The 57,205-nt window shown below is 71.9% G+C and carries 46 protein-coding genes and 2 pseudogenes (2 of these 48 running past the window's edge); 20 read left to right on the top strand and 28 right to left on the bottom strand.

Annotated elements, in window-relative coordinates:
- From rapZ to ACIRJT_RS09105, 4 genes are all read right to left on the bottom strand, one after another.
- A protein-coding gene (rapZ, locus tag ACIRJT_RS09120; RefSeq protein WP_403906491.1) for an RNase adapter RapZ crosses the window boundary here: on the bottom strand, positions 1–508 show its start. Its footprint begins 509 nt before the window's first position; 508 of the gene's 1,017 nt are visible here — the first part of the coding sequence; it begins with the start codon at positions 506–508; its stop codon lies off the left edge, out of view.
- Positions 505–2,595, bottom strand: a complete 2,091-nt coding sequence (gene uvrC, locus ACIRJT_RS09115; RefSeq protein WP_403906488.1) for an excinuclease ABC subunit UvrC — start codon at positions 2,593–2,595, stop codon at positions 505–507. The genes rapZ and uvrC overlap by 4 nt, the downstream gene beginning before the upstream one ends.
- Before the next feature lie 132 nt (positions 2,596–2,727).
- The gene (locus tag ACIRJT_RS09110) at positions 2,728–3,651 is read right to left on the bottom strand and encodes a hypothetical protein (RefSeq protein WP_403906485.1); all 924 of its coding nucleotides are present in this window, start codon (positions 3,649–3,651) and stop codon (positions 2,728–2,730) included.
- A gap of 4 nt (positions 3,652–3,655) precedes the next feature.
- Positions 3,656–4,264: a papain-like cysteine protease family protein gene (locus ACIRJT_RS09105; protein WP_403906482.1), complete on the bottom strand. Its 609-nt coding sequence runs from the start codon at positions 4,262–4,264 to the stop codon at positions 3,656–3,658.
- A 226-nt stretch (positions 4,265–4,490) separates the two neighbouring features.
- Between ACIRJT_RS09105 and ACIRJT_RS09100 the strand changes: the two genes are divergently transcribed.
- Positions 4,491–5,417 (top strand): hypothetical protein, encoded by a 927-nt coding sequence (locus ACIRJT_RS09100; RefSeq protein WP_403906480.1) that lies wholly within the window; start codon positions 4,491–4,493, stop codon positions 5,415–5,417.
- Positions 5,418–5,433: 16 nt separating this feature from the next.
- Here the strand turns inward: ACIRJT_RS09100 and ACIRJT_RS09095 are convergent, their stop codons facing one another.
- Together ACIRJT_RS09095 and uvrA are read right to left on the bottom strand one after the other, a co-directional pair.
- Positions 5,434–5,862 carry a Rieske (2Fe-2S) protein gene (locus ACIRJT_RS09095; protein ID WP_403906477.1) on the bottom strand — a complete coding sequence of 143 codons (429 nt, stop codon included), beginning with the start codon at positions 5,860–5,862 and terminating at the stop codon, positions 5,434–5,436.
- Between the two features lie 284 nt (positions 5,863–6,146).
- Positions 6,147–9,227: an excinuclease ABC subunit UvrA gene (gene uvrA / locus ACIRJT_RS09090; protein WP_403906475.1), complete on the bottom strand. Its 3,081-nt coding sequence runs from the start codon at positions 9,225–9,227 to the stop codon at positions 6,147–6,149.
- A gap of 175 nt (positions 9,228–9,402) precedes the next feature.
- Between uvrA and ACIRJT_RS09085 the strand changes: the two genes are divergently transcribed.
- A complete protein-coding gene (locus ACIRJT_RS09085; protein WP_403906472.1) occupies positions 9,403–10,092 on the top strand; it encodes a maleylpyruvate isomerase family mycothiol-dependent enzyme in 690 nt (229 codons plus the stop codon).
- Between the two features lie 10 nt (positions 10,093–10,102).
- Entirely contained in the window at positions 10,103–10,759 is a 657-nt protein-coding gene (locus ACIRJT_RS09080; protein ID WP_403906470.1) for an MBL fold metallo-hydrolase, read from the top strand.
- Positions 10,760–10,887: 128 nt separating this feature from the next.
- Here the strand turns inward: ACIRJT_RS09080 and ACIRJT_RS09075 are convergent, their stop codons facing one another.
- From ACIRJT_RS09075 to ACIRJT_RS09055, 5 genes are all read right to left on the bottom strand, one after another.
- A complete protein-coding gene (locus ACIRJT_RS09075; RefSeq protein ID WP_403906467.1) occupies positions 10,888–11,913 on the bottom strand; it encodes a TerC family protein in 1,026 nt (341 codons plus the stop codon).
- Positions 11,914–12,155: 242 nt separating this feature from the next.
- Positions 12,156–14,102 (bottom strand): TerD family protein, encoded by a 1,947-nt coding sequence (locus tag ACIRJT_RS09070; protein ID WP_403906464.1) that lies wholly within the window; start codon positions 14,100–14,102, stop codon positions 12,156–12,158.
- A gap of 259 nt (positions 14,103–14,361) precedes the next feature.
- Positions 14,362–14,940 carry a TerD family protein gene (locus ACIRJT_RS09065; RefSeq protein ID WP_026290465.1) on the bottom strand — a complete coding sequence of 193 codons (579 nt, stop codon included), beginning with the start codon at positions 14,938–14,940 and terminating at the stop codon, positions 14,362–14,364.
- Between the two features lie 238 nt (positions 14,941–15,178).
- Positions 15,179–17,308, bottom strand: coding sequence for an excinuclease ABC subunit UvrB (gene uvrB / locus ACIRJT_RS09060; protein WP_403906462.1), 2,130 nt, complete (start codon positions 17,306–17,308; stop codon positions 15,179–15,181).
- 39 nt (positions 17,309–17,347) lie between these two features.
- The gene (locus ACIRJT_RS09055; protein ID WP_403906460.1) at positions 17,348–18,178 is read right to left on the bottom strand and encodes an MHYT domain-containing protein; all 831 of its coding nucleotides are present in this window, start codon (positions 18,176–18,178) and stop codon (positions 17,348–17,350) included.
- Between the two features lie 228 nt (positions 18,179–18,406).
- Between ACIRJT_RS09055 and ACIRJT_RS09050 the strand changes: the two genes are divergently transcribed.
- The 3 genes from ACIRJT_RS09050 to ACIRJT_RS09040 all read left to right on the top strand — a co-directional run bounded on the left by ACIRJT_RS09050 (position 18,407) and on the right by ACIRJT_RS09040 (position 21,343).
- Positions 18,407–19,282, top strand: coding sequence for a glycerophosphodiester phosphodiesterase family protein (locus tag ACIRJT_RS09050; RefSeq protein WP_403906457.1), 876 nt, complete (start codon positions 18,407–18,409; stop codon positions 19,280–19,282).
- 75 nt (positions 19,283–19,357) lie between these two features.
- Positions 19,358–19,915: a methylated-DNA--[protein]-cysteine S-methyltransferase gene (locus tag ACIRJT_RS09045; protein ID WP_403906454.1), complete on the top strand. Its 558-nt coding sequence runs from the start codon at positions 19,358–19,360 to the stop codon at positions 19,913–19,915.
- Between the two features lie 225 nt (positions 19,916–20,140).
- Positions 20,141–21,343 (top strand): MFS transporter, encoded by a 1,203-nt coding sequence (locus ACIRJT_RS09040; RefSeq protein WP_403906582.1) that lies wholly within the window; start codon positions 20,141–20,143, stop codon positions 21,341–21,343.
- An 84-nt stretch (positions 21,344–21,427) separates the two neighbouring features.
- On the opposite strand, the gene ACIRJT_RS09035 is transcribed toward ACIRJT_RS09040, so the two are convergent.
- Entirely contained in the window at positions 21,428–21,790 is a 363-nt protein-coding gene (locus ACIRJT_RS09035; protein WP_403906451.1) for a cupin domain-containing protein, read from the bottom strand.
- A gap of 105 nt (positions 21,791–21,895) precedes the next feature.
- Here ACIRJT_RS09035 and ACIRJT_RS09030 point away from each other — a divergent pair, with 105 nt between their 5' ends.
- Together ACIRJT_RS09030 and ACIRJT_RS09025 are read left to right on the top strand one after the other, a co-directional pair.
- Positions 21,896–22,876 carry a pseudouridine-5'-phosphate glycosidase gene (locus ACIRJT_RS09030; RefSeq protein ID WP_403906448.1) on the top strand — a complete coding sequence of 327 codons (981 nt, stop codon included), beginning with the start codon at positions 21,896–21,898 and terminating at the stop codon, positions 22,874–22,876.
- Positions 22,873–23,787, top strand: a complete 915-nt coding sequence (locus tag ACIRJT_RS09025; RefSeq protein ID WP_403906445.1) for a carbohydrate kinase family protein — start codon at positions 22,873–22,875, stop codon at positions 23,785–23,787. The genes ACIRJT_RS09030 and ACIRJT_RS09025 overlap by 4 nt, the downstream gene beginning before the upstream one ends.
- Before the next feature lie 107 nt (positions 23,788–23,894).
- On the opposite strand, the gene ACIRJT_RS09020 is transcribed toward ACIRJT_RS09025, so the two are convergent.
- Both ACIRJT_RS09020 and ACIRJT_RS09015 read right to left on the bottom strand, forming a co-directional pair.
- Complete coding sequence (locus tag ACIRJT_RS09020; protein WP_403906442.1) at positions 23,895–24,542, bottom strand: uridine kinase; 648 nt, start codon at positions 24,540–24,542, stop codon at positions 23,895–23,897.
- Between the two features lie 69 nt (positions 24,543–24,611).
- The gene (locus tag ACIRJT_RS09015) at positions 24,612–25,304 is read right to left on the bottom strand and encodes a winged helix-turn-helix transcriptional regulator (protein ID WP_403906440.1); all 693 of its coding nucleotides are present in this window, start codon (positions 25,302–25,304) and stop codon (positions 24,612–24,614) included.
- Between the two features lie 85 nt (positions 25,305–25,389).
- Between ACIRJT_RS09015 and ACIRJT_RS09010 the strand changes: the two genes are divergently transcribed.
- Positions 25,390–26,601: a pyridoxal phosphate-dependent aminotransferase gene (locus ACIRJT_RS09010; protein ID WP_403906438.1), complete on the top strand. Its 1,212-nt coding sequence runs from the start codon at positions 25,390–25,392 to the stop codon at positions 26,599–26,601.
- Between the two features lie 76 nt (positions 26,602–26,677).
- Here the strand turns inward: ACIRJT_RS09010 and ACIRJT_RS09005 are convergent.
- The 5 genes and pseudogenes from ACIRJT_RS09005 to ACIRJT_RS08985 all read right to left on the bottom strand — a co-directional run.
- Positions 26,678–27,595 (bottom strand): annotated as a pseudogene (locus tag ACIRJT_RS09005) (VWA domain-containing protein); the annotation flags it as partial.
- Positions 27,584–27,991: pseudogene (locus ACIRJT_RS09000) on the bottom strand (hypothetical protein); the annotation flags it as partial. The pseudogenes ACIRJT_RS09000 and ACIRJT_RS09005, both read right to left, overlap by 12 nt.
- A 43-nt stretch (positions 27,992–28,034) precedes the next feature.
- Entirely contained in the window at positions 28,035–29,390 is a 1,356-nt protein-coding gene (locus ACIRJT_RS08995; RefSeq protein WP_403906435.1) for an SWIM zinc finger family protein, read from the bottom strand.
- A complete protein-coding gene (locus ACIRJT_RS08990; RefSeq protein ID WP_403906433.1) occupies positions 29,387–32,410 on the bottom strand; it encodes an SNF2-related protein in 3,024 nt (1,007 codons plus the stop codon). The genes ACIRJT_RS08995 and ACIRJT_RS08990 overlap by 4 nt, the downstream gene beginning before the upstream one ends.
- Positions 32,411–32,578: 168 nt before the next feature.
- Positions 32,579–33,499 carry a slipin family protein gene (locus ACIRJT_RS08985; protein ID WP_403906430.1) on the bottom strand — a complete coding sequence of 307 codons (921 nt, stop codon included), beginning with the start codon at positions 33,497–33,499 and terminating at the stop codon, positions 32,579–32,581.
- 275 nt (positions 33,500–33,774) lie between these two features.
- On the opposite strand from ACIRJT_RS08985, the gene ACIRJT_RS08980 reads away from it, so the two are divergent.
- Positions 33,775–34,131: a hypothetical protein gene (locus ACIRJT_RS08980; protein ID WP_403906427.1), complete on the top strand. Its 357-nt coding sequence runs from the start codon at positions 33,775–33,777 to the stop codon at positions 34,129–34,131.
- 39 nt (positions 34,132–34,170) lie between these two features.
- Here ACIRJT_RS08980 and ACIRJT_RS08975 read toward each other — a convergent pair whose 3' ends face one another.
- Complete coding sequence (locus tag ACIRJT_RS08975) at positions 34,171–34,869, bottom strand: class I SAM-dependent methyltransferase (protein ID WP_403906424.1); 699 nt, start codon at positions 34,867–34,869, stop codon at positions 34,171–34,173.
- 151 nt (positions 34,870–35,020) lie between these two features.
- Here ACIRJT_RS08975 and ACIRJT_RS08970 point away from each other — a divergent pair, with 151 nt between their 5' ends.
- Positions 35,021–35,362, top strand: a complete 342-nt coding sequence (locus ACIRJT_RS08970; protein WP_403906421.1) for a DUF6343 family protein — start codon at positions 35,021–35,023, stop codon at positions 35,360–35,362.
- A gap of 22 nt (positions 35,363–35,384) precedes the next feature.
- On the opposite strand, the gene ACIRJT_RS08965 is transcribed toward ACIRJT_RS08970, so the two are convergent.
- The 3 genes from ACIRJT_RS08965 to ACIRJT_RS08955 all read right to left on the bottom strand — a co-directional run bounded on the left by ACIRJT_RS08965 (position 35,385) and on the right by ACIRJT_RS08955 (position 37,412).
- Complete coding sequence (locus ACIRJT_RS08965) at positions 35,385–35,753, bottom strand: tetratricopeptide repeat protein (protein WP_403906418.1); 369 nt, start codon at positions 35,751–35,753, stop codon at positions 35,385–35,387.
- 86 nt (positions 35,754–35,839) lie between these two features.
- The gene (gene coaE / locus ACIRJT_RS08960) at positions 35,840–36,442 is read right to left on the bottom strand and encodes a dephospho-CoA kinase (protein ID WP_403906415.1); all 603 of its coding nucleotides are present in this window, start codon (positions 36,440–36,442) and stop codon (positions 35,840–35,842) included.
- A 31-nt stretch (positions 36,443–36,473) separates the two neighbouring features.
- Positions 36,474–37,412: a PAC2 family protein gene (locus ACIRJT_RS08955; RefSeq protein WP_403906413.1), complete on the bottom strand. Its 939-nt coding sequence runs from the start codon at positions 37,410–37,412 to the stop codon at positions 36,474–36,476.
- A gap of 302 nt (positions 37,413–37,714) precedes the next feature.
- On the opposite strand from ACIRJT_RS08955, the gene ACIRJT_RS08950 reads away from it, so the two are divergent.
- Positions 37,715–38,674 carry a right-handed parallel beta-helix repeat-containing protein gene (locus ACIRJT_RS08950; protein ID WP_403906411.1) on the top strand — a complete coding sequence of 320 codons (960 nt, stop codon included), beginning with the start codon at positions 37,715–37,717 and terminating at the stop codon, positions 38,672–38,674.
- 103 nt (positions 38,675–38,777) lie between these two features.
- On the opposite strand, the gene rpsA is transcribed toward ACIRJT_RS08950, so the two are convergent.
- A complete protein-coding gene (gene rpsA / locus ACIRJT_RS08945) occupies positions 38,778–40,301 on the bottom strand; it encodes a 30S ribosomal protein S1 (protein WP_403906408.1) in 1,524 nt (507 codons plus the stop codon).
- 409 nt (positions 40,302–40,710) lie between these two features.
- Between rpsA and ACIRJT_RS08940 the strand changes: the two genes are divergently transcribed.
- Positions 40,711–41,541 carry a class I SAM-dependent methyltransferase gene (locus ACIRJT_RS08940; RefSeq protein ID WP_403906405.1) on the top strand — a complete coding sequence of 277 codons (831 nt, stop codon included), beginning with the start codon at positions 40,711–40,713 and terminating at the stop codon, positions 41,539–41,541.
- A 60-nt stretch (positions 41,542–41,601) separates the two neighbouring features.
- Entirely contained in the window at positions 41,602–44,103 is a 2,502-nt protein-coding gene (gene hrpB / locus ACIRJT_RS08935; protein WP_403906403.1) for an ATP-dependent helicase HrpB, read from the top strand.
- Here the strand turns inward: hrpB and ACIRJT_RS08930 are convergent.
- The 3 genes from ACIRJT_RS08930 to ACIRJT_RS08920 form a co-directional block, all read right to left on the bottom strand.
- Positions 44,090–45,055: a DUF3068 domain-containing protein gene (locus ACIRJT_RS08930; protein WP_403906400.1), complete on the bottom strand. Its 966-nt coding sequence runs from the start codon at positions 45,053–45,055 to the stop codon at positions 44,090–44,092. The two genes, hrpB and ACIRJT_RS08930, sit on opposite strands and share 14 nt — an antisense overlap.
- A 26-nt stretch (positions 45,056–45,081) precedes the next feature.
- Complete coding sequence (locus ACIRJT_RS08925) at positions 45,082–45,219, bottom strand: SPW_0924 family protein (protein WP_106969524.1); 138 nt, start codon at positions 45,217–45,219, stop codon at positions 45,082–45,084.
- A gap of 167 nt (positions 45,220–45,386) precedes the next feature.
- Positions 45,387–47,198: a lytic murein transglycosylase gene (locus ACIRJT_RS08920; RefSeq protein ID WP_403906398.1), complete on the bottom strand. Its 1,812-nt coding sequence runs from the start codon at positions 47,196–47,198 to the stop codon at positions 45,387–45,389.
- Between the two features lie 188 nt (positions 47,199–47,386).
- Here ACIRJT_RS08920 and ACIRJT_RS08915 point away from each other — a divergent pair, with 188 nt between their 5' ends.
- Positions 47,387–48,262: a DUF4184 family protein gene (locus ACIRJT_RS08915; RefSeq protein WP_403906396.1), complete on the top strand. Its 876-nt coding sequence runs from the start codon at positions 47,387–47,389 to the stop codon at positions 48,260–48,262.
- Between the two features lie 64 nt (positions 48,263–48,326).
- Here the strand turns inward: ACIRJT_RS08915 and polA are convergent, their stop codons facing one another.
- Positions 48,327–51,038, bottom strand: coding sequence for a DNA polymerase I (polA, locus tag ACIRJT_RS08910; RefSeq protein ID WP_403906394.1), 2,712 nt, complete (start codon positions 51,036–51,038; stop codon positions 48,327–48,329).
- 120 nt (positions 51,039–51,158) lie between these two features.
- On the opposite strand from polA, the gene ACIRJT_RS08905 reads away from it, so the two are divergent.
- The 5 genes from ACIRJT_RS08905 to ACIRJT_RS08885 all read left to right on the top strand — a co-directional run.
- Positions 51,159–53,438: an FdhF/YdeP family oxidoreductase gene (locus ACIRJT_RS08905; RefSeq protein ID WP_403906391.1), complete on the top strand. Its 2,280-nt coding sequence runs from the start codon at positions 51,159–51,161 to the stop codon at positions 53,436–53,438.
- Positions 53,439–53,529: 91 nt separating this feature from the next.
- Positions 53,530–54,000 carry a PaaI family thioesterase gene (locus ACIRJT_RS08900; RefSeq protein WP_403906389.1) on the top strand — a complete coding sequence of 157 codons (471 nt, stop codon included), beginning with the start codon at positions 53,530–53,532 and terminating at the stop codon, positions 53,998–54,000.
- Positions 54,001–54,622: 622 nt separating this feature from the next.
- Positions 54,623–55,858 (top strand): branched-chain amino acid ABC transporter substrate-binding protein, encoded by a 1,236-nt coding sequence (locus ACIRJT_RS08895; protein WP_403906386.1) that lies wholly within the window; start codon positions 54,623–54,625, stop codon positions 55,856–55,858.
- Between the two features lie 101 nt (positions 55,859–55,959).
- Entirely contained in the window at positions 55,960–56,892 is a 933-nt protein-coding gene (locus ACIRJT_RS08890) for a branched-chain amino acid ABC transporter permease (protein ID WP_010061202.1), read from the top strand.
- Between the two features lie 5 nt (positions 56,893–56,897).
- On the top strand, positions 56,898–57,205 hold the start of the coding sequence (locus tag ACIRJT_RS08885) for a branched-chain amino acid ABC transporter permease (RefSeq protein ID WP_403906382.1). Its footprint extends 1,531 nt past the window's final position; only the first 308 of its 1,839 coding nucleotides appear in the window; the start codon lies at positions 56,898–56,900; its stop codon lies off the right edge, out of view.

Below are 57,205 nucleotides of genomic sequence, written 5' to 3'. Positions count from 1 at the left end.
CGACGATGCGGCCGTCGCCCTGGAGGGGGTGCGGGCGCCGGACGGACTCGAAGCGGCGCACGAGGGCGTCGTCGGAGGACTCCAGGAAGACGATCCGCCGGGTGACGTGCTTGGCCTCCAGGTCCGCGAGGGATTCGCGGAGGTTGTCGAAGAAACGCCGGCCGCGTACGTCGACGACGACGGCGATCCGGGCCACGTTGCCCTGCGAGCGGGCGCCGAGCTCCACCATGGTGGGGATCAGCGCGGGCGGCAGGTTGTCGACGACGAACCAGCCGAGGTCCTCCAGACACTTGGCGGCGGTGCTGCGGCCGGCGCCCGACATCCCGGAGATGATCACCAGCTCGGGGATGGCCGCCTCACCCGTCTCGGCCGGGGTGTTCGTACTCACGTCTGCTGCTCCGTCTCGGTCTGCGGTGTCCCGGTCGGTGACATCCCGGTCGGTGACGTCCCGGTCCGCGGTCTCGTGCGCCGCGCTGTTCCGTGCGGTCCCGTGGCTGTTCTCGGTCATGAGCTGCCCCCGTCGTCCTCTTCGATGATCTCTCCTGTGGCCGTGTTCACGGCAGGTACCGCGGGAGCGGTCGAAGCGAGGGCGGCGGCCACTGATTCCGCCGTCCTTCGCCCTATCCCGGGAACCTCGCAGATCTCGTCGATTGTCGCCTGCCGGAGCTTCTTCACCGAGCCGAAATGCTTGATGAGGGCCTGCTTCCGGGTCTCGCCGAGCCCGGCCACGTCGTCGAGGGGGCTGCTGCGGATGCGCTTGGCGCGTTTGGCGCGCTGGTAGGTGATGGCGAAACGGTGGGCCTCGTCGCGGACGCGCTGGAGGAGGTAGAGGCCCTCGCTGGAGCGGGGCAGGACGACGGGGTCGTCGTCGTCGGGGAGCCAGACCTCTTCCAGTCGCTTGGCGAGGCCGCAGACCGCGATGTCGTCGATGCCCAGCTCGTCCAGGGCGCGCTTGGCGGCGGCGACCTGGGGCTGCCCGCCGTCGACGACGACGAGCTGCGGCGGGTAGGCGAACCGCTTGGGGCGGCCGTCGTCCTCCGGGGACTCGGGCTCGTCGTCCGGGGAGGCGGCGGTGAGGGCCGGGGCGGGGACGGGTCCGGTGGCGGCGGGGACAGGGGCCGGGCCGGGGGTGCCGGGTGCGGGGCCGCCGGCGCCGGGGGCTGCCTCCGGTGTCTCCTCCCACTCCCCCGTGCGTTCCTTGTCCTGGAGGTAGCGCTTGAAGCGGCGGCCGATCACCTCGTGCATCGAGCGGACGTCGTCCTGGCCCTCGAAGCCCTTGATCTGGAAGCGGCGGTACTCGCTCTTGCGGGCGAGGCCGTCCTCGAAGACGACCATGGAGGCCACCACGTCGTCGCCCTGGAGGTGGGAGATGTCGTAGCACTCGATGCGCAGCGGTGCGGTGTCCAGGCCCAGCGCCTCGGCGATCTCCTCCAGGGCGCGGGAGCGGGTGGTCAGGTCGGAGGCGCGCTTGGTCTTGTGCAGCCCGAGCGCCTGCTGGGCGTTGCGCTGGACGGTGACCATGAGGTCCTTCTTGTCGCCGCGCTGCGGGATGCGCAGGCTGACCTGCGAGCCCCTGCGCTCGGCGAGCCACTGGGAGACCGCTTCGGCGTCCTCGGGCAGGGCGGGGACCAGGACCTCCTTGGGGACGGCGTCGCCGCGCTCCTCCCCGTACAGCTGCTGGAGGGCGTGCTCGACGAGGCCGGAGGTGTCGACGGCCTCGACCTTGTCGGTGACCCAGCCGCGCTGGCCGCGCACCCGGCCGCCGCGCACGTGGAAGATCTGGAGGGCGGCCTCCAGCTCGTCCTCGGCGACGGCGATCAGGTCGGCGTCGGTGGCGTCCGCGAGGACGACGGCGCTCTTCTCCATGGCCCGCTTGAGGGCCTCGGCGTCGTCGCGGAGGCGGGCGGCCCGCTCGTACTCCATCTCCTCCGCCGCCTGCATCATGTCCTTCTCCAGGCGACGGATGTACGTGCCCGTGCGGCCGGCCATGAAGTCGCAGAAGTCGTCGGCCAGCTCCCGGTGTTCCTCGGGGGTGACCCGGCCGACGCAGGGGGCCGAGCACTTGCCGATGTAGCCCAGCAGACAGGGGCGGCCGGTGCGTGCGGCGTTCTTGAAGACGCCGGCGGAGCAGGTGCGGACGGGGAAGACGCGGAGCATCAGGTCGACCGTCTCGCGGATCGCCCAGGCGTGGCCGTACGGACCGAAGTAGCGCACGCCCTTCTTCTTGGCACCGCGCATGACCTGGACGCGCGGGAACTCCTCGTTGAGCGTGACCGCGAGATACGGATAGCTCTTGTCGTCCCGGTACTTGACGTTGAACCGGGGGTCGAACTCCTTGATCCAGGAATACTCCAGCTGGAGCGCCTCGACCTCGGTGGAGACGACCGTCCACTCGACGGAGGCGGCGGTGGTGACCATCGTGCGCGTACGCGGATGGAGGCCCGCCAGATCCTGGAAGTAGTTGGCCACGCGTTGGCGCAGGTTCTTGGCCTTCCCGACGTAGATCACCCGGCGGTGCTCGTCGCGGAACTTGTAGACCCCCGGGGAGTCGGGGATCTGTCCCGGCTTGGGGCGGTAGCTGGAGGGGTCTGCCATGTCTCACACCCTACTTGCGGGCAGTGACAGCGCGTCGTCCTCGCGTGTTACCGGGGGCGGTGCCCGCGCTCCGGGGTGCCGTGGGGTGTTCGCACCCCGGAGCGCGGGCCTGTGGGCCGGTGGAGCCGCCGGTCAGGCGTCCGTGACCGGGGATCGCCCGGCACGGTTCCGGCGGCGCAGCGCGGCGGCCCCGCCGAGGGCCAGGGCGAGCAGCGCCCCGGCCCCGGCGGTCGTGGACACGGCGGTCAGGGCGGTGTCCGGCGACCCGGGAGCCGTGCCGGCCAGGGCGGGGCTCCCGGCGGTGTCCGGGGCCCGGTCCGCGCCCGCCCCGGGGGCGGGTGCCGCAGCCGGGGCTCCCCCGGCGGCGGTGGCCGCGTCGGGGCCGTAGCCGCCCGCCTTGCCGGATCGGGCGTATCCGGAGCCGGGCAGCTTGTCGCCGTACGCCTCCTTCACCCGGGTCCGGTAGGCGTCGAGCGTGCTCCCCTTCGCTCCCACGGCGGCTGTCGCGTCCTCGTCCAGCGGCAGGACCCGGGAGCCGTCGTGGACGTACCAGGCGTCGATCTGCGGTTCGCGGAACACGGTGCCGCCGGGGAGCGCACGGGCCCCCTGCGCGGTGTAGCGGGCCTCGTCGTCGCCGGTGGCGATGTTCACCACCTGCCACCGGTCGCCCCCGCCCGTCGCGGGGACGGTCCACAGGGAGGCCTTCTGTCCGTCGGAGGAGACGGCGGTGCTGGCCAGGTAGTCCACGGTGCTCGGGGCGGCTCCGGGCCTTCCGGCGACGAAGGCGGCGGAGAGCGTGCGGACGGGAACGGTCCTCCCCTCGATCCTGGGTGCGCTCGCCGCCCTGCTCACCGCGCCCTCCCGGGAGAAGAACCGGGACAGGGTGTCCAGGGTCGCGGGCTCGGTGGCGGCCGCGTGGGCCGCTTCGAGGGTGGCGGCGGTCAGTTTCGGCGGGGCCGCCCGGCCGTCGTCGGCGAGGGCGGGAGCGGCGGCGGTGAACAGGGCGGCGCCGGTGAGGGCGGTGGCCGCGGCGATGCGCCGGGTGGTGGAGTTCATGACCTCACGCCCCGATCCGGTAGAGCGAGTGGGTCCAGGAGAACTCGTTGTTGTTGACGTACCAGGCGTGCGAGGCCCAGTTGTAGCGGTCGCTGGAGGGCCACGGATCGCCCCAGTAGACCCAGCTGTCGGCGTCGTCGTACCCGTAGATGACATGCATGTGGCCGCCGCCGGACGACCACTGGATACGGGTCTCGATGGGGCGCTGGGCGGATATCTCGGCCTGCACGGTCGGGTAGCGCAGCCAGCCCGTGACGTAACTGCCGGGCCTGACCCCGGCCCAGGAAAGACCGGTCTGGACGTTGCCGAGGGTGGCCTGCGAGTTGGGGCACTGGGAGTTCTGACCGCGGTTGAAGGCGGCGTTGCAGAACTGGTTCTGGGAGTAGTTGCGGCCGAACCAGGCGGCGATGGTGTTGCCGCCGGCCGCCCAGCACCAGTTGGTCTGCTGTTGCGCCTGCATGGTGATGTTGAGCCGCTGGGCGGCCGCGACGGTGGAGCCCGCCCCGTCCGGGGACTGGGCGGCGGTGACGGTGCCCGCGGGGACGGCGAGCAGGACGGCGGCCAGGAGGGCGGTGAACGAGAACCTTCCGGGCCTGACTCTTCGGTTGCGCATGGCGTTCCTCCCAATGCGGGGGTGGGGATCGGAGGAGCGCGTCCGGACGCTGACGATGAGCATCCGGCGTTGTCCGGAGCAGGTCAACACGCTTCAATGCGAGGTGACATCGCGGTGTGAACGGCACGACGTCCGTGTGAACGGCTCTGTCCCGGTCACCTGCTCCCCCGCATCCCCCGGGGCCGGTGTCGCCACTCCCCACGTGAACGTTCACCGGAGGCCCGCCATGCGGCAGACCGAGACCGAGCTGGCGCAGGTACTGCGGACCGGACCGTTCCATCTGGCGTTGCGCACCGCTCTGTCGGTGCGCGGACTGCCGCTCCAGCGGGTGCAGCACCATCTGGCGCACCGGGGCGTCAAGCTCGGGGTGACCAGCCTCAGCTACTGGCAGCAGGGGGTGCGCCGGCCCCGGCGGACCGAGTCGTTGCGGGCCGTTCGGGCGCTGGAGGAGGTGCTCGCGCTGCCGGACGACTCGCTGCTGCGGCTGCTGCGCGACGGTGACGCCCCGGCGGACGGGGACCGCCCGGCCGCCCGTTCGTACCGGTCGCTCATGGAGGCGTCGGGCTCGGTGGAGCGACTCCTCGCGGCGATGGAGTCACCCCTGGACGGCGGCCTGCACACGGTGGGGCACCAGGAGCGGGTACGGATCGGGGCGCGGCGCGAGCTGGCGGGCCGCACGTCGCGGCACGTGGTGCGCGCGCACCGGGACGGCGTCGACCGCTACCTCGCGGTCCACCGGGGCGACCCCGGCTGCGACCCGTCGCGGATCACGGTGCGGGCCCTGGAGAACTGCCGGACGGGCCGGGTCCGCTGGGACCGGGACGCGGGGGTGCTGGTGGCGGAGCTGCTCTTCGACACCCGGCTGCGGTCCGGTGAGACGTACCTCTTCGGCTACGGCTTCGAGGACGGTACGGGCGGGGCCGGCGGAGAGTACGTGCGCGGCTTCACCTTCGGCGGCGGCCAGTACGTGCTCCAGGTCGGCTTCGACGAGGCGGCGCTCCCGGTGCGGTGCCGCCGGTTCGCCCAGGCGTCGGCGGGGGCGGCGCGCGGGGCCCGCGCGGACCTCACGCTGACCGGCCGGCACCGGACCGTGCACCTGGTCGAGGAGAGCGTACGGCCCGGCCTGATCGGGGTCGACTGGGACTGGGAGTGAGGTCTCTTCGCGGGGCTCAGGCGTCGGGGCCCGCGACGAGCTTTCCGCCCTCGGCGGTGACCGGGACGGCGGGCAGCGGCACGGTGGCCGGGCCCTTCACGGGCTTGCCGGTGGTCATGTCGAAGCGGCTGCCGTGGCAGGGGCAGTGGCCCTCGGTGCCCTCGACCTTGTCCAGAACACAGCCGCCGTGGGTGCACTGGGCGCTGAACGCCTTGTACTCGCCCTTCTCCGGGCAGACGACGACCACACGCTGCTCGCGGTAGAGCTTGGCCCCGCCGACGGGCACCTCGGAGGCGGCCCCGAGGTCGACGGGGGCGGTGGGGGTGGGGTTCTTGGCGTGGCCGAGCTTGGACTCGGTGGAGCAGGCGGCCGCTCCCAGCCCGGCGGCGCCGGCGAGCGCGGCGCCCTTCAGCACGGTACGGCGGGCGGCGGGCAGGCCGGGCATGCGGACTCCACGGGTTGTTGTTCGGGGCGGATCACGGTGGATCGCGGTGGGGCGGGGTGTTCGAGGTGGATCACGGTCGATCGGCGTCGCCGGACAGGACGGGCGGCGACGGCGGCCCTGCGTGCCGGTGACAGAACCGACGATACCGGCGGGGATCGAAAGCCCTGCGACCGGGCCGGAGCGCCTGCCCCGACAGGCGACGGCGGCCCCCTTCGCGCGGTGGGGGCCGCCGTCGTCGGCGAGGGGCGAGCGGCTGCCGGGCCGGGCGGCCGCTCGTGCCTCGCTCAGGCCTTACGGGCGCGGGTGGCCTTCTTCGCGGCGGCCGTCTTCGTGACGGTCTTGGCCGTACCCGCCTTGGCCGTACCCTCCTTGGCCGTACCCGCCTTGGCTCCCGTGGCGTTCGCCTTGGTCACCGCGGCCTTCTTGGCAGCGGCGGCCGTCTTCTTCGCCGGGGCGGTCCTGCGGGCGGCCGTCTTGCGGGCCGCCCCCCGTCCGGAGGGCACCGCGGCCTCGCTGATGCGGTCCGCGTCCAGGACCCCCTGGAGGAACTTCCCGGTGTGGCTGGCGGGGACCGAGGCGACCTCTTCCGGCGTCCCCTCGGCGACCACCAGGCCGCCGCCGTTGCCGCCCTCGGGTCCCATGTCGACGACCCAGTCGGCGGTCTTGATGACATCGAGGTTGTGCTCGATGACGATGACCGTGTTGCCCTTGTCCACCAGGCCGGAGAGCACGGTGATCAGCTTGCTGATGTCCTCGAAGTGCAGACCCGTGGTCGGCTCGTCCAGGACGTACACCGTGCGGCCGGTTGAGCGCTTCTGGAGCTCGCTCGCCAGCTTGACGCGCTGCGCCTCACCGCCGGAGAGGGTCGGCGCGGACTGGCCGAGCCGCACATAGCCGAGGCCGACCTCGTTGAGCGTGCGGAGGTGGCGGGCGATCGTGGGAACGGCCTCGAAGAAGTCCAGGCCCTCCTCGATCGGCATGTCCAGCACCTCGGCGATGGACTTGCCCTTGTAGTGGACCTCCAGGGTCTCCCGGTTGTAGCGCGCTCCGTGGCAGACCTCGCACGGGACGTACACGTCGGGCAGGAAGTTCATCTCGATCTTGATCGTGCCGTCGCCTGAGCAGTTCTCGCAGCGGCCGCCCTTGACGTTGAAGGAGAAGCGGCCCGGCAGATAGCCACGCACCTTCGCCTCCATCGTCTCGGCGAAGAGCCGGCGGACGTGGTCGAAGACTCCGGTGTACGTCGCCGGGTTGGACCGGGGGGTGCGGCCGATCGGCGACTGGTCGACGTGTACGACCTTGTCGACGAGGTCGTCGCCGTCGACCCGGGTGTGGCGGCCGGGGACCGACTTGGCGCCGTTCAGCTCGCGGGCCAGGTGGGTGTAGAGGATGTCGTTGACCAGCGTCGACTTCCCGGACCCGGAGACGCCCGTGACGGCGGTGAGGACGCCGAGCGGGAAGGAGACGTCGATGTCGTGGAGGTTGTTCTCCCGGGCGCCGTGCACGGTGAGACGGCGGGCCGGGTCGACCGGGCGGCGGATGTCGGGGGTCGTGATGGACCGCTTGCCGGAGAGGTACTGGCCGGTGATGGACTCCTTGTTGGCCAGGAGTTCCTTGAGCGAGCCGGAGTGGACGACCTTGCCGCCGTGCTCACCCGCGCCGGGGCCGATGTCGACGACCCAGTCGGCGACCTTGATGGTGTCCTCGTCGTGCTCGACGACGATGAGGGTGTTGCCCATGTCGCGGAGCCGGACCAGGGTCTCGATGAGCCGGTGGTTGTCGCGCTGGTGCAGTCCGATGGACGGCTCGTCCAGGACGTACAGCACGCCGACCAGGCCGGAGCCGATCTGGGTGGCCAGCCGGATGCGCTGGGCCTCGCCGCCGGACAGAGTGCCGGCCGCGCGGTTCAGCGACAGGTAGTCCAGACCGACGTCGACGAGGAACTTCAGCCGCTCGTTGACCTCCTTGAGCACCCGCTCGGCGATCTTCTTGTCGCGGGCGTTCAGCTTGAGGCGGCCGAGGAACTCGGCGCACTCGCTGATCGACATCGCGGCGACCTCGGCGATGGACTTCTCCATCACCGTCACCGCGAGCACGATCGGCTTCAGCCGGGTGCCCTCGCAGGTGGGGCAGGGCACCTCGCGCATGTAACCCTCGAAGCGCTCCCGGCTGGAGTCGCTCTCGGCCTCGGTGTGGCGCCTCTTGACGAACTGCACCGCACCCTCGAAGGCGGGTGTGGTGTAGGCGCGCTCGCGCCCGTAGCGGTTGCGGTAGCGGACCTCGGTCTGGATCTTGTGGCCGAAGAGCAGGGCCTTCTTGGCCCGCTGCGGCAGCCCTGCCCAGGGGATGTCCGTACGGAAGCCGAGCGCTTCGGAGAGCGCGCCGATGAGGCGGCCGAAGTACTCCTTGGTGTGGCCGTGGGACCAGGGGTGGATCGCGCCCTCGTCGAGGGACTTCTCCTCGTCGGGAACGATCAGCTCCGGGTCGACCTCCATGCGCGTGCCGATGCCGGTGCAGTCGGGGCAGGCGCCGAAGGGCGAGTTGAAGGAGAAGGAGCGCGGCTCCAGCTCCTCGAAGGAGAGGTCGTCGTACGGGCAGTAGAGGTGCTCGGAGTACATCCGCTCACGCTCGGGGTCGTCCTCGGGGAGGTCGACGAAGTCGAGCACGACCATGCCGCCGGAGAGGCCGAGCGCGGTCTCGACCGAGTCGGTCAGCCGTCGCTTGGCGCTGTCCTTGACGGTGAGGCGGTCGACGACCACCTCGATGGTGTGCTTCTCCTGCTTCTTGAGCGTGGGCGGCTCGGAGAGCTGGATGGTGGCGCCGTCGACCCTGGCGCGGCTGTAGCCCTTGGTCTGGAGGTCGGCGAAGAGGTCGACGAACTCGCCCTTGCGCTCCCGCACCAGCGGCGAGAGCACCTGGAAGCGGCTGCCCTCCGGCAGGCCGAGGACCTTGTCGACGATGGCCTGCGGCGACTGGCGCGAGATGGGGCGGTGGCACTCGGGGCAGTGCGGCTTGCCGATCCTGGCGAAGAGCAGCCGGAGGTAGTCGTAGACCTCGGTGATGGTGCCGACCGTCGAGCGCGGGTTGCGCGAGGTCGACTTCTGGTCGATGGAGACGGCCGGGGAGAGACCTTCGATGAAGTCGACATCCGGCTTGTCCATCTGGCCGAGGAACTGCCGGGCGTACGAGGAGAGCGACTCCACGTAACGGCGCTGCCCCTCGGCGAAGATCGTGTCGAACGCGAGGGACGACTTGCCCGACCCGGAGAGCCCGGTGAAGACGATGAGGGAGTCGCGGGGCAAGTCGAGCGAGACGTTCTTCAGGTTGTGCTCGCGCGCGCCACGGACGATGAGACGGTCGGCCACGCCGGTCCGCACCTTTCTAGAGAGAAGCGGGGGAACTGAGCCCCTCTCCCAGGGTATGGGGGGCGCCACAGCGGTGTAAGAAGCTTTCGATTCCGAGCGTATAGCACGCACATTCGATTTACGGCCGCCCTCACCCTCCTTCACCCGAATGAGTGGCGGGGCTAGGCTCGGCCGCATGATGGATCATGCGCACGACCTGGGAGCTGTACGCGAAGCGACCGAACGACTGCTCGACGCAGTCGGCAAACTGGACAACGCCTCGGTCGCCGGTGCGTCACGGTTGCCCGGATGGAGCCGGGGCCATGTTCTGGCCCACCTGTCACGTAACGCCGACGCGATCGGAAATGTTCTCCGAGACCTTCCGATGTACGCGAGCAGCGAAACCCGGGACGCCGACATCGCCGCCGGGGCGCCCCGCTCGGCGGCCGAGCAACTGAAGGATCTGCGGGAGAGCGCGGACGGCTTCCTCGCGGTCGCCGCCGAAACCGTCGACTGGTCCCGCACGGTCACCCTGCGCAACGGCGTGACCGATTCCGCGGCCCGGGTGCCCTTCCGTCGCTGGGTCGAGGTGGAGCTGCACCACGTCGACCTCGACATCGGCCGAGAGCTGGAGGACCTGCCCGCGGAGTTCGTCTCGCGGGAGATCGCCTTCCTGGCGGATCGCTTCTCGGGCAACCAGGACGTGCCCGCCACCGCGCTGACCGACCTGGACGGCCGCACCTGGAGCACCGGCGGCGGCCCGCCGAGCGCTCTGGTGACGGTGCAGGGGCCCGCCGCCGAGCTGCTGGGCTGGCTCTGCGGCCGCCGTGACGGCTCCGCCCTGACCGTGGCCGGGGGCCCTCTGCCCGCACTGCCCCCGCTATAGGCTGAGCCGCATGACGTACAGCGGAGCGGTGAAGGTCGGCGGGCCGGCGAGCGTGCACGAACTGACGGATCTGATGATCTCCAAGGTCGCCGTCGGCGGCATGGACAACAACGCCTATCTGCTGCGTTGCCGGGCGACCGGCGAGCAGCTGCTGATCGACGCGGCCGCCGAGCCGGAGACCCTGCTGGCGCTGATCGGTGACGACTCGATCGCCTCCGTCGTCACCACGCATCGGCACGGGGACCACTGGCAGGCGCTGGCCGAGGTGGTCGGGGCGACCGGCGCCCGGACGTACGCCGGCCGCTACGACGCCGAGGGCATCCCGGTCCCGACCGACGTCCTGGTCGGGGACGGCGACACGATCGGCGTCGGCCGGGTCGAGCTGACCGCCCGCCATCTGGTCGGTCACACCCCGGGCTCCATCGCCCTGGTCTACGACGACCCGCACGGTGCCCCGCACCTGTTCACCGGGGACTGTCTCTTCCCCGGCGGGGTGGGGAACACGAACAAGGACGCCGAGGCGTTCGCGCGCCTCCTGCACGACGTCGAGACGAAGCTGTTCGACCGGCTGCCCGACGAGACGTGGGTCTATCCGGGCCACGGGCACGACACGACGCTCGGCGACGAACGGCCCCGGCTGCCGGAGTGGCGCGCCCGCGGCTGGTAGCCCGCGCACGCCTCTCCGGCGCGTATCCCTCGTACGCATACACACAGCGGCGGCCGGGGCGGACGGCTTTCGCCGTACCGCCCCGGCCGCTGCCGGTGTGTCCCTGTGCCGCTCGGGGCGGCACCGGGTCAGCTGTTGACGCTCTTGCTCTCGTCGGACGGACCGGCGGTCTCCGGCTTCCCGTCCTTCTCGGCCTTCTCCGCCTCGGCCGCCGCCATCTTCTTGCTGGCGATGAGGCTGGTGATCGTGGTGACCACCAGGACACCGCCGATGACGGCGAGGGAGAACGGGATGGAGACGACGGGCACGTGCACGCCGTTCTCGTGCAGTGCGTGCAGCACCAGCTTGACGCCGATGAAGCCGAGGATCACCGACAGGCCGTAGCTGAGGTGGACCAGCTTCTTCAGCAGACCGCCGATGAGGAAGTACAGCTGGCGCAGACCCATCAGCGCGAACGCGTTGGCCGTGAAGACGATGTACGGGTCCTGGGTCAGGCCGAAGATCGCCGGGATCGAGTCCACCGCGAACAGCACGTCGGTCATACCGATGGCGAGCATGACCACCATCAGCGGGGTCATCACGCGCTTGCCGTTGTTCCGGATGAAGAGCTTCGTGCCGTGGTACTTGTCGGCGACACCGAAGCGGTGCTCGATCGACTTCAGGAGGCGGTTCTCCTCCCAGTCGTCGTCGTCCTCGTCGGCCCGCGCCTCCTGGATGAGCTTCCAGGCGGTGTAGATCAGGAACGCGCCGAAGATGTAGAACACCCACGAGAAGTTCGCGATCACGGCGGCGCCGGCGGCGATGAAGATCGCCCGGAGCACCAGGGCGATCAGCACACCGATCAGCAGCACGCGCTGCTGGAGCTGCGAGGGCACCGCGAACTTCGCCATGATCAGGACGAAGACGAAGAGGTTGTCGACGCTCAGCGACTTCTCGGTGATGAATCCGGCGAAGAACTCGCCGGAGGCCTTGCCCTCACCGAGCACCGCGAGTCCGGCTCCGAAGAGCACGGCCAGCGCGATCCAGACGATCGTCCAGATTCCGGCTTCCTTGGTCGACACGTCATGGGGCTTGCGCCCGATGAAGAAGTCGACGGCGATCAGGGTTGACAGACCAACGATGGTCAGGACCCATACGGTCCATGAAACGTCCACTGCGCCTCCGGCAGTTCGCTACGGCTACTTATCAGCGTCGTCGCTGCCGGAGGTCTCTTCCACCCTTGCACGCGATACACGTGCTTGGACCGGCGCCCCGGGACCGATAACGGTCCGTATTGACGGGACGTCGCGTAAGGAGTACTCCCCTCCGTTCCCCGAACAGTACAGGCATCACCAAGTAAAGGTAAAGAAAAGGGTAAAGAAGTCGTCAAAACCGCAGGTCAGGGTTGGGCGCCGAGTCAACGACCGATGGCTCGACGGGCTGCTGCCACCGCCGTGAGCACCTGTTCCAGGACGCGGCTGCCCGGCGGGACCGCCAACGGCTCGTACGTCCAGGCATGCCCGACCCATGGATCGGCGAGGTGGCTGTCGGCTACCTGGGTGATCCGCAACAGCGAACGCCACAGCGGGTCGAGCACCGGCCCGTACGCACTGGCCTCCTCCCGGTCCGCGACCATCAGGAGGTGCACCCCGACCGCGGGGCCCTCGTCCGCGAGATAGCGGAGCTGGGTGACGGCCCGGTCGTCGAAGCCGTGCGGGAAGTCGTTCACCACCAGGAGCTGCTCGGCGGTGTCCAGATCGGGCGGGAGCGAATCGGCCGCCCCGGCCCGCACCGCCATCTGCACCAGGTCCACCCGCCGGGTGAGATGGGCGAGGACCGAGGCCACTCCCCCGGGTCCGGCGGCGGGCGGTCCGGCGAGGACGCCCGCGTCGACCAGCGGCGCGAGCGGAGCGGCCGCGGCGCCCGCCGGGTCGATGACGTGCACCGCGAACTCACCGGGCGGATACACCGCGAGCAGCCGCGCCGCGTGGGCGACCGCGGTCTCCATGGCCAGCCGACGCAGCCGGCCGGTGTCCAGCAGCGCGGCCGCCTCCGACGCCGTCCGTCCGCTGTCCACCCAGATCCCGCGCTCCAGCGGCAGCCGGACGAGCAGCGGGACGCGCAGGTCGGTGCGCTCGGGCAGGTGGAGGTCGCCGACGCGCAGCGCCATCGGTATCTCCATGGGGACGCGGTGGGCGTGCCAGACGGGGTTGCCCCAGCCGGCGTACGCGGCCGGGAGCGCGGGCTCGACGACGGCCGACTCGGCGGCCAGCTGGGCGAGATCGCGGTCGAGGACCTCCCGGGCCCGGGAGGTCAGCTCGTCGCGCTTGGTGCGGGCCCCCTCGCGGGCGCGGTCGCCCGCACCGCCGATCCGGTTGCGCGGGTCGGACAGCGCCCGGTCGATCTCCTGGTCCATACGGGACTCGGCGAAGTCCACGGCGCTGCGGTAGGCGGCGACGGCCCGGGCCAGATCCTCGAACATGCCCCAGATCTGGTTGTACAGGCGCTCGTCCATCGACCAGCCGCCGGCGTCCCCGGCGACCGGCTGCGCGGCCTGTCCGGGCTGGGCCGCGGGCGCGGTGGGCGGGGGCGACGGGGGAGCGGCGTGCTGGCGCCGCGGGTGGGCGTAGCTGACAGGGCCATCGGCGGCCGGGCCCGGGGCGGTGTGCGGCTGAGGGGTGCCGGCCGGGTCGGCCAGCGGCTCGGGGGGTTCCGGGGCCGGCGGCGTGGGCGGGCGGTGGCCCGCGGCGCCCGTCGCGTGCCGTACGCGGTCGCCTCCCTGGGTCCGGGGCGGCGGCGCCACCGAGCGGACCAGGCCCCGGGTGACGGCCTCCTGAATGGATCCGGCCAGTCCGGTGGCATCGGCCACGCCCTGGTCGGCGAGCATCTCGGCGAGTCCGCCGGCGTACCCCTGTCCCACGGCGCGGACCTTCCAGGCGTCCTGGCGGCGGTAGAGCTCCAGGGCGCTGACCGCGGACTCGGCGTCCAGTCCGGTGAGCGTGAAGGTGGCGATCTCGGCACCGTCGAGCCCGGTGACGGCGACGAAGGGCGCGGGGACGGCGCCGAACCGTGCCGGGCCGCCGGCTCCGACGGGGAGCGCGAGCAGCACGGTGACCCGGTGGGCGCCGGCGGGCAGTGCCTCCAGGTCGACGGCGAGGCGGTGGTCGGCCGCCGCCTGCTGGGAGACCTCCAGCCCGGGGAGCTGGGGCGAGCCGGGATGGGCGATCCACTCGACGCCGCGGACCGTGCCCCGTTCGTCCCCGAGGGTGGCCCCGGCCACGACGGGCGTGCCCGCCGATACCCGGATCTCCAGACGGGTCTGGGGCAAGGTGTGGTTCTGCCCCCGGACCAGTTCGGCCGTCATTGCCCTGTCCCCCTCGACGATGGCCCGTGCTCTGGTGGGCGCGGTGCCGTGCGATGCCGTGCTCTGCGGTGCGTGACCGTGTATGGGTCTGATCTGCGCGGCCAAGTGTCCTGCGCGCGCGCCCTGTCCGGTGCGCGTGCCGCGTTCCGTGTGTGCCGCGCCCGTGCGCCTGTGCCGGGTGTGGGGCAGCTACCGGCGGCGGGCGCCTCCCGGGAGCTGCCCCTGTCCGGTGCCGAGCCGTGCCGGACCGGTGCGGGTCCTACAGGTGCGGGAGGATCGACGGCATCAGGTCCTGGAAGGTGCGGCCGTTGGCCGGGTTCCCGAGGGCCGTCATCTGCCATCCGCTGCCCGCGCGGTGCACCTTCGCCATGATCTGGGCGGTGTACTGGCCGCCGCCGTCGAGGGTGTACCGGGCGAGCTCCTGGCCGTTGGTCTCGTCGACGATGCGGCAGAAGGCGTGTCGGACCTCCTGGAACGTCTGCCCGGTGAAGGAGTTCACCGTGAAGACGATCTGGTCGATGTGGACCGGCACACGCTGGAGGTCGACGAGGATCGCCTCGTCGTCGCCGCCGGAGCCCGCGCCGCCGACCAGGTTGTCACCGGTGTGCTTGACCGAGCCGTCATCGCTGACGAGGTGGCGGAAGAACACGACGTCGACCGGCTGCTTGTCGGCGAAGAGCACCGCCGAGGCGTCCAGGTCGACCTCGCGGGTGCGCGAGCCGAACAGGCCACGGCGCGGAGCCGCCTGCCAGCCGAGCCCCATCCGTACCGCGGTCAGGGTCCCCCCGTCGCTCTTCTGCAGGCTGATGGCCTGACCCTTGGTCATATTGACCGTCACGCGCTGTCCCCTCTCGGCATGCCCCGCAACCATCCGTGTGCGGTTTCCCCGCACCCTACGCATTCCACCCCGGGCGGCAGCAGGCTCGGTCCGGTTTCGTGTCGGTGTTGCAACACACCCGGCGCGGCATGCCCGACGCCACGGAATGCACGCCGGATTCCCCTCCGGAATCGGCCCCGGAGCCGGCGCGGGACCGGCGCGCGTCAGCTGCGGTCCCGGGCCGGTCGGGCCACCGGAATCAGGCGAGGCCCGCCTCCTTCATCTGGCGCAGCTCCTTCTTCAGCTCACCGACCTCGTCGCGCAGCCGGGCGGCCACCTCGAACTGCAGATCCGCGGCGGCGGCCCGCATCCGCTCGGTCATCTCCTCGATGATCCCGGCCAGCTCGGTGGCGGGCCGGTCGCTGAGCACCGCGCCGGGCGAGGCCGCCTTGCCCTTCGCCCCGCCCTTGGTCGCCTTGGAGCCGAGCGCGGGCACCGGCGCCTTGGCCTCCTTGCCCTGCCGGTAGCCGGTGCCGAGCAGTTGCTCGGTGTCGACCTCCTCACGGGCGATGGTCGCGACGATGTCATTGATCTTCTTGCGCAGCGGCTGCGGGTCGATGCCGCGCTCGGTGTTGTACGCGACCTGCTTCTCGCGGCGGCGGTTCGTCTCGTCGATCGCCTGCGCCATGGCCGGGGTGATCTTGTCGGCGTACATGTGGACCTCGCCGGAGACGTTACGGGCGGCGCGGCCGATGGTCTGGATGAGCGAGGTGCCGGAGCGCAGGAAGCCCTGCTTGTCGGCGTCGAGGATGGCCACGAGGGACACCTCGGGAAGGTCGAGGCCCTCACGCAGGAGGTTGATGCCGACGAGCACGTCGTACTCGCCGGAACGCAGCTCGCGCAACAGCTCGATGCGGCGCAGGGTGTCGACGTCGCTGTGCAGATAGCGGACCTGGATGCCGAGTTCCAGGAAGTAGTCGGTGAGGTCCTCCGACATCTTCTTGGTGAGCGTGGTGACCAGGACCCGCTCGTCGCGCTCGACGCGCTTGCGGATCTCGTGGACCAGGTCGTCGATCTGGCCCTCGGTGGGCTTGACCACGACCTCGGGGTCGACGAGGCCGGTGGGGCGGATGATCTGTTCGACGAACCCGTCGCCGCGCGAGAGCTCGTACTTCCCCGGGGTGGCGGAGAGGTAGACCGTCTGGTCGATCCGCTTCAGGAACTCCTCCCACTTCAGCGGCCGGTTGTCCATCGCGGACGGCAGCCGGAAGCCGTGGTCGACGAGGGTCCGCTTGCGGGAGGCGTCGCCCTCGTACATCGCGCCGATCTGCGGGACCGTGACGTGGGACTCGTCCAGGACGAGCAGGAAGTCGTCCGGGAAGTAGTCGAGGAGGGTGTTGGGGGCGGTGCCGGGCGCGCGGTCGTCGAAGTGCATCGAGTAGTTCTCGACACCGGAGCAGGTGCCGATCTGGTGGAGCATCTCGATGTCGTACGTGGTGCGCATGCGCAGTCGCTGGGCCTCCAGCATCTTGCCCTGCTTCTCCAGCTCGGCCAGGCGCTGTTCCAGCTCCCGCTCGATGCCGCCGACGGCCTTCTGCAGACGCTCGGGCCCGGCGACATAGTGGCTGGCGGGGAAGACGTGGACCATGGGGTCCTCGCTGATGATCTCGCCGGTCAGCGGATGGAGCGTGGACAGGGCCTCGATCTCGTCGCCGAACATCTCGATCCGGACGGCGAGCTCCTCGTAGACCGGGAAGATCTCGATGGTGTCGCCCCGGACGCGGAAGGTGCCACGGGTGAACGCCAGGTCGTTGCGGCTGTACTGCATCTCGACGAAACGGCGCAGCAGCTGGTCGCGGTCGATCTCCTCGCCGACCTTGAGCCGGACCATGCGGTCCACGTACTCCTGCGGCGTGCCGAGGCCGTAGATGCAGGAGACGGAGGCGACCACGACGACGTCGCGCCGGGTGAGCAGGGAATTCGTCGCCGAGTGGCGCAGTCGCTCGACCTCCTCGTTGATGGAGGAGTCCTTCTCGATGTAGGTGTCCGACTGCGGGACGTACGCCTCGGGCTGGTAGTAGTCGTAGTACGAGACGAAATACTCCACCGCGTTGTTCGGGAGGAGCTCACGGAACTCGTTGGCCAGCTGGGCGGCGAGGGTCTTGTTCGGCGCCATCACCAGGGTGGGGCGCTGCAGCTTCTCGATCATCCACGCGGTGGTCGCGGACTTGCCGGTGCCGGTCGCGCCGAGCAGGACCACGTCCTTCTCATCCGCGCGGATACGCCGCTCCAGCTCGGCGATGGCCGCCGGCTGGTCGCCGCTGGGCTGGTAGGGACTGACGACCTCGAAGGGCGCCACCGAACGTTCGATCTTGGAAACGGGCCGCATGCAACCACCGTACGGCCCGCCACTGACATCGGCCCCGGATCAGCGGTACCGCGCCCCTCCCGCCCCCTCACGGGCGGCGCTCCGCGGGCGCTGCCCGGCCCGCGGGTGCGGTCCGGGTTCACCCGTCACGGCCCTGGGGTCGAACAGGAGCACCACGGCGGCGAGCAGCAGGAAACAGGCGGGGCCGGCCAGCATCGGGCCGATCATCTCGGCGGGCCGGTCGCCGGGCAGGACGTCGGACAGGTCGGACGGCAGGGTGGGCGGCAGGTGCAGGTGCACGTCGAGCGCGGCCATGCCGGTGTAGTGCATTCCGGTCACCGCGACGGCCATCAGGATGCTCGCGCCGAGGCCGGAGAGGGCTCCCCGGAGGGTGACGGCGGCCCACAGGGCGCCCGTGGCGGCGATACCGGCGATCAGCACCGAGAGGACGACGAGAGGCGTGTCGTACGCGAACCGCGCGTCCATGCGCATGCCCGCCATGCCGAGATAGTGCATCGAGGCGATGCCGAGGCCGGTGATGGTGCCCCCCGTGATCAACGCCATGCGGGTCGCGCCCCGGTACCCGACAATGAAGATGCCGATGCCGACCATCACCACGGCCACGGCCAGGCCCGCGAAGGTGAGGGGTTTGTCGTAGGAGATCGGAGCCTCCTGGACGGTGAAGCCCGTCATCGCGACGAAGTGCATGGTCCATACCCCGGAGCCGATGGACAGCGAACCCAACGCCAGCCAGCCGGCCCGCCAGGAGCGTGAGGCGTGAAGGGACCGGGTGGTGCAACGGAGTCCGAGGGCGGCTCCCAGGGCGGCCATGAGGAAGGCCGCGACCGGAGTCACCAGGCCGTAGGTGAATCCGTCGACTGTTCCTTGCATGCGCGTACGCCCTTCGAAAAGCCCGGGGTCGAGGAGGGTCCTTAAGGGGCGAGTCCCGGCAGGCAGACAAAGAAAGCACATTTTATCGGCACAGCCACGTGCCCTGCTCCGGCGGCGGCCCCGGGATCGAAGGTTCCGTTCATTTCGCGGCCACCGCCGCCCCGCCGGGCGTTGGCGGGCCGCTGTCACTCTCTGCGTGTCCGCACACTCCCGACGTGAGGAGTCCCCGTGTTCGTCCGCACCGCCACCGCCTCCACCACGGCCGCCGCCCTGATCGGCGCCGGCGCCCTGCTGCTGCCCGCCGACCGGCCCGAGGCCCCGGAGCGGCAGGACGCCCCGGTCGTCGTGGCCCACCGGGGGGCGTCGGGCTACGCGCCGGAGAACACCCTCGCCGCCGCCGACGCCGCCGACGCGCTCGGCATCGAGTGGGTCGAGAACGACGTCCACCGCACCCGCGACGGTGAGCTCGTCGTGCTCCACGACACCGACCTGAAGCGCACGACGGACGTCGAGCAGGTCTTCCCCGACCGGGCTCCGTGGGCGGTCAAGGACTTCACCGCGGCGGAGGTGGCGAAACTCGACGCGGGCAGCTGGTTCGGCGCACAGTTCACCGGGGCCCGGGTGCCGACGCTCACCCAGTTCCTGCACCGCATGGAGCGCAACCGGCAGAAGCTGCTCCTGGAGATCAAGAGCCCGGCGACCTACCCGGGCATCGAGCGGGACATCATCCGGGTCCTGGGCCGGTCGGGGTGGCTGGACCGCTCCCACGTACGGAGCCGGCTGGTTATCCAGAGCTTCGGCGCCGACAGCGTGAAGAAGGTGCACAGCCTGCGCCCCGACATCACGACCGGCTTCCTGGGCACACCGGCGGTGGCCGACCTGCCCTCGTACGCGGCGTTCACCGATCAGATCAACCCCTCGTACGCGACGATCGGCGCCGACTACGTGGCGGCCGTCCAGCGGCTCAAGGGCCCGCACGGCAAGCGTCTGCGGGTGAACACGTGGACGGTCAACAAGGCGGCGGACGCGGTGAAGGCCCGTGACCACGGGGTCGACGGCATCATCACCAACTTCCCCGACGTGGTGCGCGACGCGACGAGCTGACGCGGCAGGGGCGGGCCCGTCGGTTTCCCCCCGACGGGCCCGCCGCTGTCAGTGGCGGGTCGTACGGTGGTCGACATGAACAGCTACGGGGCCGATACCGGGCCGGTCGTCGAGTGGACCGTCGTGGACAGCGACATCGGCCCGCTGCTGCTCGCCGCGACCGGGTCCGGTCTGGTGAGTGTGTCCTTCCACGCCCGCCCCGCCGTGCGGGACGCGGTCCTCGACCGGTTGCGGACCCGTTTCGGCGCGGAGCCGGTGGAGGCGCCCGGTTCCGCGCGACTCGCCAGGCCCATACGCGCGCTCGCGGCGTATTTCGCCGGCGAGCGGCACGCTCTCGACCTCGATCTGGACTGGTCGCTGACCTCCGGGTTCCACCGTGAGGTGCTCCGCGAGCTGGCGTCCGGGGTGCCCTACGGGACGGTCGTCGGGTACGGGGAGCTGGCCGCGCGGGTCGGCCGGCCGGAGGGGGCGCAGGCGGTGGGCGCGGCCATGGGGGCCAACCCGCTGCCGGTGGTGGTGCCGTGTCACCGGGTGGTGGAGAGCGACGGCGGCCTGGGCGGGTTCGGCGGCGGTCTGGAGACCAAGCGGCAGCTGCTGGCGCTGGAGGGGGTCCTGCCGCAGCCGCTGTTCTAGGGTGCGCATCGAAAGCAGCGCCGTCCGCCGGGAGGGCGGGCGGGACTTTCGCGACACGCCCCGAAAGCCCTGAGCCTCTCCGGTCGATCAGCGCCAGGATTCGTTCACCCGCCCGGGTGCACGGCGGCGGCCGAGCGGTGACACACTGCGCCGGTGACGCGACCTCTCTCCCTCTCCCAGGTCACGGCCGCCGACCTACCCGCTCTCCAGCGCCGGACGTCGGCCGTGCTCATCGTCAGCCAGATACTCGGCGGCCTCGGCGTGGCCGTCGGCATCGCCCTGGCCCCGATACTGGCCGCCGAGGTGAGCGGTTCGGAGGCGCTGTCCGGGCTGGCGCCGACCGCGTCCGTCGTCGGCACGGCGTTGCTGTCACTGCCGCTGGCCGCCCTGATGACCGCCCGGGGCCGCAGGTCCGGCCTGGCGCTCGCCTATCTGATCGGTGCGCTGGGCGGCGGCCTGGTGGTCCTCGCCACGATGCTGCCCAGCTTCCCGCTGCTGCTGCTCGGCATGGCCGCCTTCGGCGCGGGATCCCTGGCCGGTCTCCAGGCCCGGTTCGCGGCGGCCGACCTGGTGGGGCCGGAGCGGCGGGGGCGGGCGATCTCCGTCGTCGTCTGGGCCACCACGATCGGCTCGGTCGTGGGCCCCAACATCTCGGCCCCGGCGAGTCGGCTGTTCCGCGGTACGCCGGTGCCCGAGGCCGCCGGGCCGTATCTGTGCTCGGCCGCCGTGTTCCTGGTCGCCGGGCTGGTCGTGGCGTCCGCGCTGCGCCCGGATCCGCTCCTCGCCGCCCGCGCCCTGGCCCCGGAGGGCCCGAGCGGGCCGCCGAAGCGTTCCCTGCGCGCCGGGATCGAGGCCGTCAGGGAGTCGCCGATGGCGCGGCTCGCGCTGCTGACGGTCACCGTGTCGCACACCGCCATGGTGTCGATCATGGTCATGACCCCGGTCGACCTGGGTCGGCACGGTGCCGGTCTCCAGTTGATCGGGCTCGTCATCAGCGGGCACATCGCGGGCATGTACGCGTTCTCACCGGTGATGGGCTGGCTGGCCGACCGGTTCGGGCGGCTCGCCGTGATCGGGCTGGCCGTCGGACTGCTGAGCTGCGCCGCGCTGCTCGCGGGCACCGCCGGGCCCCGGCACGGGCAGACCGCCGCGGGCCTGTTCCTGCTGGGCCTCGGCTGGTCGGCGGGGATGATCGCCGGTTCGGCGCTGCTCACCGACGCGGTGCCGCGGTCTGCCCACGCCGCGGTGCAGGGGCTGTCGGACCTGACCATGAACGCGGCGGCGGCCGTCGGAGGGGCGGCGGCCGGGGTGATCGTCGCCCAGTGGGGATACGGCCCCCTCAACGCGATCGGCGCCGCGCTGCTGCTGCCGGTCGCCGCGCTCGCCCTGCACCGGAGCCTGCGGCGGCCGGGAGCGGTCAGCGGCTGACACGCCGCCGGACCGCATCCCGGCCACAGTCGCCACAACTACCGCAACCGCCCTCGGCGCGACCGCAGTGATCAGCCACTGCCCTCAGAGGCTGATGTGGTACGCCTTGCGGAGCGTCTCGTGAACCGTCCAGGTCGTCCGGTCGCCCTCGCGCAGGACGCAGGCGTCCCCCGGGCCGATCTCCAGCGTCGCCCCGCCCTCGACCTCGACGGTCGCCCGGCCGCTGACGACCACGAACAGCTCGTCCGCCTCGGTGTCGGTAACCACGCCGGGCGTGATCTGCCAGATCCCCCGGAGCTGCTTGCCATCGGCCGACTCCCCCAGCACCTTGCCCGTCACCACGGGATCGCCCGAGACGATCTGCGCCGGATCGAGTGGTTCCGGTACGAGTTCGGCGTCCGGGATGTGCACGGCGAAGGAGGCGGGGACCTGGTCGTTTGTCGTCATGGCCGGTCACCTTAGCGACCACTTCCGGCCACCCTGCGGCCAGGACCCGCCAGGGGACGTCCGTCCGTGGTTTGCGCCCCTCCCGGCCGCGACAGGGATGGGGGCATGCCTCAGAACCCAACGGACCAGGGCCCCGCTCCACGCGAGAACCGCGAGAACCCTGGGACGGACGCCTACGGCCTCGTGCTCCCGGCGGAGGTGCGGACCGCTCTGAACGCCGGTCTGCCCGTCGTGGCACTGGAGTCGACAATCATCGCGCACGGTCTGCCGCGCCCCCGCAATCTGTCCGTGGCGCGGGAACTGGAGGGGCTCGTCCGGTCCGCGGGAGCTGTCCCGGCCACCGTCGCCGTCCTGGACGGGCGGGCCCATGTCGGTCTGGACGAAGCTCAGTTGGAACGGGTCGCCGGGGACCCGGCCGTGCGCAAACTGGGCCACCGAGATCTCGCCCCGGCACTCGCCGCCGGGGCGAGCGGGGCGACGACGGTGTCCGCGACGGCGTTCCTGGCGGCGCGGGCGGGGATCGGCGTCTTCGCGACGGGCGGGCTCGGCGGCGTACACCGGGAGTGGGCCGAGAACCAGGACGAGTCGGCCGATCTGCGGCTGCTCGCCCGCACCGGGATCACCGTGGTCTGCGCGGGGGTGAAGTCGATCCTCGACGTCCCGGCGACCCTCCAGCGGTTGGAGACCCTCGGCGTCACCGTCGTCGGCTACGGCACCGGGCACTTCCCCGGCTTCTACCTGAGCAGTTCCGGCGAACCCGTCGACTGGACGGTGCACAGCCCCGAGGAAGTGGTGGAGGTGATCCGGGCGAGAGAGGCGCTGGGAGGCCCGCCGGCCACGCTGATCGTCGCCAACCCCGTAGCGGAAAACGATCAGTTGGATCCGGCACTGCACGACCGGGTGCTGGCGGAGGCACTGGACGCGTGCCGGGAGCGGGGCATCTCGGGGCAGGGCGTGACTCCGTTCCTGCTGGACCAGCTGATGCGGCGCACCGGGGGCGCGTCGCTGGAGGCGAACCTGGCGGCCGTCCACGCAAACGTGGCCCTCGCGGCGCGGATCGCCGTCGCGGCGGTGGGCGCCCGGTGAACCGTCCGGCGGCGGGCGGTGGGCTGCTGGTGGTGGGGGACGTGGTCACGGACGTGGTGGCGCGGTACGGATCGGCGCTCGCCCACGGTACGGACACGGCGGCCCGGATCCGTACACTGCCGGGCGGCGCCGGAGCCAACGTCGCCTGCTGGGCTGCGCGTTCGGGATGCACGGACGTACGGCTGCTGGCCAGGGCGGGGGCGGATTCGGCCGGCTGGCACCGGGCGGAGCTGGAGCGGGCGGGGGTGCGGGCATTCCTGGCGGTGGACCACGAGCTTCCGACGGCGACCGTCATCGCCCTGGTCGACGCGGCGGCGGAACGCACGTTCCTGACCGACGGCGGGGCGGTGCTGCGGCTCGCCGTCGAGGACTTCGCGCCCACGATGCTCGACGGTGTCGGGCGGCTGCACCTCTCCGGCTATCTCCTGTTCGCCGCGGTGAGCCGGGCCGCCGCCCTCCTCGCCCTGCGCACCGCCGTGGAGCGGGGCGTTCCGGTGAGCGTGGACCCGGCGTCGGCCGGGTTCCTCGGCGAGCTGGGGCCCCGGCGGTTCCTGGAGTTCGCGGAGGGGGCGGAGCTGCTGCTGCCGAACGCGGACGAGGCCATCCTGCTCACCGGGCTGCCGGGACCCGAGGCCGCGGCGGCCGAGTTGAGCCGGCGGTTCCCGCGCGTCGTCGTCACCCTGGGCGCGCGGGGAGCCGTGGTGGCCGCCGGGGGCGAGGTCGTCGGCCGCGTCCCCGCCCCGCCGGTGCGCGAGCCGGTCGACTCGACGGGGGCGGGCGACGCGTTCACCGGCGGGTTCCTCGCGGCGCTGCTGGCCGGGGCCGACGACCCGGCCGCGGCGGCCGAGGGCTGCCGGGCGGGTGCGGCGGCGGTGGCCACGGTGGGCGGCCGGCCGCCGCCGGTCGGGTGACGGGCGGCGGGCGGCGCGGGGGCGGGCGGCGCGGGGACCGACGGTACCGGGACGGGCGGTGCCGGGGCGGGCGGTGCCGGGGCGGGCGGTGCCGGGGCGGGCGCCGTTCACCCGCTTCCGGGCAGCCCCGACCAGGCGGGGTGCGACGGGTCGTCCGCCCGGACCACCACGTCCGCGCGCTCCATGGGCGCCACCTCGTCCTCGTACCGGACGAAGGCGGGCAGGGTCCAGCGCTCCGGCTCCGCCGTACGTCGCCGCAGCGCACCCGGGGACAACCGCAGATGGACGCCGAGCGCGAACGGGAACCAGTGCCCCAGCAGGAACGGGCCGTGCACGACGACCACCCCGCCCTCGGGCAGGGAGTGGTACGGGGTCCGGGTGGCCCGGTCGGTCACGGGGTCCCACAGATCGGGCAGCACGCGGCCGGAGCCGCCCGCCTCCAGCGGCCCGAACACCTCGCGCCACAGCGCCCCGGTGTCGTACCAGCTGTCGGCGTACGCGTCCGGGTCCCGCTTCCCGTACTCGAAGCGCAGGCTCGCCGGGCGCAGGAAGCCCTCGGTGGAGATGACGAGCACCGCACGGCCGAGCAGCCGCAGTTCCCGCGCGAGGCGTTCGGCGCTCTCGTCGGTGTGGGCGGCCGGCGCGCCGTCGACGCCGAGCGCGAGCCAGGGCCCGCCGTCGGCGGCGGACAGCCCGTCGCTGTAGCGGGCCAGCTCGTCGGCCAGCCGTTCCCAGGTGATCGCTTCGAGTCTCACGGCTCCATCATCGCCGGATCGGCGGTGGGACGCCCGGGCGAGGGGGGTCCGACCGCCCGTGAGCGAGGCTCAGGCGCCCCGCAGTTCGGCGGCGAGCGGGCCTTCGCCGAGCACCTCGACCCGACCGTCCTTCACCGCCTCCGCGAGGGTCGCCCCGCCCCGCGCGAGCTCCAGGCACACCTCGGCGTCGAGGACGATCCGGGCGTCGGGGCGGTCGGCGGGCCCGTATCCGTACACCGCGGCGACCGCTTCGGCGGCCGGGAGCGGGAGGCCCGCCGCCCCACCGACGCGGAGGTGGAACTCGCCCTCCTCCAGCCGGACTTCGAGGACGCCCTCCCGCGTGAGCCCGGTGAGGGCGCCGAGCAGGGGCAGGGCGAACCAGTGGGCCCGCACCGCGTCCGTGGGACGGCGCTCGGCGAGCGCGGGCGCCCCCCACTCGGCGAGGGCTGCGAGGACGGGCAGCAGGCCGTGGCCGCGCGTGGTGAGTTCGTAGACCGTCGCGGCCGACGGGGGCGGCAGCTTGCGGCGCAGGGCCAGCCCGGTCTGCTCCATGTCCTTGAGCCGGGAGGCCAGCACGTCCGTGCTGACGCCGGGCAGGTCGGCGTGCAGGTCGGTGTACCGGCGCGGCCCGCCCAGCAGTTCACGGACGATCAGCAGCGTCCACCGGTCGCCGACGGAGTCGAGGGCGCGGGCGGTGGCGTCGAACTGGTCGTAGCTCCGGCGACGGACGGGGCGTGCTGCTGGCTGCTGCTGACGTGGCATGCGACGCAGTCTAGACATGTTGTTGGACTTTCCAAGCTGAAGCTTGGTAAAACCAAGTATCGCAATTCGGCTCGGGAGGCAGCGCATGGAGTTCCGGCAGTCCAGCAAGCTCAACGAGGTCTGCTACGAGATCCGGGGCCCGGTCATCGAGCACGCCAACGCCCTGGAGGAGGCGGGCCACAGCGTGCTCCGGCTCAACACGGGCAATCCGGCGCTCTTCGGCTTCGAGGCTCCCGAGGAGATCGTCCAGGACATGATCCGGATGCTGCCGCGGGCGCACGGCTACACCGACTCGCGCGGCATCCTCTCGGCGCGGCGGGCGGTGGTCCAGCGTTACCAGGCCATGGGGCTGACCGAGGTCGGCGTGGACGACGTGTTCCTCGGCAACGGGGTGTCCGAGCTGATCTCCATGGCGGTGCAGGCACTGCTGGAGGACGGCGACGAGGTGCTGATCCCGGCCCCGGACTTCCCGTTGTGGACGGCGGTGACCACGCTGGCGGGCGGCAAGGCGGTGCACTACGTCTGCGACGAGGAGTCCGACTGGAATCCGGATCTCGCCGACATGGCCGCGAAGATCACTGACCGGACCAGGGCCGTCGTGATCATCAACCCGAACAACCCCACCGGCGCGGTCTATCCGCGCGAGATCCTCGAAGGCATCCTCGATCTGGCCCGGCGGCACGGGCTGATGGTGTTCGCCGACGAGATCTACGACCAGATCCTGTACGACGGGGCCGAGCACCACAGCGCGGCGGTCCTCGCCCCCGACCTGGTCTGCCTCACCTTCAGCGGTCTGTCGAAGACGTACCGGGTGGCCGGCTTCCGGTCCGGCTGGATGGTGGTGTCCGGTCCGCGGCAGCACGCCCGCAACTATCTGGAGGGCCTCACCATGCTGGCCTCCATGCGCCTGTGCCCCAACGCCCCGGCCCAGTACGCCATTCAGGCCGCGCTCGGCGGACGGCAGTCCATCCGGGAGCTGGTCGCGCCGGGCGGCAGGCTGCACGAACAGCGCGACCGGGCCTGGGAGCGGCTGAACGAGATCCCCGGCGTCTCCTGCGTGAAGCCGAAGGGCGCGCTGTACGCCTTCCCGCGCATCGATCCGAAGGTGCACCGCATCGTCGACGACGAGAAGTTCGTGCTGGACCTGCTGCTGCGGGAGAAGATCCAGGTGGTGCAGGGAACCGGCTTCAGCTGGCCGCGCCCGGACCACTTCCGCATCCTCACCCTCCCCTACGCCGACGACCTCGACGCGGCGATCAGCCGCATCGGCCGCTTCCTGAACGGATACCGCCAGTGATGCGCGCGCACGATCCGGCCGGGGTCGGATGAGACGGATCCGGCCCGGGGCCGGATGAGGCGGATCCGGCCGGGAGTCAGATGAGGCGGAAGAGATCCGCGGCGGCGTGGACGTCGGTGAGGTCCTCGATGGAGCGAAGGTTGTCGCACAGGGCGTCCAGGACCGAACCGGCCTCGGCGGCGCCCGGGGCGCCGACCGCGAGGCCGAAGACGCGGAAGCCCAGCGTCTGTCTGGCATCCCTCCAGCCGCGCATCCATTCCTCGGTGACACCGCATTCGTCGTCGGTGATCATCACGATGTCTCCGCGCGTGGTGGCGGCGTCGTCGAACTCCTCCTCCAGCAGTTCGCGGGCCACGGTCAGGGGCGCCTGGTAGCTGGTGCCGCCGCCGAGGAAGGTCTCCGCGAAGTCGAGCACCTGCTCGATGCCGGCGGACCGGCCGGCCGGGAAGCGGAAGACCCGGATCCTGTCCTCGGCGGAGAACAGGATGCCGACGAAGTCGCGCCCGGCATGGCGGGCCTGGTCCAGCAGCGCCAGGGCGCACGCCTTGGACCACACCTCCCGCGTGACCCCGCCGGGCCCCGCCGCGTACATCGAGTGGGAGGTGTCCACGCAGGCGATGATGGCGCCCCTCCCCGTCGGCTGCTCGCCCCGGCTGTCGTAGAGCATCAGCTCCCCGGCGGCGTACCGCGCGGCGAAGACGGCACGCAGCTCGGGCAGGCCGAGGTTGGCCAGCTCGGAGGGGATCAGGCGGGAGAGGTCGTCGCCGAGTGTCACACCGACCAACTCCCCGGCGGTGCTCTCCACCTTGCGGGCCCGCTCCCCGTCGGCCATCTGCCGGAAGCGGCCGATCAGTTCGGCCCACCGGCCGAGACGACCGGCACGCAGCCGCTCGGCGAGCCGGGCGCGCCGCGCGTACGGCATCCGCTCCAGCTCGCCGGAGCCCACGCCCCAGGCCCGCATCAGGGCGGCCTCCTCCCGGACGGCCTCGGCGGCGTCCAGCACGGGCAGCTCGCGGACGAAGGTGTTGAGGTCGGTCAGCTGCTTCTCCAGGAAGAGCAGATACGACACCGGCACCTCGCTCACCAGCACCCGGCCGTCGACCAGCACATCGGCCCTGGCCGTGCAGTTCGCCCAGTCCTTCGTGGCGGTCACATCGAAGAGCCGGGTCAGGGTGACCGCGGTGTCCCGCAGCACGTCCTCGGCCTTGACCTGGACGAGCGTCGACTCGGGCGGAAGCTGTTCGCCCTCCTCGTCCTTGGGCTGGTAGGTCCGGGAGATCCCGGCCAGCAGCCCGGTCTTCTGGAGGCCGTGATGGGCCGCCGTCAGGTCCTGGTGTGCCTTGGACTTGACGCCCTTCTCCACTGCGATGATCTGATGGAGTTTCGCCACGTCGTGGACGCCAACAAGGGCGACTCCCCGCCGGCCAAGGGTTTTACCGTACGTACGACGGGTCATCGGTCCCGGAGACGTCGGGGACGAAATCGCCGGCCAGCAGGGCCTCCAGGGCGGCCACCGGGTCGGGGTCCGGGGCGGCGCGCGGCCACCAGTCGTCGGCGCCGGGATCGGATTCGTAGCCGTACCACCGGTGGTCGTGGCCGAAGCGGAGCTGGAGCGAACCGTCCGGGTGGGTGAGGTGGTTGCGCCAGGGTGTGAAGCGCGGGAAGTCGGCGGCGGCGAGCGCGGGCCTGGCCCGGTCGAAGGGGCCGGCCGGCGGGTCCCAGGGCGTCTCCAGGACCGCGAGGCCCTCGGCATCGCCCTGCCGCCAGGCGGCGACGGCCCGGGCGAGGTCGGTGGTGGTGCGACCGGTGGCGTAGGCCAGCTCCCGATAGAGCGCGCGGGTGGTGGCGGTGAGCCCGGCGGTCGGCCGCGCGGCGGCGAGGCGGACCGCGTCCTGCCACGGGGTGAGCCCGGCCAGCGGATCGCGGCCCGTGGTCAGCAGGGCGTGGGCGCGTGCGGCGGCGTCGGTGGCGAGGTGGTCCAGCCCCAACGGATCGCGGGCGCCGGGCAGATCCGGATACGACGGTGGCTGGCCGGGATGCGGCGGTACGGGCAGGGGCGCCGGGAGCGGGGGCAGGAAGCGGGCGGCGAAGGCCTCCCCGGCCTCGACCGACGGGACGGCGGGGGCGGCGGGGCGCTCGCGGGCGGAGTGCTCGGCGTTGCGCCGGCCCAGCTCGTCCAGCAGCTCGCGCTCGCCCCGGCCCCGCATCAGCAGCAGGACGAACGGGTCGCTGTCGAGCAGCAGGGCCGTCTGGAAGCAGAGGGCGGCGACGTGTTTGCAGGGCCGCCCGTGGTCGGGGCAGGTGCAGCTGGGGTCGAGGTCGTCGGCGGCGGGCAGCAGCCGGACGCCGGCCTCCTCGGCGGTGGGGGCCAGGGAGTGCGGCATCTCCTTGGCCAGCAGCGCGGACAGATGGCCGGGGTGGGCTGCGACCGCGTCGAGCAGGGTGTCCCAGCCGAGGTCGGTGAAGGCGCGCAGCCGCAGCTCGGCCCGGTAGGGGCGGGCCCGGCTGCCGTGCACGTAGGCGACGACCCGCCCGGGGGTGACGGTGATCGCGGCGACCTTGCCGTCGTCGGCATACGCACGGCCGCGGGCGAGGCGGGCCTCGTCCATCGACAGCGACGCCAGCGCGTCCACCCAGGCCCGGCCCCACCAGCTGCCGGCGAAGGGCTCCCCCTCGGCGGAGGTGCGGGCGGGCACGGCCTCGAAGGTGCGCCGCAGGTCGTCCGGGCCGGGCCGGGCACGCGGGGCCGATCTCCGGGCGGCCGGGCCGGTGGTCGGGCGCGGGCTCATGCGGGCCTCCGCAGCGATACGAGATCGGCGAGGTCACGGTCGCTGAGCTCGGTCAGGGCGCTCTCGCCGCTGCCGAGCACCGCGTCGGCCAGGACCCGCTTGGACTCCAGCAGCTCGGCGATCCGGTCCTCCACCGTGCCCTCCGCGATGATCCGGTGGACCTGCACGGGCTGGGTCTGGCCGATGCGGTACGCCCGGTCGGTGGCCTGCTCCTCCACGGCGGGGTTCCACCAGCGGTCGAAGTGGACGACATGCGCGGCGCGGGTCAGGTTCAGCCCGGTGCCGGCGGCCTTGAGGGAGAGCAGGAAGACGGGGACCTCGGCGGACTGGAAGCGGTCCACCATCCGCTCCCGCTCGGCCACCGGCGTGCCGCCGTGGAGGAGTTGGGAGGGAATCGCGCGGGACGCGAGGTGCGCGGAGAGGAGTTTCGCCATCGCCACGTACTGCGTGAAGATCAGGACCGAGCCGTCCTCGGACAGGATCGTGTCGAGCAGTTCGTCGAGGAGGGCGAGCTTGCCGGAGCGGCCCGTGAGCCGGGTGGGCTCCTCCTTCAGATACTGGGCGGGGTGGTTGCAGATCTGCTTGAGCGAGGTCAGCAGTTTCATGACGAGACCCCGGCGGGCGATGCCCTCCGCCGCCTCGATCTGCGCCATCGTCTCGCGGACGGCCGCCTCGTAGAGCGTGGCCTGCTCGCGGGTGAGGGAGACGGGGTGGTCGGTCTCCGTCTTGGGCGGCAGCTCCGGGGCGATGCCGGGGTCGGACTTCTTGCGCCGCAGGAGGAAGGGCCGCACCAGCCGGGACAGCCGCTCCACCGCCTCCTCGTTGCCCAGGCCCGCGGCGGTGCCGGTGTTCTCCACGATCCGGGCGTGCCGGGCCCGGAACGCCTTGAGCGGGCCGAGCAGTCCGGGTGTGGTCCAGTCGAGGAGTGCCCAGAGCTCGGAGAGGTTGTTCTCGACGGGGGTGCCGGTGAGGGCGACCCTGGCCGGGGCGGGGATGGTGCGCAGCGCCCTGGCCGTGGAGGAGTGCGGGTTCTTGACGTGCTGCGCCTCGTCGGCGACGACCAGGCCCCAGCTCTGCTCGGCGAGCCGGGGAGCGCTGGAGCGCATCGTGCCGTAGGTGGTGAGGACGAAGCCGCCGTCCGGGTCGCTCAGGGTGCGGTCCGTGCCGTGGAAGCGGCGCACGGGGACGCCGGGGGCGAAGCGGTTGATCTCGCGGTGCCAGTTGCCGAGGAGGGAGGCGGGGCAGACCACCAGGGTGGGCGAGGGGTGCGCCCGGTGCAGATGGAGGGCGATCAGGGTGATCGTCTTGCCGAGGCCCATGTCGTCGGCGAGGCAGCCGCCGAGCCCGAGCGAGGTCATCCGGTCCAACCAGGCCAGGCCGCGCAGTTGGTAGTCGCGCAGGGTCGCGTCGAGGCCGGGCGGGGGCGCGATCGTGGTGTCCTGGCTGAGGATCCGCGTACGGAGGGCGGCCAGCGCCCCGGCGGGGACGGCGTCCACCCGCTCGCCGTCCACCTCCGCGCTGCCGGTGAGGGCGACGGCGAGCGCGTCCACCGGATCCAGGAGTCCCAGCTCCCGCTTGCGCGCCTTGCGTACGAGCGCGGGGTCGACGACCACCCACTGGTCGCGCAGCCGCACCACCGGGCGGTGGGCCTCGGCCAGGGTGTCCATCTCGGCCTCGGTCAGCCGCTCCTCCCCCAGGGACAGCTGCCAGTCGAAGGCGAAGAGGTGTTCGGCGTCGAAGAAGGACGTGCCGTCGGTGGCCGATCCGGGCGCGGGCCGCACGACGGCGGTCGCGGTGAGGGAACGGGCCAGCTCGCGCGGCCAGTGCACCTCGACCCCGGCGGCGGCCAGCCGGGCTCCCGCGTCGCTCAGCAGCTCGTACAGCTCGTCCTCGGTGATCGCGAGCACATCGGGGACGGGCTGCCCCAGCAGCCGTTCCAGCGGGGCCCAGACGCGGGCGGCGCGACGCAGCGCCAGCACCGCGTCGACGCGGGCCCGCGGACCGAACGGCTCGCCCGCCGCGCCGGTCCACAGGGCGGCCGCGTCCACCACGTAGGTCGGGTCGGCGAGGCTGTGGACCTGGACGACGGCAGCGGCGGCGTGCCGGACCGCCGGGTCGTCCGGGTGCTCCGGGCGCGCGGGTCCCCCGTCGGTCTCCGCCTCCTCGCGGGCGGCCGTGACCGCGTAGGAGTCGGCGGTGTCGAACAGCTCGTACGCGGAGAGGTCCAGGCGCAGCGAGACCCGCACGCCCGCGTCCAGGCCCGAGGCGACCTCCACGGCCCAGGCCGCGGCAAGGGGCAGGTGCTGGGCCTCGCGGGCGGCGAACGGCGCGCCCATCGCGAACGCCGCGGCGGGTGTGCGCGGCAGGGTGTCGGCGACGGCGTCCAGGAACGCCCCGATCAGGACCTCGGGGTCGGGGAGCCGGGGCGGCGCGGAACCGGGGACGGGCGCCGCGTGCCCCTCGGGCGGCAGGGCGGCGGCGACCGCCCGCAGATGCGCGACGTCCTCGGCGTCCCTCGGGCCCGCCCGCCAGGCGTCGTGGCCGTCCGCCGTGAGTCCGGGGAGGAGCCTGCCGCGCGCGACGAGCTGAAGGGCGTGCAGAGCGGCCGCGCCCCAGCAGCGGGTGGCGGGGTGGGCGGAGCCCTGACGCCGTGCCCGGACGAGCAGGGGCAGCGCGTCGGCCACGGACAGCAGAGCCGCGGGCGTCGCCACGGCGCGGACGCTCCCGGGGCCCGCCGCCGGGTCCGGCCGGACGACTGTGAGCCGGGCAGTGGTGCACGGGACGGAGTCGGGGCGGGCGGAGGTCTCCGCATACCCGAAGGGCGTCCCGCTCCGCCCCTGCGCGCCGTCGTCGTGCCACGGGTCGGCGTCCGCAGCCGGGTCCCAGAAGGCGACGCGGCCGTCCCTGGGCACCTGGCCGGGCAGGAAGACCGCCGCGCAGCGCAGCAGGCGTCCGGCGTCGGCGGTACGGGAGGTGTCCTCGGTGTCCCGAGGCTCGCCCTCCCGGGTCCGTGCCGTCATGTCCGCCGCCCCCTTCCACCTGATCCACGGTCTCCGTCGGCACGAAATGTGCTGACTCCGCGAGTCTAGGCGGGAGGTCTGACACCGCGGACGCCCGCCTCGTCACCCCAGGTCAGCAACGGCGAAATCGATCGGGACGCGTCCTGTTCCGCGTGGGGGCCGCCACGCTCAGTGATGGGCGAACGGCTGTTCCGACGACGACGGTACGACCGGGGCGGGGGCGGCGGCACGCGCCGTCGGGGCGGGCGGGTCGGCAGACGCGGCCGGGGCGGGCAGGTCGGCCGGGGCGGGTGGCACGGCACGTTCGTCGTGCCCCGGCTCCGCCGCCGGCTGCTGCGCGCGCTCCAGGAACCGGAGCAGCTCCACCGGGAAGGGCAGCACCAACGTGGAGTTCTTCTCCGCCGCGACGGCGACCACGGTCTGGAGCAGCCGCAGCTGGAGCGCCGCGGGCCGGGCGGACATCTCGCCGGCCGCCTGAGCCGGCTTCTTCGAGGCCTGGAGCTCCGCGTCGGCGTTGATCACCCGGGCGCGCCGCTCCCGGTCGGCCTCGGCCTGGCGGGCCATGGACCGCTTCATGGTCTCCGGCAGCGAGACGTCCTTGATCTCGACCCGGTCGATCTGCACGCCCCAGCTGATCGCCGGGCTGTCGATCATGACCTCCAGCCCCTGGTTCAGCTTCTCGCGGTTGGACAGCAGATCGTCCAGGTCGCTCTTGCCGATGATGGACCGGAGCGAGGTCCGGGCCATCTGCGAGACGGCGAACCGGTAGTCCTCCACCGCGATGACGGCGTTCGTCGGGTCCACCACCTTGAAGTAGATGACGGCGTCCACGCGGACGGTGACGTTGTCCCGGGTGATGCCGTCCTGGGCGGGCACAGGCATGGTGACGATCTGCATGTTGACCTTGCGCAGCCGGTCGATCCCCGGCACGACCATCGTGAAGCCCGGCAGGCGCACGTCGTCGCGCAGCCTGCCGAGCCGCAGCACCACACCGCGCTCGTACTGCCGGATCACCCGCGCCGCCGAGGCCATGTACAGCGCTCCGGCGCAGAGCACCGCCGCCAAGGCGATCACCAGTTCCTGAACCATGACGGCCCCCTGGGAAGAAAGGGAGAGGACACCCGCGTGGCCGCGGAACACCCCTTACGACATAGCACCCTTGAAGAATTTATGCCCTATTTGGCGGAATAGGGAACCTCCGGACCCCGCGAGCCCGACGTGATCCGGACGAGAGGCCCTCGCCCGGTCGGCCGCGCACCGGATGCCGGGCCGCCCCCGGCCGGGCAGGGTGGCCAGCGCCAGCACGTCTTCCCGACGTACCGAATCGCCGGACGAGCACCGGACGAGCAGACGAGGACCCGCCGATGTCCGTGACCGCCACCGTTCCCCGCCGCCGACGCCGCCTCGGGATCGCCGCCGGAGCCTCCCTCCTCGCCCTCGCCGTCTCGGGCTGCTCCGGGCTCGGCCGCACCGCGGTGGGCCCGGTGACGTACACGACGGAGCGCGAGGCGGTGCTCCAGGTGAACAGCCCGTCGGTACGCGGCTGCCATCGGATCGCTCCGGCGGGAGCCCGCGAGGTGGAGAACGGGACGCTGGTCGACGTCATCCTGTACCGCACACGGGACTGCACGGGTGGCCGGACGACCTACGTGCCGACCAGGTTCAGCGATGTGACGGCGCCGGGCAGCGGCCCGTGGCGCAGCTACAGCTTCGTGCACTGAGTGACGGGGTGGGCCGCGACAGGAGCCGGCCGCGGCCCCTCAGAACGCGGGCCGGGCCAGCAGCCAGGTGCCGTCGTCGGTGAGGGTGCGGTCGAGCGCCAGTCCGGCCGTCGCCAGATGCCGGGCGATGTCCTCGTCGGACAGCTCCCGCGACAGGAAGGTCTGCGTCCACCGCGCGTCGTCGAAGTGATACTCCGCGCGCACCGAGCGCACGCCGTCGCCCACCGGATCCGCGGAGACGATCCGGATCAGACCGCCGGACGGATCGGTCCGCTCCCACGGCAGCTCAGAGCGGTGTGCCGCCCCCTCGCGCTGGACGAGGACGATCCCGTCGTCCCGCACGTGGTCGCGGCAGACGCGCAGCATCCCGTCGCGCACCCGGTGCTCGCCCGCGTGGACCAGGAAGGAGCCGAGCAGCACCACGTCGAACCGCTCGCCGCCCAGGTCCAGCGTTTCGATGGGACTCCGCACCCTGCGCGCCCCGACGATCTCCTCCAGCATCTCCGGGGACTCGTCGACCGCCGTCACGCTGAACCCGCGCCGCACCAGCGGGTGCGTCACCCGGCCCGCCCCGCAGCCCAGTTCGAGAATGCTCGCCCCGGCGGGGGCCACGCCCGCGATCACGTCCGGCTCCTCGCCGACGGACAGTCTGCGATACAGCTCCACAGCGCACCCGTCCGGCGTGATGGCTCCGGGACCGGTCCCCTCGTACCCCTCGCGTACCAGTGATTCACCCATGAAGGGCGAACGAACCGTCGCCGGACGCGGTTCCCCGACCATCACGCCGGGTCAGGGCCGGACTCCGCGGCGTAATGGTCCTCTCCGTCCGGCGGCCCCCTGTTCCGTCCGCCGCCGGACGGGTCCATGCTGGTGGAGTGAGGTGATCGCCATGCGTACCGGCAGTGAACCCGCGACCGCCCGCAGTCCGCTGCGGATGCGGCTCTGGCTGAGCCTGTGGGGCATGCTCTGGGCCCTCTTCGGCTTGGTGGCGTTCTCGCTGACCGGACGGCCGGGCTGGGCGGCGGCCTGCGCCGCGCTGCTGCTGCTCGCGATCCTGGACCTCTGCGTGATCACGTACCGGATGCGCCAGGGCCCGCACTGCCAGCCTGGCCGTGACGTCCCGCCGCACGAGTCGGACCAGGGCGACGGCCGTCCGCGAAGGCCGGGGCCGGGCCCGGACGGCGGCCGGCCCAACGGAGGGCGGGCGGGCCCTTCCTCCGGACCCGCCTAGAGTGTCCTGGCGATCAGGGCGCTCAGGCCCGCTCGTCGAACTTCGCGGCCCGGAGGTACTCCGGCTTCGGGTCGAGCGCCGCGGCCAGGCGGAAGTGCCGGGTCGCCTGCTCGGGGCGACCGGCCCGCTCGAAGGTGCGGGCCAGCGCGAAGTGGGCGAACGCGTTGTCCGGCTCACGCTCCAGCACCAGCTCGAATTCCAGCTCGGCGGGGCGCAGTTGGGCGGCGGCGAAGAAGGCGCGGGCCCGGAGCAGCCGGGCGGCGGTGTTCTCCGGATGGGCGGCGATCACCGAGTCGAGGAGCTTGACGGCACCCCGGGGGTCCCGGGCGTCGAGCAGGTGCTCGGCCGCACGGAAGTCGATGACGTGGGTCTGCGGATTCCTCTCGGGCACGGTCGCGTCCTTCCCTTCCCTCGCGGGTTTCCAACGCCCGCCGCAGAGCCGGTATTCCGGTACGTCCGGCCGGGGCGTGCGCGGGCTCAGCGGGCGGCGGCCCTGCGGACCAACTCGTCCCAGACCGCGCGGACCTGCGGTTCCAGCGCCTCCAGCGGCCCGTCGTTGTCCACGATTGTGTCGGCGACGGCCCGGCGCTGCTCGCGGGTGGCCTGTGCGGCCATCCTGGCACGGGCGTCGGACTCCGTCATCCCGCGCAGCGTGACGAGCCGGTGGAGCTGGGTCTCGGCGGAGGCGTCGACGACCACGACCAGGTCGTACAAGGGGGCGAGACCGTTCTCCGTGAGGAGGGGGACGTCGTGGACGACGACGGCGTCCTCGGGGGCCGCCCGTTCCCGTTCGGCCGCGCGGGCGCCGACCAGCGGGTGGACGATCGCGTTGAGCGCGGCCAGCCGCCCGGCGTCGGCGAAGACGAGCGTGCCGAGCGCCGGGCGGTCCAGAGCGCCCTCGGGGGTCAGGACGTCCGGCCCGAACTCCTCCACGACGGCCGCGAGTCCGGGCGTACCGGGCTCGACGACCTCACGGGCGATCCGGTCGGAGTCGATCAGGACGGCGCCGTACTTCACGAGCAGCCGCGACACTTCGCTCTTGCCGGCGCCGATGCCGCCGGTCAGGCCCACTTTCAGCATGGGCCGCAGCCTACGGGCCGGACGGCGGCACTCAGCCCTCGCCCTCCCGCTCGGCGAGGAAGCGTTCGAACTCGCGGCCGATCTCGTCGGCGGACGGCAGGTCGACCGGCTCGGCGACGAGGTTGCCGCGCGTCTCGGAGCCGGCGACGGCGTCGTACTGGTGCTCCAGGCCCTCGACGAGGGTGACCAACTCCTCGTCGCCCTGGCCGATCTGCCGGTCGATCTCGGTCTGGGTGCGGTGCGCCTCGGTGCGCAGGGAGTGCGCGAGCGCGGGCAGCACGAGGCCGGTCGCCGCGGTGATCGCCTCCAGCGCGGTCAGCGCCGCGTCCGGGTAGGAGGACCTGGCGACGTAGTGCGGGACGTGGGTGGCGACCCCGAGGACGTCATGGCCGGACTCCATCAGCCGGTACTCGACGAGAGCTTCGGCCGAACCCGGCACCTGGGCCTCGTCGAAGGGGCTGCGGTGGCCGGGCATCAGGTCGGTGCGGTTGCCGTGCGGGGTGATGCCGACGGGGCGGGTGTGCGGAACGCCCATCGGGATGCCGTGGAAGTTCACCGCGAGCCGGACGCCGAGGCGCTCGACGATCTGCTCGACGGCGACGGCGAACCGCTCCCACTCCACGTCCGGCTCCGGGCCCGACAGCAGCAGGAAGGGCGCTCCGGTGGCGTCCTGGACCACCCGCACCTCCAGGGTGGGGGCCTCGAAGGACGTCCAGCGGTCGCGCCGGAAGGTGAGCAGGGGGCGCCGTGCGCGGTAGTCGACGAGCCGGTCGTGGTCGAAGCGCGCGACGACCTGGTGCGGCAGCGTTTCGAGCAGGCCGTCGACGATCTGCTCGCCGGTCTCGCCCGCGTCGATGTAGCCGTCGAAGTGGTAGAGCATGACCAGGCCGGCCGACTCCTGCGCCAGCGCCATGTCGACGACGGCCAGGCCCTTCGGCTCCCATTCGTACAAACTCTGCGGATCAGGCACGGTTACCGCTCCTCCTCGTGTTCCTAGGGAAGAACACGAAGGGCGGCACGCGCATTCCCCGCACCCGCCCCTTCCCCGGCGAGGCCGGTTCACGGCGCGTCAGTCACCCGTGCCGCGCGAGCCGTTCGGCCTCTCCGGCGCGGCCTGCCGATCCTGGTCCAGACCTTGACGCACCCCGTCGACATCCCTACCGTCACTGAGCAAAGAGTTCAGCCACGCGTCTCATGTTCATGTACGAGAACATCGCGCGAGCAGCGCCGCGCTCGCGGACGTCCGGACTCCTCCACGGGAAGGCACCCCCCATGCGCACCCGCTCCCCCCTCACCGTCCTGCTCGCCGCCGCCCTGGCCGCCGGCGGCCTCACCCTGGTCGGCGCCGGGACCGCGAACGCCGCGGTCATCGACGTCAGCACCGCGGCCCAGCTCAAGTCGGCGCTCACCACCGTCTCCCCCGGTGACACGATCCGGCTCGCCGACGGCACGTACACCGGGAACTTCAAGGCCACCCGGCCCGGCACCTCCGGGGCGCGGATCACCCTCACCGGCTCCGGCAGAGCGGTCCTGACCGCGGGCGGCGGCTACGGGCTGCACCTGAACGGCGCCTCGTACTGGACCGTCCAGGGCATCACGCTCAAGGGCGGCCAGAAGGGCATCATGACCGACGCGGCGAACGGCGTCGTGATCGACTCGGTGACCGTGCACGACCTCGACATGGAAGGCGTCCACTTCCGCAAGTCCAGCAAGGACGGCGTTCTGAAGAACTCCCGGATCTACGACACCGGGCAGAACGGTCGCGGCATGGGCGAGGGCGTGTACGTCGGTTCGGCCGGCGACCTCTCCGACCGCAGCGACAACGCGCAGATCCTGAACAACACCATCGGCCCGGACGTCGGTGGCGAGAGCATCGACATCAAGGAGGGCACGACCGGCGCGAGGATCATCGGCAACACCTTCGACGGCCACGGACTGACCGGGGCCAACTATGACGACTCCTGGGTCGACGTGAAGGGCAACAACGTCCTGGTCGAGGGCAACAAGGGGTCCCGCACCACCAACAACGGCTACGAGACCCACACCCAGCAGAACGGCTGGGGCTGCGGCACCGTCTTCCGCGGGAACTCCTCGAACCTCTCCGGGGCCACCGGCGACAAGCAGCTCGCCATCAACGTCACCAACAACAGCGCCGGTTGCCGCACCACTGTCCACGCCAGCAACACCGTCACCGGCGGCAAGGGGCTCACGAACATCGCCGTCACCCCGTAGCCGACCGCCCCGTGGACGCGAGTGAGGCCCGCCCCCCGAAGGGAACGGGCCTCACTTACCGCTGTACAGCTACCGCAGCCGATGAGCCGCCGGGGTCAGAGCGTCAGCTCTGGCCGCCCGCGAGCTTCTCGCGCAGCGCGGCAAGGGCCTCGTCCGACGCCAGGGCGCCGGAGTTGTCCGCCGACTCCGAGGAGTAGGAGCCGCCGCCACCGCCACCGCTGCCACCGGAGGCGGCCGGAGCAGCGCCGCCGGCCGGGGCAGCAGCGCCCTCGGCCGCAGCAGCCTCGTCGGCCTCGCGGGACTTGATGACCTGGGCCTGGTGCTGCTCGAAGCGCGTCTGCGCCTCGGCGTACTGGGTCTCCCAGACCTCGCGCTGCGCCTCGAAGCCCTCGAGCCAGTCGTTGGTCTCGGGGTCGAAGCCCTCGGGGTAGATGTAGTTGCCCTGGTCGTCGTACGACGCGGCCATGCCGTACAGCGTCGGGTCGAACTCGACCGAGGCCGGGTCGCCACCGAAGGACTCGTTGGCCTGCTTCAGCGAGAGGCTGATGCGACGACGCTCGAGGTCGATGTCGATGACCTTGACGAAGATCTCGTCGTTGACCTGGACGACCTGCTCCGGGATCTCCACGTGGCGCTCGGCCAGCTCGGAGATGTGGACCAGACCCTCGATGCCCTCGTCGACGCGGACGAACGCGCCGAAGGGAACGAGCTTGGTGACCTTACCCGGGACGACCTGACCGATCTGGTGCGTCCGGGCGAACTGCTGCCACGGGTCTTCCTGCGTCGCCTTGAGCGACAGGGAGACGCGCTCGCGGTCCATGTCGACGTCGAGGACCTCGACGGTGACTTCCTGGCCGACCTCGACAACCTCGGAGGGGTGGTCGATGTGCTTCCAGGACAGCTCGGAGACGTGCACGAGACCGTCGACGCCACCCAGGTCCACGAAGGCACCGAAGTTGACGATCGAGGAGACGACGCCGGAGCGGACCTGACCCTTCTGCAGGGTCGTGAGGAACGTCTGGCGAACCTCGGACTGGGTCTGCTCGAGCCAGGCACGGCGGGACAGGACCACGTTGTTGCGGTTCTTGTCCAGCTCGATGATCTTGGCCTCGAGCTCCTTGCCCACGTAGGGCTGGAGGTCGCGGACGCGACGCATCTCGACGAGCGACGCCGGCAGGAAGCCACGGAGGCCGATGTCGAGGATGAGACCACCCTTGACGACCTCGATGACGGTACCGGTGACGATGCCGTCCTCTTCCTTGATCTTCTCGATGGTGCCCCAAGCACGCTCGTACTGAGCGCGCTTCTTCGAGAGGATCAGGCGGCCTTCCTTGTCCTCCTTCTGGAGAACCAGGGCCTCGATCTCGTCGCCGACCTTGACGACCTCGTTCGGGTCAACGTCGTGCTTGATCGAGAGCTCGCGGCTCGGGATGACGCCTTCGGTCTTGTAACCGATGTCGAGGAGGACTTCGTCCCGGTCAACCTTGACGATGACACCGTCAACGATGTCGCCGTCGTTGAAGTACTTGATCGTCTCGTCGATCGCCGCGAGGAACGCGTCCGCGTCGCCGATGTCGTTGACCGCAACCTGCGGAGTGGTGGCGGTGGTCTCGGTGCTGCTCGTCATGTGGGAAAGGGCTCCGGTACGGACAGAGAGTCGTAGGTACTGCTACGCCGAAAGCCCGTATCGCCTCTGCAGAAGCCGGACAGCCTGGAAAGCGCGCAATCCGTTTCCGGAGAGACGCCTCGACAACCGAGGGGACATGCAACAGACGCGAGCGCGGCCTGCTAGGTCTGAGGCGCGCAGGCTCGCAGCGCAACTTGTAGCATACGGGGGCAGCCGGACACGGTCAATGCGCGAAGGCGCACACCCGGGACACATCGCCCCAATTCCGGCACAACTCGTGTTCTCCGAGGCCGTATCGGCCCAAGAACGCTACGGCACGGCGCCGCGGACGCGCGTCCGTACCCCCGGGGTGCGCCCCCTGGTACGTACCGCGCGCGGCGGGTGAAGGCAAACTACAACGACGGGCACGATGAGCCAAGAGATCCACGGGACCCACTCCGCAGAACCCGCCGAACCCGAAGCCACGCGCCGTGCGGCGGACGAGGTGGAGAGCAGCCGGGCCAGCCGCGGCTGGTGGGACCGGAACGCCGACGAGTACCAGAGCGACCACGGCGGCTTCCTGGGGGACGACCGCTTCGTCTGGGGTCCGGAAGGACTGGACGAGGCGGACGCCTCCCTGCTGGGGCCCGCCGCCTCCCTCCAGGACCTCGACGTCCTGGAGATCGGCGCCGGGGCCGCCCAGTGCTCGCGCTGGCTGGCCGGGCAGGGCGCCCGCCCGGTCGCGCTCGACCTCTCCCACCGCCAGCTCCAGCACGCCCTGCGGATCGGCGGGGACGTACCCCTGGTCGAGGCCGACGCGGGCCGGCTCCCGTTCCGGGACGGGTCCTTCGACCTGGCCTGCTCCGCGTACGGGGCGGTGCCGTTCGTCGCCGACCCGGTGCGGGTCTTCCGCGAGGTCCACCGGGTGCTGCGGCCCGGCGGGCGCTGGGTGTTCTCCGTGACGCACCCGATCCGCTGGGCGTTCCCGGACGAGCCCGGACCCGAGGGGCTGTCCGTCGCCGCCTCCTACTTCGACCGCGTCCCCTACGTGGAGCAGGGCGAGGACGGCGACGCCGTCTATGTGGAACACCACCGCACGCTGGGCGACCGGGTCCGGGACGTGGTGGCGGGCGGCTTCCGGCTGGTGGACCTGGTCGAACCGGAATGGCCCGCCTGGAACGACCAGGAGTGGGGCGGCTGGTCCCCGCTGCGCGGCAACCTGATCCCGGGCACGGCGATCTTCGTCTGCGAGCGGGGCTGAGCCGCTGACGGGCCGGGGTGCGCGGAAGGCCTGGGGACGCTTCCGTACGACACTGGGGGCGTGATCCGCACCGAAGCCCTGGACCGCCTGCCCGTCCGCACCGCCGTGCCCGCCCTGCGGCGCGCGCTCAACGACCGGGGCGTCGCCGTCCTGTGCGCCCCGCCCGGCACCGGCAAGACGACGCTCGTCCCGCTGGTGCTGGCCGGACTGACCGGTCAGAGCCCGGTGCGCCGGGTCGTGGTCGCCGAGCCGCGCCGGATCGCCGCGCGGGCGGCGGCCCGGCGGATGGCCTGGCTGCTGGGCGAGCGGCCGGGCGAGCGGGTCGGCTTCACGGTGCGCGGCGAGCGCGTGGTGGGGCGGGACACGGTGGTGGAGGTCGTGACCACCGGGGTGCTGCTCCAGCGGCTCCAGCGGGACCAGGAGCTGGCCGGGGTGGACGTGGTGATCATCGACGAGTGCCACGAGCGGCACCTGGACGCGGACACGGTCGCCGCGTTCCTCCTGGACGTACGGGCGGCGATCCGGCCCGATCTGCGGCTGGTGGCGGCGTCCGCGACGACGGACGCGGAGGGCTGGGCGCGGCTGCTCGGCGACGCCCCGGTGATCGAGGCGGAGGGCGTCTCGCATCCGGTGGAGGTCCTCTGGGCGCCGCCCGCCCGTCCGGTGAAGCCGCCGCACGGGATGAGGGTGGATCCCGCCCTGCTGACGCATGTGGCGGCGACCGTGCGGCGGGCGCTCGGTGAGCGGGAGGGGGACGTGCTCTGCTTCCTGCCCGGCGTCGGGGAGATCGGGCGGGTGGCCGGGCAGCTCGCGGGCGTGGACGCGGAGGTGCTCCAGGTGCACGGGCGGGCTCCGGCCGCCGTGCAGGACGCGGTGCTCGCCGGGTCCTCCGGGGGGCGGCGGGTGGTCCTGGCGACCTCGGTGGCCGAGTCGTCGCTGACGGTGCCGGGCGTGCGGGTCGTCGTCGACTCGGGTCTCGCCCGGGAGCCCCGTACCGACCACGCCCGGGGGCTGAGCGCCCTGAGCACCGTACGGGCCTCCCAGGCGGCCGGGCGGCAGCGCGCCGGGCGGGCGGGGCGGGAGGCTCCGGGGGCGGTGTACCGGTGCTGGGACCAGGCCGAGGACGGGCGGCTCGCGCGCTTCCCGTCGCCGGAGATCAAGGTCGCCGACCTGGCCGCCTTCGCGCTCCAGGCGGCGTGCTGGGGCGATCCGGACGCCTCCTCGCTCGCGCTGCTGGACCCGCCGCCCGCCGGGGCGATGGGCGCCGCCCGGGAGGTGCTGGAGGCGATCGGCGCGGTGGACGACGGGGGCCGGGTCACCGAGCGCGGCACCCGGATGTCCCGGCTCGGGCTGCACCCGCGGCTGGCACGGGCCCTGCTGGACGGCGCCCGGGAGGCCGGGGCGCGGCGGGCCGCGGAGGTGGTGGCGCTGCTGAGCGAGGAACCGCCGAGGGAGTACGGGGACGATCTCGCGGCGGCGCTGCGGACCGCGCGCCGGGGCCAGGACGGATACGCGGCGCGCTGGAAGCAGGAGGTGCGGCGGCTGTCGGGCCAGGTGGAGGGCGTCGGCTCCGGCGGGGCTCGCTCGGACGACGCCGTCGTCGGCCTCGTCGCCGCGCTGGCGTTCCCGGAGCGGGTCGCGCGGGCCCGGGGCGACGGGGCCTTCCTGATGGCGTCGGGCACGGGCGCGGAGCTGCGGGACGCCTCGCGGCTGCGCAGCGCGCCCTGGCTGGCGGTGGCGGTCGCGGACCGGCCCTCCCACGCGGCGTCGGCGCGGGTGCGGCTGGCCGCGGTGGTCGACGAGCCCACCGCGCTCCTGGCCGCCGGGCATCTGCGGGTGCGGGGCGAGGAGGTCCGGTGGGTGGACGGCGAGGTGGTGGCCCGGTCGGTGGACCGGCTGGGGGCGGTGGAGCTGGCGGTACGGCCGCTGAGGCAGCCCGATCCGGAGCTGGTGCGCGGGGCCCTGGTGGAGGGGCTGCGGCGGGAGGGGCTCGGGCTGCTGCGGTGGACCCGGGACAGTGAGCAGGCGCGGTCGCGGCTGGCGTTCCTGCACCGGGTGCTGGGCGCGCCGTGGCCGGACGTGTCGGACGGGGCTCTGCTCGCGGAGACCGGGGCGTGGCTGGAGCCGGAGCTGTCGCGTGCGCGACGGCGCTCCGACCTGGGCCAGATCGACGCGGGGCAGGCGTTGCGGCGGCTGCTGCCCTGGGCGACCGGGGAGGCCGCCCGGCTGGACGAGCTGGCGCCGGAGCGGATCGAGGTGCCGAGCGGCTCCCGGATCAGGGTCGAGTACGGCGGTGAGCAGCCCGTCCTGGCGGTGAAGCTCCAGGAGTTGTTCGGGATGGGCGAGACGCCCCGGGTGGCCGGGGTTCCGGTCCTGGTGCACCTGCTCTCCCCCGCCGGGCGGCCCGCGGCCGTCACGGCGGACCTGGCGTCGTTCTGGCGGGAGGGCTACAAGGCGGTACGGGCGGAGCTGCGCGGCCGCTACCCGAAGCATCCGTGGCCGGAGGACCCCGCGACCGCACCGGCGACGCGGTTCACCTCGGCCAGGCTCAAGCGCTCGTAGCGCGTTCGGAGCTTCGGGACCGCGCCTCCAGCCAGAGGGCGAGCGCGAGCAGTCCGAGGCCGAGGCCGAGGAAGCCCCAGGGCAGGTACGAGGTGAGGAGGAGGACCAGGGCGCGCTGGGACTTCACCAGGTCGACGGTGTCCGCGATGTAGTCCTCGCGCATCTTCACATGGCCGGAGAACGCGGTGACGGTGTCCTTGGACATGCCCATCTTCTTGGCGTCGCGCAGCTCCTCCGTGTGGATCTCCTCGCCGTTGACGGGGGCTCCGGTGACGGGGTCGACCCAGAACATGCGCTTGGTGGTGTACCAGCGGGTCATGCCGGTCTGCGCGATCTGTTCGGCGGTGATGCCCTTGATGGGCATCTTCTTGGGCATCGGGACCTCGGTCCACGGGATGGTCTGCTCGAAGTAGTAGACCTCCAGGCCGCGGAAGGTCCGGGTGCCCTCGTAGTGGATGGGGGCGGTGGTGCGGCTCTGGGCGTCGAAGTACTCGTAGTCCCGCTTCTCGGTGAGGAAGGGCCACTTGAACTCGATGCCCTCGCGCCGGACCGGGTCGCCGTCGACCATCTCGCCGGTGGCGTTGACGGGGGCCTGGGAGTGGGCGTCGAAGATGTAGCGCTCGGGGATCTCGGAGACCATCTTGCCGTCGGGGCCCTGGATGTAGGAGAGCGCGTCCCAGACGACGACGTCGCGTCCGGCGCTGCGTTCGATCTTCTCGGACTCCTCCACATTGCCCTTGAGCGTCTGGACGATGGTGACCTTGTCGACCTTCCTGGCCTTGAGGGTGGTGTAGTCGAGGAGGGTCGCGGGCGACGCCTCCAGGACGACTTCCTGGTACTGGTTCGGCGGGACCTTGGCCAGGCGCGGGAAGGCGTACCAGCGCAGCAGCGGTGACAGGGCGGCGAAGAACACGGCGAAGGCCAGGAGTACGAGACCGGCTCGGCGGCGCATGGTGGTGACCTCTCCCTCTGCGGCGGCTATCTCTTGGGTCCCGGGACGGTGGTCAGCAGGGGTTTCGGCGAGGTCTCCCCGGCCGGGGAGCCGACGGCGGAGACGGTGAACACGAGCGCGAGGGCGGCGGCCAGTCCGATGGCGGCGGCGACGAGGGCACGCATGCTCGGCCTCCCGGGGCGGTGATCCGATGACGGCGACCTGATGGGTCGTCAGGGCTGGGGCACCGTAGCAACCGGGGCGCGAGATGAGAACACAGCGGACAGCCCCTCGGCCGGATGACCGAGGGGCTGTGCGGTGGCCGGTGCGCAGGCTCCGCGGTACGGCGGGGTCAGGCTTCGGGGGTTTCCGTCTCCTTCGGAGTGGTCTCCTCGGGTGCCGTTCCCTCCGGGGCGGTCCCCTCGGGTGCGGTCTCCTCGGGTGCGGTCTCCTCGGGTGCGGTCTCCTCCGGGGCCTGGATGGTGAGTTCGACGACGACCGAGGCGCCGCCCTCGGTGGTGAGGCGCAGTTTGAAGGTGCCCTCGGTGCCGTCCGCGAAGATCTCCGGGAGCCGGAGCACACCCCGGGCGTCCGTCGTCAGGGTCGTCAGGGTGCGCACCGGCTTGCCGGCCGCGTCCTTGAAGTACGGGCCCTTGTCGTTGTCGAAGAGCCCCAGGGGGTCCTTGACCATGGTGGCGGTGACGGCCACTCCGGCCGCCGCGGCGTCCTTGTAGGTGGCCTTGACGGTGACGGCGTCCGCGAACTTCTCGCCGGGTGCGGCGACGAGCGCCTTCTCGTCGGTCCGGGCGATCGCGTCGGCCTGGCGGGCGGTGACGGTCGCCGCGTAGGTCAGGGTGCGCGGCCTGCCGGTGCCCGCGACGGCGGTGACCGTGAACTCCCCGGCCTGCTCGCCGGCCTTGAGCTCCGGCGCGGTGGCGGTGCCGTCGGCCCCGGTCCGCACCGTGACGGTCTTCTTGCCGCCGGCGAAGAGCGTGCCGGTCTTCCCGGTGACGGTGAAGGTGACGGGCACCTTGCCGAGCGGGGCGCCCAGCGCGTTGCGGGCGAGGACGGCGACCCGCTCGTCGAACGCCTGGCCCGCGGTGGCGCGGAGCGGACCGGTGCCCGCGTTCTCCAGGGAGCCGAAGGTCTCGGCCGGCGTCGGCTTGGAGGTGGGCGGCTTCGGCGGCTTCGGCGTCGGGCCGGTGGAGCCGTCGCCGGGCTTCGAGGGGCCCGGGCTCGGCTTCCCGCCCGGCTTGTCCGGGGAGGGCTTCGGGCTCGGGGTGGCGCCCGGACCGGGGTTGGTGCTCGGGCCCGGGTTCGGGGAGGGGGTGCTCGGAGTGGTGGGCAGCGTTCCGGTGCCGTCGGGGATCTCGTGCGTACCGCGCTGGTAGTACGAGAACCAGGAGCGGACCGTACGCAGGTACTCGTTCGACCGGTTGTAGCTCAGCACGGCCTTGTCGAGGTCGGCGGCGATGGCCAGATCTCGGTCGTTGGCGCAGAGGTAGCGGCCGGCGGCGAGCGCCGCGTCGTAGATGTTGTTGGGGTCCTTGCGGCCGTCGCCGTTGGCGTCCTGGCCCCAGGAGGCCCAGGTCGACGGGATGAACTGCATGGGGCCGACCGCGCGGTCGTGGACCGCGTCGCCGTCGTACGCCCCGCCGTCGGTGTCCTTGATCAGGGCGAAACCCTGGCCGTTGAGGGCCGGGCCGAGGATCCGGGGGCTCGCGGTGCCGTTGGCGTCGACGCGTCCACCGCGGGCCTGGCCGGACTCGACCTTGCCGATCGCCGCGAGGAGTTGCCAGGGCAGCCGGCAGGAGGGGTCGGTGGTGGCGACGGTCCGCTCGGCCTGCTTGTACGCGGCCAGGATCGACGCCGGAATGCCGGCTTCCGCGCTCCCGGTCGCCGGCAGATTGCTGGCGGCTCCGGGCTTGTTGGGCGTGACCAGGGGCGGAAGGTCCGTGTAGTAGGGCGAGTTGCCGGTCGCGGCGCCGTCGTCCTCGGCGCTCGCGGTGTCCTCACCGGCCGCCTTCGGGTCACCGCCGCCGGCGGGGCCGTCGGCCAGGGTCGCTGCGGGCGCCTGCGAGGCCGCGAGTGCCGCCACGGCGGCCGCCGCCACCGCGGTGGTCGTGGCCCCCTTGCGCAGACGTCGGCGAATGTGCGCTGCCATACGTTCCGGTCCCTCCCCCTCGAAGGCTGCTCGCGCTCCCCAGCGCAAGGACTCCAGCGACCCTACGGCACCTTGTGTCGCCGGAGCACCGAGCCTTGACCGCTTCTTACTGTTTTTTCACGTTCGCGGGCGCATGTTGTCCCGTCGGCCATGGAAGGGTGCCCGAACGGTCGCGCATACTTGCCGCCATGCCGTTCACGCTCAGTCATGCCGCCGCCGTGCTCCCGGCGATCCGCCGCAACGGGACGGCCCGGTGGCCGCTGTTCCCCTCCGCTCTCGTCGCCGGTTCGTTCGCGCCCGACATCACCTACTTCGCGGACACGGTGATCCCCGGGGCGATGGAGTTCGGGTCGTTCACGCACACCTTCCTCGGGGTGGTCACGGCGAACGTGGCCATCGCCGCCGTGCTGGTGGCGGTGTGGGTGCTGCTGCGCGAGCCGTTGGCGGCGCTGTTGCCCGTACGCGTACGGGGCAGGGTCCACGCCTTCGTGCGGGGGCAGCGGTGGACGCGCGCCTCCTTCGGGCCGTCCGCCTGGCTGTGGTTCGCCGTCTCCGGCGCGCTGGGCGCGGCCACGCATGTGGTGTGGGACGCGTTCACCCACCACAGCCGGTGGGGGACGGAGCTGGTGCCGGTGCTCAGCCGCAGCGTCGGCGGATTCCCGGTGTTCCAGTTCGTCCAGTACGGCAGTTCGGCCCTGGCCCTCCTGGTCATCGGCTGGTTCGCCGTCACCGGGCTCCGACTGACCCCGGCGGGCCCCGCGCCCGAGGAGGTGCCGGTGCTCGGCCGGCGGGAGAGGTGGGGCGCGCTCGGCCTGCTGGGCCTGTGCGTGCTGCTCGGCGTCGTCCACCGGTGCGCCCGCTGGTACGCCCACTTCGGCCGGGTGGAGAGCCCGCTCGACATCATCCCCACGGCCTGCTTCGGCGCGGGCGCCGGGCTGGCGGCCGGGCTGCTGCTGTACGGGGTGTGGATGCGCCTGCCGCGCGGGCGGCGGGGGACGCGGGGCCCGGAGCGGCCGCCGGTACCGGAAGGGTCCCGTACGGGAACTCCGGCCGGCCGGAGGTAGCGGCGGGCAGAAGGCCAGGGCCCGGAACCGTGACGCGGTCCGGGCCCTGGCCTCTGCAGGTGGCTCAGTGCGCGGCCGACTCCCAGTCCTTGCCGACGCCGACCGAGACGTCGAGCGGGGCGCGCAGCTCGACCGCGTGGGCCATCTCGTGGCGCAGGATCTCCTCCACCCGCTTCCGCTCGCCCTTCGCGATCTCCAGGACGATTTCGTCATGGACCTGGAGCAGCATCCGCGAGGTCAGCCCGGCCTCGGTCAGCGCCCGGTCCACCCGCAGCATCGCCACCTTCACGATGTCCGCGGCCGTGCCCTGGATCGGGGCGTTCAGCGCCATCCGCTCGGCGGCCTCGCGGCGCTGGCGGTTGTCGCTGTTCAGGTCGGGCAGATAGCGGCGCCGGCCGAGGATCGTCTCCGTGTACCCGGTGGCCCTGGCCTCCTCGACGACCCGGTGGAGATAGTCCCGGACGCCGCCGAACCGCTCGAAGTAGGTGTCCATCAGCACCCGGGCCTCGGCGGGGTCGATGTTCAGCTGCTGGGAGAGGCCGAACGCGGAGAGCCCGTAGGCCAGGCCGTAGGACATGGCCTTGATCTTGCGGCGCATCTCCGCGTCGACCGCGTCCTTCTCGACGCCGAAGACCTGCGAGGCGACCGTGGTGTGGAGGTCCTCGCCGGAGGCGAACGCCTCGATCAGACCGGCGTCCTCGGAGAGGTGCGCCATCACCCGCAGCTCGATCTGGCTGTAGTCCGCCGTCATCAGCGTCTCGAAGCCCTCGCCGACGACGAAGCCCCGGCGGATCGCCCGGCCCTCGTCCGTGCGGACGGGGATGTTCTGCAGGTTGGGGTCGGTGGAGGAGAGCCGGCCGGTCGCCGCCACCGTCTGGTTGAACGTGGTGTGGATCCGGCCGTCGGCGGCGATCGTCTTGACCAGGCCCTCGACGGTGACCCGCAGCTTGGCCTGCTCACGGTGGCGCAGCATCAGGACCGGCAGCTCGTGCTCGGTCTGCGCGGCCAGCCAGGCCAGCGCGTCCGCGTCCGTCGTGTATCCCGTCTTGGTCTTCTTCGTCCTGGGCAGGCCCAGCTCGCCGAAGAGGATCTCCTGGAGCTGCTTGGGCGATCCGAGGTTGAACTCACGGCCCACCGCCGCGTGCGCCTCCTTCACCGCCTGCTGCACGGTCCCCGCGAACTGCTGCTCCATCCCCTCCAGGTGGGCCCGGTCCGCGGCGATCCCGTGCCGCTCCAGACGGGCCAGGAGGATCGACGTCGGCAGCTCCATGTCGTGCAGCAGCTCCGCCGCGCCCACCTCCTTGAGACGGGTGGTGAACGCTTCTCCCAGGTCGAGCACGGCGCGGGCCTGCGCCATCAGGGCGTCCGCCTCGGCCCGGTCGTCCGCGCCGAAGGCCAGCTGCCCGTCGGAGGCGGCGGCCGGGGCCAGCTCCCGGCCCAGATACTCCACGGCCAGCGCGTCCAGGGCGAAGGAACGGCGGCCCGGCTTCACCAGATACGCGGCGAGCGCGGTGTCCATCGCGACGCCTTCGAGCCGCCAGCCGTGCTCGGGCAGGACCCGCATCACGTTCTTCGCGTTGTGCAGGACCTTCGGCCGCGCCGGGTCCGAGACCCAGGCGGCGAACGCCTGCTCGTCGGCCTCCTCCAGCTGTGTCGGGTCCAGCCAGGCGGCGGCCCCGTCGGCGGCGGCGAGCGCGATCTCGGTGACCGTGCCGGCGCCCAGCGACCAGGTGTCCACCGTCATGACGCCGAGCGGCTGCGCGCCGTGCGCCTCCAGCCACGGGGCGACCTCGCCGGAGCCGAGCACGACCCCGTCCAGCTCGATCCCGGCGGCGGGCGCGGGCGGCTCGGCCTCCGCCGCGCCCGGGTCGACGGCGAGGAGGCGCTCGCGCAGGCTCGGGTTGCGGATCTCCAGTATGTCCAGGACACCGGTGACCGCCGTGCGGTCGTACGGGGCGCGCTCCAGCTCGGCCGGGGCCTTCGGCAGCTCCACGTCACGGACCATCTCGGTCAGCACCCGGTTCATCTTCACCGCGTCCAGGTGGTCGCGGAAATTCTGCCCGGCCTTGCCCTTGACCTCATCGGCCCGCTCGACCAGTTCGGCGAAGGAGCCGAACTGGTTGATCCACTTCGCGGCCGTCTTCTCACCGACCCCGGGGATGCCCGGGAGGTTGTCCGACGGGTCGCCTCGCAGGGCGGCGAAGTCCGGATACTGCCGCGGAGTGAGCCCGTACTTCTCGACGACCTTCTCCGGGGTGAACCGGGTCAGCTCGGAAACCCCCTTGGTGGGGTACAGCACGGTCACGTTCTCCGTGATCAACTGGAAGGAGTCCCGGTCGCCGGTGACGATCAGCACCTCGAACCCGGCCGCCTCGGCCTGCGTCGCCAGCGTCGCGATGACGTCGTCCGCCTCGAAACCGTCCACCGCGAACCGGTCCGCGTGCATCGCGTCCAGCAGCTCGCCGATCAGCTCGACCTGCCCCTTGAACTCGTCGGGGGTCTTGGAGCGGTTCGCCTTGTACTCCGGGAACTCCTGCGCGCGCCAGGTCTTGCGGGACACGTCGAACGCCACCGCGAAATGCGTGGGCGCCTCATCACGCAGGGTGTTCGCCAGCATCGACATGAAGCCGTACACGGCATTCGTCGGCTGCCCCACCGCCGTCGTGAAATTCTCCGCGGGCAGGGCGAAGAACGCCCGGTACGCCAGGGAGTGCCCGTCCATGAGGAGCAGGCGCGGTCGGTTGTCTGCCGTCTTCTTCGATGCCGTCTCAGCCACGCCCCCGATCCTGCCACGGCCCACTGACAATCCGGACCGGCACGACATCCACAGGGCCGTGACAGGATCGACGGTGAGGACGTAGACACGTGGAAGAAGCGCTCGAAGGGGAGCAGCATCATGGCCACCAAGCCGCCGACCGGTGACCCGGTCCAGGACGCCCCGCAGGTCGAGGCGGCCCCGCACGCCGCCGCCGGGCTGCCCGCCGTCGCCCACTCCCTGCGCATCGCCCAGCAGCAGATGGGCGTGCGCCGCACGGCACGGACCCTCCTCAAGGTCAACCAGAAGGACGGCTTCGACTGCCCCGGCTGCGCCTGGCCCGAGGGCGGCAAACGGCACACCGCCGAATTCTGCGAGAACGGCGCCAAGGCCGTCGCCGAGGAGGCGACGCTGCGCCGCGTCACCCCCGGCTTCTTCGCCGCCCACCCGCTGGCCGACCTCGCCGCACGCAGCGGGTACTGGCTGGGCCAGCAGGGCAGGATCACCCAGCCGGTGTACCTCCCCGAGGGCGCCGACCGGTACGAGGCGGTGAGCTGGGAGCGGGCGTTCGCGATCATCGCCGAGGAGCTGACCGCCCTCGACTCCCCCGACGAGGCCCTCTTCTACACCTCGGGACGCACGAGCAACGAGGCCGCGTTCCTCCTCCAGCTCTTCGCCCGCGAGTTCGGCACCAACAACCTGCCGGACTGCTCCAACATGTGCCACGAGTCGTCCGGCTCGGCGCTCACCGAGACCATCGGCATCGGCAAGGGCAGCGTCTCCCTGGAGGACCTCCACCAGGCCGACCTGATCATCGTCGCCGGACAGAACCCCGGCACCAACCACCCCCGGATGCTGTCCGCCCTGGAGAAGGCCAAGACCGCCGGGGCGAAGATCATCTCGGTGAACCCGCTGCCCGAAGCCGGCATGGAGCGGTTCAAGAACCCCCAGACCCCGCAGGGCATGATCCGGGGCACAGCCCTCAACGACCTCTTCCTCCAGATCCGCATCGGCGGCGACCAGGCACTCTTCCGCCTCCTCAACAAGCTGATCCTCGCCGCCGACGGCGCCGTCGACACCGCGTTCGTCACCGAACACACCCACGGCTACGAAAAGTTCGCCAAGGCCGCCGCAGCCGCCGACTGGGACGAGACCCTCACCGCGACCGGCCTCACCCGCGCCGAGATCGAGCAGGCCCTGGCCCTCGTCCTCGCCTCGCAGCGCACCATCGTCTGCTGGGCGATGGGCCTCACCCAGCACAAGCACTCCGTGCCCACCATCCGCGAAGTCGTCAACTTCCTGCTGCTGCGCGGAAACATCGGCCGCCCCGGCGCCGGGGTCTGCCCGGTGCGCGGCCACTCCAACGTCCAGGGCGACCGCACCATGGGCATCTTCGAACGGCCCGCACCGGCCTTCCTCGACGCCCTGGACAAGGAGTTCGGCATCACCTCACCGCGCCACCACGGCCTGGACGTGGTGCGCTCCATCCAGGCCCTGCGCGACGGCGAGGCGAAGGTCTTCTTCGCGATGGGCGGCAACTTCGTCGCGGCCACACCCGACACCGCGGTCACCGAGGCCGCGATGCGCCGCGCCCGCCTCACCGTCCACGTCTCGACCAAGCTCAACCGCTCCCACGCCGTGACCGGGACCCGCGCCCTGATCCTGCCCACGCTCGGGCGCACCGACAAGGACGTCCAGGCGAGCGGCAAACAGTTCGTCACCGTCGAGGACTCCATGGGCATGGTCCACGCCTCACGCGGCAACCTCGCCCCCGCCGGCCCCCACCTGCTCTCCGAGCCGGCCATCGTCGCCCGCCTCGCCCGCGCCGTCCTCGGCGCCGGCTCCCGGACGGACTGGGAGGCCTTCGAACGGGACTACGCCACCATTCGCGACCGGATCTCCCGCGTCGTCCCCGGCTTCGAGGACTTCAACACCCGCGTCGCCCGCCCCGGCGGCTTCACCCTCCCCCACGCCCCCCGCGACGAACGCCGCTTCCCCACCGCCACCGGCCGCGCCAACTTCACCGCCGCCCCCGTCGAGTACCCCGAACTCCCGGACGGCAGGCTGCTGTTGCAGACGCTGCGCTCCCACGACCAGTACAACACCACCATCTACGGTCTCGACGACCGCTACCGGGGCATCAAGGGCGGCCGCCGCATCGTCATGGTCAACCCCGAGGACGCCGCCGCCCTCGGCCTCGCCGACGGCGCGTACACCGACCTCGTCAGCGAGTGGAAGGACGGCGTCGAGCGCCGCGCGGACGGCTTCCGCGTCGTCCACTACCCCACCGCCCGCGGCTGCGCCGCCGCCTACTACCCGGAGACCAACGTCCTGGTCCCCCTGGACTCCACGGCCGACACCAGCAACACCCCGGCCAGCAAATCGGTCGTCATCCGCTTCGAGAGCACCCGGAGCGACTGAGAACCCCGCCACTCCCTAAGCGTTCGCTCAGCCGTCTGATAAGAACAACGCAGACAGCAACGAACGAGCGCACCGAAACGGAGCCGGACCCATGGGCGAGCACACCGCACCCCTCTTCCCGCAGGAAGTCATCGACGAATACGCGGCCCTCGGCGTCGACCTGCCCGCCCTCTTCTCCGCCGGCCACCTCGGCGAGCGCATGGGCGTGACCATCGTCGAGGCCTCCGCCGACCGTGTCGTCGGCACCATGCCCGTCGAGGGCAACACCCAGCCCTACGGCCTCCTGCACGGCGGCGCCTCCGCCGTCCTCGCCGAAACCCTCGGCTCCATCGGCTCCATGCTCCACGGCGGAGCCTCCAAACTCGCCGTCGGCGTCGACCTCAACTGCACCCACCACCGAGGCGCCCGCAGCGGCCTCGTCACCGGCGTCGCCACTCCCGTGCACCAGGGCCGCTCCACCGCCACGTACGAGATCGTCATCACCGACGAACACGACAAGCGGGTCTGCACCGCACGCCTCACCTGCCTCCTCCGCGACGCCCCCCGCCCCGAAGCGGGCTGACCCCCACAACCCGCCAACCGCTTCGCCCCGCACGGCGAAACCCACTGCCCGGCCAGAAACAGCACCCTGTGCATTCCGGCCGGGCAGTGCCATATCCCCACCAAAAAACGACAGTTGGCCAACACACTCGGTCAACTTCCTTGACGGCACAGCGCGTTCCATGAGCCACTCAGCAGCCACATCAGCCCCCGCGGCCCCGCCGACCACGGCGTCGATGTAACACTGCGTAACGTGCAGGCAATACGGAATCCAGCCGCACACCTCGGCCGCGAACACCCGGGGAGCTTCGCCGCGCCCACCGCGACCACCCAACGACGTCAGCACCAAGATCGCCCCAAGCCCCTTAGCAGAGCTGCGCGTTCTCACCATGTGGTCCTTCCGCACTCCAGGCGAAACCACCACATGTCCTCACAGGAACCTCAAGCCTTGCTCAAGGGCATAACAAGAGAGTCACATCCGCCGCCGACCAGTCCCGGTGGCCCCCGGCTGCGCTTAGAGTCACCGCCAGTCACCGCGCCGCCGGGCGCGTCTGCTGCACGGCCCTGTACCAACCCAGTACGGCCCGGCGAACATCACGGCACCTCATGCCAGAGGAGCGCCGCGCCAGGGAAAGGACCCTCTCGTGCGACACCGTTCTTTGCTCATACTCACCGCAGTGCTCACCACCGGAGCACTGACGCTCACCGCCTGCGGGTCGCGCGACGAAGGCAGCAAGGACAGCGGAGACAGCGGTGGCAAGACCACCGTCGTCATCGGCGTAGACGCCCCCCTGACCGGCTCCCTCTCCGCGCTCGGCCAGGGCATCAAGAACTCCGTGGACCTCGCGGCCAAGACCGCGAACAAGAACAACGAAGTCCCCGGCATCGAGTTCAAGATCGAAGCCCTCGACGACCAGGCCGTCCCCGCCTCCGGACAGGCCAACGCCACCAAGCTCGTCGGGAACACCGACGTCCTCGGCGCCGTCGGCCCGCTGAACTCCGGCGTCGCCCAGTCCATGCAGGGCGTCTTCGACAAGGCCAACCTCACACAGGTCTCGCCCGCCAACACCAACCCCGCCCTCAGCCAGGGCGACAACTGGGCGAAGGGCGACCTCAAGCGCCCCTTCAAGACCTACTTCCGCACCTGCGCCACCGACGTCGTCCAGGGCAAGTTCGCCGCCCAGTACCTCTACAACGACGCCAAGAAGAAGAAGGTCTACGTCGTCGACGACAAGCAGACCTACGGCGCCGGCCTCGCCGCGATCTTCTCCGCGGAATTCGAGCGCCTCGGCGGCAAGGTCGTCGGCACCGACCACGTCACGGTCAAGGAGACCGACTTCTCCAGCACCGCCGACAAGGTCAAGAGCTCCGGCGCCGACTCCGTCTACTACGGCGGCCAGTACCCCGAAGGCGGCCTGCTCTCCGACCAGATCAAGAAGACCGGCGCCAAGATCCCCACCATGGGCGGCGACGGCATCTACGACCCCGCCTTCATCAGCGCCTCCGGTGAAGCCAACGACGGCGACTACGCCACCTCCATCGGCTACCCCGTCGAGGCCCTCCCGACCGCCAAGAAGTTCATCGAGGACTACAAGGCCGGCGGCTACAAGGACCCGTACGCGGCCTACGGCGGCTACTCCTACGACGCCGGATGGGCCATCATCCAGGCCGTCAAGGCCGTCGTCGCCGACAACGACGGCAAGCTCCCCGAGGACGCCCGCGCCAAGGTCACCGAGGCCATGTCCAAGGTCTCCTTCGACGGTGTGACCGGCAAGGTCTCCTTCGACGAGAACGGCGACACCACCAACAAGCAGCTCACCGTCTACGAGGTCCAGAAGGGTGCTTGGAAGGACGTCAAGAGCGCCACGTTCGAAGACTGATCCCCCAGCACAGCCCCGCTCCACCTGACCCAAGCCGCGCGAGGGCGCAAACAGCGCCCTCGCGCGGAGTCATATCCGACAAGCTCATCGGAGGCCCTGCGGTGCACGAACTGCCGCAACAGCTGGCCAACGGCCTTGCCCTCGGCGCCCTCTATGGCCTCATAGCCATCGGGTACACCATGGTGTACGGCATCGTCCAGCTCATCAACTTCGCCCACGGCGAGATCTTCATGATCGGGGGCTTCGGCGCCCTCACCACCTACATCATGCTCCCCAGCGGGACCACCCTCCTGGTCGCCATCCCGCTCATGATCATCGGTGGTGCCATCGCCTCCGTCGCCGTGGCCACCGCCGCGGAGCGGTTCGCCTACCGGCCCCTGCGCGGCGCCCCCCGCCTCGCTCCCCTCATCACCGCGATCGGCCTCTCGATCGTGCTCCAGCAGCTCGTCTGGGGCTTCTACCCCGACGCGAAGAAGCCCCGCAGCTTCCCCGAATTCCAAGGCGAATCGTTCAAGCTGCTCGACAACCTCTACCTCCAGCGCGCCGACGCCTTCGTCCTCGTCCTCGCCCCGCTCTGCATGCTCGCCCTCGGCCTCTTCGTCGCCAAGAGCCGCAGCGGCCGCGCCATGCAGGCCACCGCCCAGGACCCCGACACGGCCAAGCTCATGGGCATCAACACCGACCGCATCATCGTGATGGCCTTCGCCATCGGCGCCGCCTTCGCCGCCGTCGCCTCGGTCGCCTACGGCCTCGACAAGGGCCAGATCAACTTCGAGATGGGCTTCATCCTCGGACTCAAGGCCTTCACCGCCGCCGTCCTCGGCGGCATCGGCAACATCTACGGAGCCATGGTCGGCGGCGTCGTCCTCGGCCTCGCCGAAGCCCTCTCGATCGCCTACATCGAAGAGATCCCCGGCATGCAGCAGCTCGGCGGCGGCGCCTGGGCCAACGTCTGGGCCTTCGTCCTTCTCATCGTCGTCCTCCTCGTCAGGCCACAAGGCCTGCTCGGTGAGCGCGTCACGGATCGGGCGTGATACCGATGACCACCAACACCCACGAGACGACGCCCGTCCTCGCCATCCCCGCACCGGTGGCCCGCGCGGCCACCACCCTCGGAGCCGCACTCACCCTCGGCTCCACCTTCCTCGCCTGGACATGGACCTCCGCATTCCCCGGCGACCTCACCGTCACCGGCTACCCCGGCGGCCTCCAGGTCCTCACCCTCGTCGGCGCAGCACTCACCCTGCTCCTCGCCCTCTCCGGGTACGGCATCAAGGGCCTGGGCTGGCTCAACCCCGCCCAGAGCAACAACGCGACTTTCCTGCTCGCACTGGGCACCTTCGCCAC

Source organism: Streptomyces sp. NPDC102283 (genome assembly GCF_044766265.1).
GTDB lineage: Bacteria > Actinomycetota > Actinomycetes > Streptomycetales > Streptomycetaceae > Streptomyces.
This window is presented reverse-complemented; position numbering and strand designations above follow the sequence as displayed.

Excerpts from the sequence above, each read along its gene's own strand:
- uvrC (WP_403906488.1), bottom strand. The coding sequence starts at position 2,595 with ATGGCAGACCCCTCCAGCTACCGCCCCAAGCCGGGACAGATCCCCGAC.
- ACIRJT_RS09110 (WP_403906485.1), bottom strand. The coding sequence starts at position 3,651 with ATGAACTCCACCACCCGGCGCATCGCCGCGGCCACCGCCCTCACCGGC.
- ACIRJT_RS09105 (WP_403906482.1), bottom strand. The coding sequence starts at position 4,264 with ATGCGCAACCGAAGAGTCAGGCCCGGAAGGTTCTCGTTCACCGCCCTC.
- ACIRJT_RS09100 (WP_403906480.1), top strand. The coding sequence starts at position 4,491 with ATGCGGCAGACCGAGACCGAGCTGGCGCAGGTACTGCGGACCGGACCG.
- ACIRJT_RS09095 (WP_403906477.1), bottom strand. The coding sequence starts at position 5,862 with ATGCCCGGCCTGCCCGCCGCCCGCCGTACCGTGCTGAAGGGCGCCGCG.
- ACIRJT_RS09085 (WP_403906472.1), top strand. The coding sequence starts at position 9,403 with ATGATGGATCATGCGCACGACCTGGGAGCTGTACGCGAAGCGACCGAA.
- ACIRJT_RS09080 (WP_403906470.1), top strand. The coding sequence starts at position 10,103 with ATGACGTACAGCGGAGCGGTGAAGGTCGGCGGGCCGGCGAGCGTGCAC.
- ACIRJT_RS09070 (WP_403906464.1), bottom strand. The coding sequence starts at position 14,102 with ATGACGGCCGAACTGGTCCGGGGGCAGAACCACACCTTGCCCCAGACC.
- uvrB (WP_403906462.1), bottom strand. The coding sequence starts at position 17,308 with ATGCGGCCCGTTTCCAAGATCGAACGTTCGGTGGCGCCCTTCGAGGTC.
- ACIRJT_RS09055 (WP_403906460.1), bottom strand. The coding sequence starts at position 18,178 with ATGCAAGGAACAGTCGACGGATTCACCTACGGCCTGGTGACTCCGGTC.
- ACIRJT_RS09045 (WP_403906454.1), top strand. The coding sequence starts at position 19,358 with ATGAACAGCTACGGGGCCGATACCGGGCCGGTCGTCGAGTGGACCGTC.
- ACIRJT_RS09035 (WP_403906451.1), bottom strand. The coding sequence starts at position 21,790 with ATGACGACAAACGACCAGGTCCCCGCCTCCTTCGCCGTGCACATCCCG.
- ACIRJT_RS09030 (WP_403906448.1), top strand. The coding sequence starts at position 21,896 with ATGCCTCAGAACCCAACGGACCAGGGCCCCGCTCCACGCGAGAACCGC.
- ACIRJT_RS09015 (WP_403906440.1), bottom strand. The coding sequence starts at position 25,304 with ATGCCACGTCAGCAGCAGCCAGCAGCACGCCCCGTCCGTCGCCGGAGC.
- ACIRJT_RS09010 (WP_403906438.1), top strand. The coding sequence starts at position 25,390 with ATGGAGTTCCGGCAGTCCAGCAAGCTCAACGAGGTCTGCTACGAGATC.
- ACIRJT_RS08995 (WP_403906435.1), bottom strand. The coding sequence starts at position 29,390 with ATGAGCCCGCGCCCGACCACCGGCCCGGCCGCCCGGAGATCGGCCCCG.
- ACIRJT_RS08990 (WP_403906433.1), bottom strand. The coding sequence starts at position 32,410 with ATGACGGCACGGACCCGGGAGGGCGAGCCTCGGGACACCGAGGACACC.
- ACIRJT_RS08985 (WP_403906430.1), bottom strand. The coding sequence starts at position 33,499 with ATGGTTCAGGAACTGGTGATCGCCTTGGCGGCGGTGCTCTGCGCCGGA.
- ACIRJT_RS08980 (WP_403906427.1), top strand. The coding sequence starts at position 33,775 with ATGTCCGTGACCGCCACCGTTCCCCGCCGCCGACGCCGCCTCGGGATC.
- ACIRJT_RS08975 (WP_403906424.1), bottom strand. The coding sequence starts at position 34,869 with ATGGGTGAATCACTGGTACGCGAGGGGTACGAGGGGACCGGTCCCGGA.
- ACIRJT_RS08970 (WP_403906421.1), top strand. The coding sequence starts at position 35,021 with ATGCGTACCGGCAGTGAACCCGCGACCGCCCGCAGTCCGCTGCGGATG.
- coaE (WP_403906415.1), bottom strand. The coding sequence starts at position 36,442 with ATGCTGAAAGTGGGCCTGACCGGCGGCATCGGCGCCGGCAAGAGCGAA.
- ACIRJT_RS08950 (WP_403906411.1), top strand. The coding sequence starts at position 37,715 with ATGCGCACCCGCTCCCCCCTCACCGTCCTGCTCGCCGCCGCCCTGGCC.
- rpsA (WP_403906408.1), bottom strand. The coding sequence starts at position 40,301 with ATGACGAGCAGCACCGAGACCACCGCCACCACTCCGCAGGTTGCGGTC.
- ACIRJT_RS08940 (WP_403906405.1), top strand. The coding sequence starts at position 40,711 with ATGAGCCAAGAGATCCACGGGACCCACTCCGCAGAACCCGCCGAACCC.
- ACIRJT_RS08930 (WP_403906400.1), bottom strand. The coding sequence starts at position 45,055 with ATGCGCCGCCGAGCCGGTCTCGTACTCCTGGCCTTCGCCGTGTTCTTC.
- ACIRJT_RS08925 (WP_106969524.1), bottom strand. The coding sequence starts at position 45,219 with ATGCGTGCCCTCGTCGCCGCCGCCATCGGACTGGCCGCCGCCCTCGCG.
- ACIRJT_RS08920 (WP_403906398.1), bottom strand. The coding sequence starts at position 47,198 with ATGGCAGCGCACATTCGCCGACGTCTGCGCAAGGGGGCCACGACCACC.
- ACIRJT_RS08915 (WP_403906396.1), top strand. The coding sequence starts at position 47,387 with ATGCCGTTCACGCTCAGTCATGCCGCCGCCGTGCTCCCGGCGATCCGC.
- ACIRJT_RS08905 (WP_403906391.1), top strand. The coding sequence starts at position 51,159 with ATGGCCACCAAGCCGCCGACCGGTGACCCGGTCCAGGACGCCCCGCAG.
- ACIRJT_RS08900 (WP_403906389.1), top strand. The coding sequence starts at position 53,530 with ATGGGCGAGCACACCGCACCCCTCTTCCCGCAGGAAGTCATCGACGAA.